Annotated in this window: 50 protein-coding genes and 1 pseudogene (2 of these 51 cut by a window edge); 46 read left to right on the top strand and 5 right to left on the bottom strand. The window is 36.0% G+C overall.

The genetic code is table 11. From position 1 onward, the window contains the following. The 23 genes from IGL98_RS10970 to IGL98_RS10860 all read left to right on the top strand — a co-directional run. Window positions 1-257: the final stretch of an ABC transporter ATP-binding protein gene (locus IGL98_RS10970; RefSeq protein WP_206911492.1), read on the top strand. It extends 658 nt beyond the left edge of the window; the window shows 257 of its 915 coding nt (coding positions 659-915); its start codon lies beyond the left edge, outside the window; it ends in the stop codon at window positions 255-257. A gap of 1 nt (window position 258) precedes the next feature. After that, window positions 259-1071: an ABC transporter permease gene (locus IGL98_RS10965; RefSeq protein WP_206843442.1), complete on the top strand. Its 813-nt coding sequence runs from the start codon at window positions 259-261 to the stop codon at window positions 1069-1071. A 278-nt stretch (window positions 1072-1349) separates the two neighbouring features. Next, window positions 1350-2792, top strand: coding sequence for an amino acid permease (locus tag IGL98_RS10960; protein ID WP_206843445.1), 1443 nt, complete (start codon window positions 1350-1352; stop codon window positions 2790-2792). A gap of 376 nt (window positions 2793-3168) precedes the next feature. Then, a complete protein-coding gene (locus tag IGL98_RS10955) occupies window positions 3169-4695 on the top strand; it encodes a hypothetical protein (RefSeq protein WP_206911493.1) in 1527 nt (508 codons plus the stop codon). Between the two features lie 196 nt (window positions 4696-4891). Continuing rightward, window positions 4892-5617 carry a YcjF family protein gene (locus IGL98_RS10950; RefSeq protein WP_206911494.1) on the top strand — a complete coding sequence of 242 codons (726 nt, stop codon included), beginning with the start codon at window positions 4892-4894 and terminating at the stop codon, window positions 5615-5617. Window positions 5618-5724: 107 nt separating this feature from the next. Next, the gene (locus tag IGL98_RS10945; protein WP_242590055.1) at window positions 5725-5877 is read left to right on the top strand and encodes a VOC family protein; all 153 of its coding nucleotides are present in this window, start codon (window positions 5725-5727) and stop codon (window positions 5875-5877) included. After that, on the top strand, window positions 5856-6137 hold the full coding sequence (locus tag IGL98_RS10940) for a VOC family protein (protein ID WP_242590056.1): 282 nt from the start codon (window positions 5856-5858) through the stop codon (window positions 6135-6137). The genes IGL98_RS10945 and IGL98_RS10940 overlap by 22 nt, the downstream gene beginning before the upstream one ends. A gap of 414 nt (window positions 6138-6551) precedes the next feature. Continuing rightward, window positions 6552-6680 carry a hypothetical protein gene (locus tag IGL98_RS10935; protein ID WP_277989041.1) on the top strand — a complete coding sequence of 43 codons (129 nt, stop codon included), beginning with the start codon at window positions 6552-6554 and terminating at the stop codon, window positions 6678-6680. A gap of 170 nt (window positions 6681-6850) precedes the next feature. After that, on the top strand, window positions 6851-7138 hold the full coding sequence (locus IGL98_RS10930) for a DUF3850 domain-containing protein (RefSeq protein WP_206843450.1): 288 nt from the start codon (window positions 6851-6853) through the stop codon (window positions 7136-7138). A 188-nt stretch (window positions 7139-7326) separates the two neighbouring features. Beyond that, entirely contained in the window at window positions 7327-8748 is a 1422-nt protein-coding gene (locus tag IGL98_RS10925; protein ID WP_430604690.1) for a DUF5776 domain-containing protein, read from the top strand. Window positions 8749-9180: 432 nt separating this feature from the next. Continuing rightward, complete coding sequence (locus tag IGL98_RS10920; RefSeq protein WP_206842171.1) at window positions 9181-9333, top strand: hypothetical protein; 153 nt, start codon at window positions 9181-9183, stop codon at window positions 9331-9333. Between the two features lie 482 nt (window positions 9334-9815). Beyond that, on the top strand, window positions 9816-12584 hold the full coding sequence (locus tag IGL98_RS10915) for a helicase C-terminal domain-containing protein (protein WP_206842169.1): 2769 nt from the start codon (window positions 9816-9818) through the stop codon (window positions 12582-12584). A 76-nt stretch (window positions 12585-12660) separates the two neighbouring features. Then, window positions 12661-13167 carry a DUF5590 domain-containing protein gene (locus tag IGL98_RS10910; protein ID WP_206842167.1) on the top strand — a complete coding sequence of 169 codons (507 nt, stop codon included), beginning with the start codon at window positions 12661-12663 and terminating at the stop codon, window positions 13165-13167. A 118-nt stretch (window positions 13168-13285) separates the two neighbouring features. Continuing rightward, on the top strand, window positions 13286-14476 hold the full coding sequence (locus IGL98_RS10905; RefSeq protein WP_206842165.1) for a pyridoxal phosphate-dependent aminotransferase: 1191 nt from the start codon (window positions 13286-13288) through the stop codon (window positions 14474-14476). Between the two features lie 49 nt (window positions 14477-14525). After that, the gene (gene asnS / locus IGL98_RS10900) at window positions 14526-15824 is read left to right on the top strand and encodes an asparagine--tRNA ligase (RefSeq protein WP_069646821.1); all 1299 of its coding nucleotides are present in this window, start codon (window positions 14526-14528) and stop codon (window positions 15822-15824) included. A gap of 184 nt (window positions 15825-16008) precedes the next feature. Next, on the top strand, window positions 16009-16926 hold the full coding sequence (locus tag IGL98_RS10895; protein WP_206842163.1) for a hypothetical protein: 918 nt from the start codon (window positions 16009-16011) through the stop codon (window positions 16924-16926). 410 nt (window positions 16927-17336) lie between these two features. Beyond that, window positions 17337-19667, top strand: coding sequence for a toxin Cry1Ac domain D-VI-related protein (locus tag IGL98_RS10890; RefSeq protein WP_206911496.1), 2331 nt, complete (start codon window positions 17337-17339; stop codon window positions 19665-19667). 273 nt (window positions 19668-19940) lie between these two features. Beyond that, window positions 19941-21278, top strand: coding sequence for a UDP-N-acetylmuramate--L-alanine ligase (gene murC, locus IGL98_RS10885; protein ID WP_206842160.1), 1338 nt, complete (start codon window positions 19941-19943; stop codon window positions 21276-21278). 217 nt (window positions 21279-21495) lie between these two features. Continuing rightward, window positions 21496-21978, top strand: coding sequence for a MaoC family dehydratase (locus IGL98_RS10880; protein WP_069646586.1), 483 nt, complete (start codon window positions 21496-21498; stop codon window positions 21976-21978). Further along, window positions 21971-22651 (top strand): Bax inhibitor-1/YccA family protein, encoded by a 681-nt coding sequence (locus IGL98_RS10875; RefSeq protein WP_206911497.1) that lies wholly within the window; start codon window positions 21971-21973, stop codon window positions 22649-22651. The genes IGL98_RS10880 and IGL98_RS10875 overlap by 8 nt, the downstream gene beginning before the upstream one ends. Window positions 22652-22865: 214 nt before the next feature. Continuing rightward, window positions 22866-24026 carry a bifunctional glutamate N-acetyltransferase/amino-acid acetyltransferase ArgJ gene (argJ, locus tag IGL98_RS10870; protein ID WP_242590058.1) on the top strand — a complete coding sequence of 387 codons (1161 nt, stop codon included), beginning with the start codon at window positions 22866-22868 and terminating at the stop codon, window positions 24024-24026. A 150-nt stretch (window positions 24027-24176) separates the two neighbouring features. Then, entirely contained in the window at window positions 24177-26534 is a 2358-nt protein-coding gene (locus IGL98_RS10865; RefSeq protein WP_206911498.1) for an ATP-dependent DNA helicase, read from the top strand. Window positions 26535-26720: 186 nt separating this feature from the next. Further along, complete coding sequence (locus IGL98_RS10860; protein ID WP_206911499.1) at window positions 26721-27686, top strand: asparaginase; 966 nt, start codon at window positions 26721-26723, stop codon at window positions 27684-27686. 56 nt (window positions 27687-27742) lie between these two features. On the opposite strand, the gene IGL98_RS10855 is transcribed toward IGL98_RS10860, so the two are convergent. Beyond that, a complete protein-coding gene (locus IGL98_RS10855; protein WP_206842153.1) occupies window positions 27743-28237 on the bottom strand; it encodes a YajQ family cyclic di-GMP-binding protein in 495 nt (164 codons plus the stop codon). A 272-nt stretch (window positions 28238-28509) separates the two neighbouring features. Here IGL98_RS10855 and IGL98_RS10850 point away from each other — a divergent pair, with 272 nt between their 5' ends. The 12 genes from IGL98_RS10850 to scrK all read left to right on the top strand — a co-directional run bounded on the left by IGL98_RS10850 (window position 28510) and on the right by scrK (window position 43166). Beyond that, window positions 28510-29445, top strand: coding sequence for a YitT family protein (locus tag IGL98_RS10850; RefSeq protein WP_206842151.1), 936 nt, complete (start codon window positions 28510-28512; stop codon window positions 29443-29445). A 226-nt stretch (window positions 29446-29671) separates the two neighbouring features. Then, complete coding sequence (locus tag IGL98_RS10845; protein ID WP_206911500.1) at window positions 29672-31288, top strand: alpha-glucoside-specific PTS transporter subunit IIBC; 1617 nt, start codon at window positions 29672-29674, stop codon at window positions 31286-31288. Window positions 31289-31308: 20 nt separating this feature from the next. Beyond that, window positions 31309-32640, top strand: coding sequence for a 6-phospho-alpha-glucosidase (locus IGL98_RS10840; RefSeq protein WP_206911501.1), 1332 nt, complete (start codon window positions 31309-31311; stop codon window positions 32638-32640). 101 nt (window positions 32641-32741) lie between these two features. Further along, on the top strand, window positions 32742-33515 hold the full coding sequence (locus tag IGL98_RS10835) for a MurR/RpiR family transcriptional regulator (protein WP_206911502.1): 774 nt from the start codon (window positions 32742-32744) through the stop codon (window positions 33513-33515). Then, a complete protein-coding gene (locus IGL98_RS10830; RefSeq protein ID WP_206911503.1) occupies window positions 33515-33964 on the top strand; it encodes a hypothetical protein in 450 nt (149 codons plus the stop codon). Before IGL98_RS10835 ends, IGL98_RS10830 begins: the two co-directional genes overlap by 1 nt. Before the next feature lie 215 nt (window positions 33965-34179). Then, window positions 34180-35046: a class II fructose-bisphosphate aldolase gene (locus tag IGL98_RS10825; RefSeq protein ID WP_206911504.1), complete on the top strand. Its 867-nt coding sequence runs from the start codon at window positions 34180-34182 to the stop codon at window positions 35044-35046. Window positions 35047-35303: 257 nt separating this feature from the next. After that, window positions 35304-36584 (top strand): UDP-N-acetylglucosamine 1-carboxyvinyltransferase, encoded by a 1281-nt coding sequence (locus tag IGL98_RS10820; RefSeq protein WP_069646575.1) that lies wholly within the window; start codon window positions 35304-35306, stop codon window positions 36582-36584. Further along, the gene (gene rho, locus IGL98_RS10815; RefSeq protein WP_206842139.1) at window positions 36581-37873 is read left to right on the top strand and encodes a transcription termination factor Rho; all 1293 of its coding nucleotides are present in this window, start codon (window positions 36581-36583) and stop codon (window positions 37871-37873) included. Before IGL98_RS10820 ends, rho begins: the two co-directional genes overlap by 4 nt. Before the next feature lie 98 nt (window positions 37874-37971). Then, entirely contained in the window at window positions 37972-38241 is a 270-nt protein-coding gene (locus IGL98_RS10810) for a type B 50S ribosomal protein L31 (protein ID WP_069646573.1), read from the top strand. A gap of 160 nt (window positions 38242-38401) precedes the next feature. Further along, window positions 38402-41032 (top strand): HAD-IC family P-type ATPase, encoded by a 2631-nt coding sequence (locus tag IGL98_RS10805; RefSeq protein ID WP_206911505.1) that lies wholly within the window; start codon window positions 38402-38404, stop codon window positions 41030-41032. 188 nt (window positions 41033-41220) lie between these two features. After that, entirely contained in the window at window positions 41221-42261 is a 1041-nt protein-coding gene (locus IGL98_RS10800; protein ID WP_206842180.1) for an aldose epimerase family protein, read from the top strand. A gap of 29 nt (window positions 42262-42290) precedes the next feature. Then, a complete protein-coding gene (gene scrK, locus IGL98_RS10795; RefSeq protein ID WP_206842137.1) occupies window positions 42291-43166 on the top strand; it encodes a fructokinase ScrK in 876 nt (291 codons plus the stop codon). Between the two features lie 67 nt (window positions 43167-43233). Here the strand turns inward: scrK and IGL98_RS10790 are convergent, their stop codons facing one another. Continuing rightward, complete coding sequence (locus IGL98_RS10790; RefSeq protein ID WP_206842133.1) at window positions 43234-43677, bottom strand: VOC family protein; 444 nt, start codon at window positions 43675-43677, stop codon at window positions 43234-43236. An 84-nt stretch (window positions 43678-43761) separates the two neighbouring features. Here IGL98_RS10790 and IGL98_RS10785 point away from each other — a divergent pair, with 84 nt between their 5' ends. From IGL98_RS10785 to IGL98_RS10775, 3 genes are all read left to right on the top strand, one after another. Beyond that, window positions 43762-44703: a helix-turn-helix transcriptional regulator gene (locus tag IGL98_RS10785; protein WP_206842129.1), complete on the top strand. Its 942-nt coding sequence runs from the start codon at window positions 43762-43764 to the stop codon at window positions 44701-44703. 118 nt (window positions 44704-44821) lie between these two features. Beyond that, window positions 44822-45421, top strand: coding sequence for an alpha/beta hydrolase (locus IGL98_RS10780; RefSeq protein WP_206842125.1), 600 nt, complete (start codon window positions 44822-44824; stop codon window positions 45419-45421). A gap of 98 nt (window positions 45422-45519) precedes the next feature. After that, window positions 45520-45774 (top strand): CsbD family protein, encoded by a 255-nt coding sequence (locus IGL98_RS10775; RefSeq protein ID WP_010760943.1) that lies wholly within the window; start codon window positions 45520-45522, stop codon window positions 45772-45774. 44 nt (window positions 45775-45818) lie between these two features. On the opposite strand, the gene spxB is transcribed toward IGL98_RS10775, so the two are convergent. After that, entirely contained in the window at window positions 45819-47546 is a 1728-nt protein-coding gene (spxB, locus tag IGL98_RS10770; protein WP_206911506.1) for a pyruvate oxidase, read from the bottom strand. 159 nt (window positions 47547-47705) lie between these two features. Here spxB and IGL98_RS10765 point away from each other — a divergent pair. Then, window positions 47706-48524 (top strand): annotated as a pseudogene (locus IGL98_RS10765) (ZIP family metal transporter). A gap of 45 nt (window positions 48525-48569) precedes the next feature. Here the strand turns inward: IGL98_RS10765 and IGL98_RS10760 are convergent. Together IGL98_RS10760 and IGL98_RS10755 are read right to left on the bottom strand one after the other, a co-directional pair. Continuing rightward, a complete protein-coding gene (locus tag IGL98_RS10760; RefSeq protein ID WP_010771832.1) occupies window positions 48570-49028 on the bottom strand; it encodes an S-ribosylhomocysteine lyase in 459 nt (152 codons plus the stop codon). A 92-nt stretch (window positions 49029-49120) separates the two neighbouring features. Further along, window positions 49121-50767 (bottom strand): alpha-keto acid decarboxylase family protein, encoded by a 1647-nt coding sequence (locus IGL98_RS10755; RefSeq protein ID WP_206911507.1) that lies wholly within the window; start codon window positions 50765-50767, stop codon window positions 49121-49123. A gap of 332 nt (window positions 50768-51099) precedes the next feature. Between IGL98_RS10755 and IGL98_RS10750 the strand changes: the two genes are divergently transcribed. The 7 genes from IGL98_RS10750 to IGL98_RS10720 form a co-directional block, all read left to right on the top strand. Next, window positions 51100-52155, top strand: a complete 1056-nt coding sequence (locus IGL98_RS10750; RefSeq protein ID WP_206842119.1) for an aspartate-semialdehyde dehydrogenase — start codon at window positions 51100-51102, stop codon at window positions 52153-52155. Window positions 52156-52422: 267 nt separating this feature from the next. Beyond that, window positions 52423-53295 carry a 4-hydroxy-tetrahydrodipicolinate synthase gene (dapA, locus tag IGL98_RS10745; protein ID WP_206842117.1) on the top strand — a complete coding sequence of 291 codons (873 nt, stop codon included), beginning with the start codon at window positions 52423-52425 and terminating at the stop codon, window positions 53293-53295. Window positions 53296-53326: 31 nt separating this feature from the next. After that, window positions 53327-55015, top strand: a complete 1689-nt coding sequence (locus tag IGL98_RS10740) for an RNase J family beta-CASP ribonuclease (RefSeq protein WP_206842115.1) — start codon at window positions 53327-53329, stop codon at window positions 55013-55015. Between the two features lie 245 nt (window positions 55016-55260). Continuing rightward, window positions 55261-56442 (top strand): AI-2E family transporter, encoded by a 1182-nt coding sequence (locus IGL98_RS10735; RefSeq protein WP_206842110.1) that lies wholly within the window; start codon window positions 55261-55263, stop codon window positions 56440-56442. A 200-nt stretch (window positions 56443-56642) separates the two neighbouring features. After that, complete coding sequence (gene amaP, locus IGL98_RS10730) at window positions 56643-57206, top strand: alkaline shock response membrane anchor protein AmaP (protein ID WP_206842108.1); 564 nt, start codon at window positions 56643-56645, stop codon at window positions 57204-57206. A 12-nt stretch (window positions 57207-57218) separates the two neighbouring features. Next, entirely contained in the window at window positions 57219-57446 is a 228-nt protein-coding gene (locus tag IGL98_RS10725; protein ID WP_206911508.1) for a DUF2273 domain-containing protein, read from the top strand. 31 nt (window positions 57447-57477) lie between these two features. Further along, window positions 57478-57671: the beginning of an Asp23/Gls24 family envelope stress response protein gene (locus tag IGL98_RS10720; protein ID WP_206842103.1), read on the top strand. Its footprint extends 229 nt past the window's final position; 194 of the gene's 423 nt are visible here — the first part of the coding sequence; its start codon is at window positions 57478-57480; its stop codon lies beyond the right edge, outside the window.

Here is a 57671-nt window from a genome sequence, read left to right as displayed (position 1 = left end):
ATAATCCAGAAGATGAAAACAAACTGATTTTATTGTTAGAGACAGATCAGCAACAAGTTGCTTCGCGTTTCTTAAAAGAGCAAAATTATATCGTGAATGCTGAAGGGAACTATTTGAAGATCGAACTGCCAGAAGATAATAGAACTGTCTTAGTTAAACAACTGGTTGATAAAGGGATTGGTATCAAAGAGCTAAAAGTACACGTGGATTCTCTAGAAGAGAATTTCCTGCGTTGGACAGAAGATGGAGGGTTATAACATGGACGTATTGATAAAGAATGAATGGTTAAAACTAATCAAGAAAAAGTCTTCTTGGATCATGTGGCTCATTTTAGTGGTAATGACCTTTGCGATCACATTGCTAGTAAGGTCAACGGCTAAATCTCAAAGCGGTGAAGTGATGATGAAAGCAAATGATCTATTTGCTACCTTGACTGAAATGACTTCATTTCTCAATCTATTTGTAGTAGTCGTTGCGGCCTCAATCGTTGCAGAAGAATTTAGTCGAGGAACGATCAAATTTTTGTTGATCCGACCTTTTACTAGAAGCCAGATTTTATTTTCAAAATTTGTTGCTTGTTTGATTTATAGTGTGCTTGGAACTGTGATCTTATATCTGAGCAGTCTTGTTTCTGCAAATTTATTGTTAAGTGCTCAGTCGCCTTTAGCAGTTGTTAAAGGCTATCATGGCTGGAATGCTCTGACTGTTGCTGGTGCTTACGCCGGAGCCAATCTATTATTGATTCTTTTGTATATCACAATTACTTTATTTATATCAGCTGCTGTTCGTTCACAGAGTTTAGCGGTTGGTGTTGGGTTAGGTGTTTTATTTGGAAGCAGTATTATTAATTCATTTTTGAATGTTGTGATCTCAAAACATCAATGGTTAAAATGGAATCCTTTTAATATGCTGAATATCAAAAATACAATCATGGAAAATGCTGAAGCTGCGAGCAATTATCCAGGTTACTTGAATTTCTGGCAAATGGCTGGTGGGATTTTGGTATATAGTTTGATTATTTATATTGTCATGCAGTTATTGTTTAAGAAGCGTGATGTTTCGTTGAGCTGATGCTTTTTTATCATTAATAGGTATATTCTAATGTTAATGAGAAAAAATAAATGTTCTATAAAATAGCGATTAAGACTAAAACTTTGAATTATCAAGGTTTTGGTCTTTTTAATTTCAAGAGAAAAAAAGTTTTATTAGAGAGAATGGATATTTTCGTTTTTTATCTAATAAATTGCTGATAAAATCAATATTTATGCATGTGAAAGCTTGTTTAAACTCTTAAAAATGATTATGATTAAAAAGATATTTTATACTTAATTATGATTAGGAGTGTTTTGATGGAACAAAAGCAAATGCGATGGTTTACTGTTGGTCTGATAGCCTTCAATATGGTTTGGGGCTTAGGTAATGTCGTGAATAACTATGCACAACAAGGGATTTCTGTTGTGACATCCTGGATTTTGATTTTGGTCTTATATTTTATTCCCTATGCTTTGATTGTCGGACAACTTGGTTCAACATTCAAAGACAGTAGCGGCGGAGTTAGTTCATGGGTTCAAAATACGAGTACGAAGCGTTTGGCGTATTATGCTGCCTGGACGTATTGGGTTGTACATATCCCTTATTTAGCTCAAAAACCGCAATTAGTTCTGATCGCTTTCGGTTGGGCGATCCAAGGCAATGGAGATATTGTGAATAATTTCTCAGTTGTAGGCATCACATTGATTTCTTTAGCTATTTTCTTAATTTTCTTATTACTCTCTACTAAAGGTCTGATGACCTTAAAAGTCATTGGTGGAATGGCCGGAACCGCAATTTTTGTAATGTCTATGCTGTTTATCTTATTAGCAATTGGTGCGCCAATGATGAATTCATCTGTTGAATTTGCTACACCACATATGGATAAAATCAGTACGTATATTCCTAAATTTGATTTTAGTTACTTTACGACGGTTTCCATGCTCGTGTTTGCCGTTGGTGGAGCTGAAAAGATTTCACCATATGTAAACTCAATGAGAAATCCAGCCAAAGAATTTCCAAAAGGAATGATTTTCTTAGCTGCAATGGTTGGTGTTTCTGCAGTGTTAGGTTCATTTGCAATGGGGATGTTGTTTGCAAGTAATAATATTCCAGAAGATTTAATGGCTAACGGTGCATATACAGCCTTCCAATTGTTAGGTGAGTATTATGGCGTTGGTAACTTACTGATGATCATTTATGCGATCACAAATGGTATCGGACAAATATCAGCTTTGGCCTTTTCAATCGATGCACCGTTACAAATTCTTTTAGCTGATGCAGATCCAGATTACGTTCCAGCTGCATTACGTAAAAGAAGTAAAAAAGGAACATTGGTTAATGGTTATTTATTAACAGGAATTCTAGTAAGTATCATCATCGTATTACCAATGTTTGGTATCGAGAATATCAAAGAATTAGTGAAATGGTTGACCAACTTGAATTCTGTTGTGATGCCAATGCGTTATCTATGGGTATTCTTTGCTTATATGATGTTAAATAAAGCCTATAAAAATTATTCGTCTGAATATAAGTTTATAAAAAATCCTAAAATTGCTTTTGGATTTGGACTATGGTGTTTCTTATTTACAGCATTCGCTTGTATTTTAGGAATGGTGCCAAAAATTGACTTTGCAGCAGACCCTAAAGCATGGTTCTTCCAATTAGCATCTAATATCATCACACCAGTTGTGTTGATTTTATTAGGTATGATTTTACCAGCTTTAGCTCGTCGTGATAAAAAGAAAGCACAAATCAATTAACAGAAAGAGAGAGAAATACTCTGTGAGAGTGTTTTTCTCTCTTTTATTGCAACGCTTTTTTTGTAGTAGGATTAGGAAGCTTAACGGGTGTGGAGTAAACGTATTACAGTTAAAAATTCTTCATTATGACTTGTTTTGACACTGTCTTTATTCCTCTTTTTTTCTTGCTAGTACTTTGAAGAAAATATAAATTATCGGCAAACCTACACTTCGTTTTATGCGTATAAATGATAATTCAACTTCGTATTTTTCTTTTAATTTCATATATTTGTAAAAAAATGAGAACATTTCTTCCTTTTTATCGGTATAATAGAAGGGAAGTCTGTTCTTTTTTCTAAAAAAATGATACGATTTATACAGGAAAAAAATTGAGGAAGTGAGAACGATTAGTAAGCGACAACGTCAATCAGAAAAAGTAGAAAGATCAACCTATCTTTGTAAAGAAGTTGATCCCGATTATCTTGGCCGTGAGATTTACGCCGATAATGTAGAGACACCTTATTCATTTTATTTAGTTCGAAAGTTGAATCTAGCAAAAGATTATCAAAATTTAGCTGAAGGTGAAGCTTTTTTTGATGTAATCTGTGATAGCTGGGATACAACGGAAGAGTTTGAAGAATTAGTCGTTAAAAAGATTTATATGTATGTTGAAACTGAAATGATGTATTACACATTATTGATGGGAAGTTTTGAGCCAACTAGAAGAGAACTCCGCATGAACTTGAAGCAATGGTTTGAAGAAATTACGCTTGAAAAAGAGGAGCGTTCGCTTGTTTATCGAGGAGAAGCTACATTGGATTCTGGAGAAATGCAGGGAATGATGAAGCAAATGCTCGAAACGTCAAATGAGATTTTCCGCTTACGCAAAATGATCAGTGACTTAACTGAAACGATCAATCACGGAAAAATCGAATTGCATACACCTAAAAGTGATCCAATCATTTCTAGAAGCATTCAGACCATCCATCTCAAAAGAGCACAGCCTTTAGTGATCGAAGCAGAAAAAGCAACAGTAGAAAATTCTGATACAGATGAAAGTGTCGATGTAGAAGTTGAGCTTGTTGATGAAGCTGTAGCTGAAGAATCAGTAACACCAGAACCCGTTGTGCAATCAGCAGAACCAACGAAAGAATTAGGAGCAGAAACAGAAAAAAAGTTGGAGAACGAATTGGCGGAAAAACCAATTCAAGAAGATTTCCAAGCAGAAGAAGAGCCTTCAATTTCGCCAATCTCAAAAATAGAAAATATTGAAGAACCACAAAAAGAACGTACTTCAATCAAATTGAAACGTAAACAAATGGAGACAGACAAAGCAAAAGCAATCGTTGATCCTGAACCGAAAAAAGAAACAAAGCAGAAAATTGTAGTTCATGAGCCGTTAGATCTGACGTTGCTAGTATTTAAAAAAGGAAAAACGCAAAAGGCTACACCAAGTAACTGGCCACGTTTTTCCAAGCAATTGAAAGCTTGTAAACGCATCGAGGCACCGGCAAAAATTCCAAATTTCTCTAAGAGCGAGATGGAAAACCTAGAAGATGAAATCTACTTGTGTTTTATGAATAAACGTATGCGCTTAGGGACAAAGAAAAATCAAACGCAGAAAAAAAGCATCTTACGATCAGAGTTACTTGCTCAAATCAGTCAAGCAGAATATTTAAATTATTCATGGGGCCAAGTACTAAGACAACGAAAAGAAGATGTCTTGATTTGTGGTCGCTTAAGCTGTGGTGGGTTAGTTTCTTCTCTAGATGGTTTTCTACAAGAAATGCGGGAAATTGCTTACAGTCGTTCATTGTTTGGTAAAAAAGTCCGCTGTTCAGTTGATTTATTGCGTCGCTTGGAAGGCTATATTTTAATGGATCAATATATGCAAAATCTAAGTTTGATGCCGATTGAAAAATAGTTGGCAGGATATAAAAAAGTGAATTGAAATCTAATAGGCTAAGGCAGAACTGTACAAGTTTTGTCGTAGCCTATTTTTTAGTTTTTTCGAGACTAAAGTGTTGTCGATTGGTTAAATAAGATTTCTAATGTATGATTAGAATTAGCAAAGCGTTACTAGTATTATTTGAAATATATACATAGTGGAGGTATTGAACATGAAGAAAATATTTAAGAAAAAAACTGCAGACGAAAAAAAATCACGCTTGAGAAAAACTAAAAAAAGTAACCAACTAAAAGAAAAAGAAGTTGTAATTATAGATAATGAAGCAGATGAAAAAGATTTTGAATCGTTTTTCTCTGAAGTAATAAAAAAATTTCCTGGTAAAACATCATCCATTATCCTTAATAGCTATGGAAAATCAAAAGAGCGCGCAGAAAAAATTCTAGCCAAAAGTAAAACACAATTTGATAGTATTTTCGATGAATTTTTAGAAGGTGTAGATGAGGATACACGTAAAAAATGTCATAAAACCGTTCATGCAGCGTCCTTAACAGCTGCAATCGTCGGTTGTTCACCAATTCCTTTTTCGGATGCACTTCTACTTGTTCCGATTCAGTTAACGATGATGGCTCGTTTGCATAAAATATTTGGGCAGTCATGGTCTGAAAGTATGGGAAAAAGCATAGGAAAAGAAATTGTGATCGTTGGACTAGGCAAAAGTGCAGTGGGCAATATAATAAAATTTATTCCCGGTGTCGGGACCGTTGCTGGCGCTGCGATAAATGCGACTGTTGCGAGCACGATCACAGAAACACTTGGATGGGTGACCGTCAAAATGTTAAATGATGGAGAAGATATTTTCGAGCAAACAATGACGTTTCAAGGGCAATTTCAAAAGCTTTTTAATACAGCACAAAAATCTAGTAAAAAATCAAAATAGAGCTTGCGGAAAATTAGGAATGATACTAACCATAGAGCCGATAGTTAGAAAAATGACTGAATTCAAATAGTGTGTCAGAAACTTTAAAATTAAAAAGGAGCTTTTTTATGAAACAATCTATAGTCCACATAGCATTAGTAGTTGATGATTACGATGAAGCAATTGCATTTTACACTCAAAAACTGAGTTTTACATTGTTAGAAGATACTTATCAACCGGATCAAAAAAAAGATGGTTTGTGGTATCACCGCCAAATTTAAAAGGGACAACGATTTTACTAGCAAAAGCTTCGAAACCGGTTCAGTGTGATTTTATTGGAAATCAAGCAGGTGGACGAGTATTTTTAGGTACGGATGAATTTTATAGAGATTACAATAACATGATCGCAAATGGAATTGAATTTGTGAGGGAGCCTAAAGAAGCTGATTATGGTGTTGTGGCAGTTTTTAAAGACTTGTATGGTAATTTATGGGATTTGGTTCAGTTTGATGAGCAACATCTGATGAGTGAAAGAGTATAAATTTCTGATTAAGCTTTGTTTCGAAACGGTGGTTATTAAGAAAAGAAAGTATCTTTTTCAATATATATTTTATTCTCGATAGTTAAAATTGTAGCAATAATCTTCTATTTTTTACTAGATGATAAACACATGAAAAGACGGTTTTCGGGAGGGGGTGAAATGAAGAAGTAAAAGAAAGAATTGAACAGGCTAAGAAAAAGCAAAACAATTACATTTGAACATGCTGAAGAAATAACGTTATACTTAGAAAAGAACTTAGGTATTGTAAGGGTAGAAAGAAGAACGACAGTAACAAATGTAAATGGGAAATGATCAACATTTAAAAAGACGGTTTTTGGAAAGGGGAATAATAAAGTGTAATGTAAAGAAAATTTTGTTATCAAGATATTACAAAATTTTGGTGATGGAATAAAAATGTGGTACTACTATTCTGGTAAAAAATACACTGTACAAGGAGAAGTACTTGGTGATTTTATTGATGATGTAAGAGATGTGAAAGATTTCTTTTCAAAAAAAGTGCTGAAAACGCTATGGAAAAATTAAAAAATAAGGTAGATAACTGAAGCAATATGAGGGTTGTTTCTAGATAGAGCTTAAACTACATTTTTTAGGATAGTAAAACAAAGGAGCGGTAAACATAAGGGCATCCATATTTGATGAAGATACAAGAAAGTGTGATGATTGTGGCTGTACATTGAATAATGCTTGTGTAGGTGGTAGTTACTGATAATCTTTACAGCTCATTTTTAGAGAATAGAGCAGCTCACGATTTAAAGATTGGACCAGTATATTTTAAAGCTGTTATTCAAGGCTTGAAAAATTTTGAAATCAGGAGAAATGCTAGGAATTTCAAAGTTGATGATATTGTAAATTTCAGAGAATTTGAAAATGGGACTTACATAGGAAAAAAATTAACTGTAGAAATTATTTACATTACTGACTTTGAACAAAAAGAAGATTATGTAGTTTTTGGATTTGTTGTAAATTATACGTTTAAATAATCAGAATCTTACATAAGCGCGTTGAATCCGATTCTTCTAATCATATTATTTCCAAAAAATTGGTATTTAGATGTTTAACATAACGCTACTCATTTTTTCTTCCTTTGTATACGGATAAATGATATAGTAAAAATAACGTTAGAAAATATAACGTTATTTTTACTAATTATTAGAAATGAAGTTATTAAATGAAGAAAAAGAAAAAAATATTATTGGGGATTTTAGTTATGATGCTCTTATGCATAGGCAGCGTTGGGCAGCCAAAGGCTGTCAACGCTGCTGATACCATCATTGGAGATGATTATCCTGCAAAATGGAAAAATCTTCCTTTGGGTGCAACTAATGATAATTGGAAAATGGCTACGAGATATTGTACTTCGTTTGTAGCGAATCGATTAAGTGTAGTTAATAAATTTGATATAAGAAGAGATGGATTGGATTGGAACGCTAATCAATGGGGAAATAATGCAAAAATACAAGGGTATAAAGTTGATATGAATCCAAAGCGTGGTTCTGTAGCTTATTGGAGTGCCAAATATCACGTTGCTTGGGTAGCCGCTGTAGATGGGAATAGAGTTCTTATTGAAGAATATAACTATGATTATAATGGTAATTATAACTCACGTTGGATTAATAAAAACGCTGTAGATGGATATATACATTTTAAAGATATGAGTCCAACCTTACCACCAATTGACTTGACTAACTATTACACTGTTAATCCTCAAAAAGTAGCTGCTAAGGTAAATTCTTGGGTATATAATAATAAAGATACCTTTTCAACTGCAACACAATCTAGAGAAATTAAGAAAGATGAAATGATTGATGTTGTAAGAATTGAATATAGTTCAACGGGGTACCCTAGACTAGTAACCAGAGAAGGTTATTTGTCAGCAAATAAAAATTATTTTGTTAAATTACCAGATAATATTAATGATTATATAACAACAGCACAAAGACTAGTAACGAAAGACAATATTTGGATATATAATAATAAAGATACATTTTCAGCTGAAACTCAAGTAGTTCAGATTCCTAAAGACACAATGATTGAAGTAAAATCTATTGTATTTAGTAAAGATGGATGGCCACGCTTAGTGACAGATCAAGGATATGTATCAGCAAATAAAAATTATGTAAAACCAGTGCTTAGTAATATTGATGACTATATAACAACAGCACAAAAACTAGTAACGAAAGAAAATATTTGGATATATAATAATAAAGATACATTTTCAGCTGAAACTCAAGTAGTTCAGATTCCCAAAGACACAATGATTGAAGTAAAATCTATTGTATTTAGTAAAGATGGATGGCCACGCTTAGTGACAGATCAAGGATATGTATCAGCGAATAAAAATTACGTGAAGCCAACGATTGATAATATTGATCAATATATAACGAATATTGGCAAAGTAGAAGTAAAACAGGACATTTGGAGTTATAATGATAAAGATATTTTCGCAGTTAACACTCAATCAGTACAAATAAAAAAAGGGACAATATTGACTGTTCAAGGTATTATTTTCAGTAAGGATGGATGGCCACGTTTAGTGACAGATCAAGGATACGTATCAGCAAATAAAAACTATGTTAATTTATTTAACTAAACCTTAAAAAGCATTATAAAGATACAAATGAGAGTGTTTATAATTGTATTATAACTAATTAAAGTAGGAAGAATTCTGAATATTCTAGAATAAAAAGTAAAAAGACATCATGGAAATTTCATGGTGTTTTTTGTTTATGCCAAAAACTTTAGTTTTAGGTGAAGGAAAGAATGATACATTTTATATCAAATTAGTAAGTAGCTAAAGGTGGAATTTGCTACGATGACAGATACTGTCAGATGTTTTGAGAAAATATGAAGAATTGTTACAACTGTATAGTTCTGTATAATATTGAATCAATAATATCAATTCTCATAAATCAATTAGGGTACTGTTATTATCATATGAAAAATAGTCTCGTTTAGGGATTAGTGTGAAGAATAAATTAGAAAATATTGAAATACAAAAACTTGAATAATAGAAGGAGTCAACATGGAAATTGTAATTGATAGACAGAGTGTATGTATGGATGATGATGTTATGAGTCACAAAAGCACATATGAAATAAGCAATAATACTACATTTTTAAAACTCTTTAAAGAGTTAATAGCAAAAAAATTATTTTCCTCATATTCAAGGAAATAATGTTGTTTGGGTTCTAAGGTTTGATGGGAAAAATAGGATTGTGTGGAAATATAGGGAAATAAATTTCATGAATATAAGATGAATCATTGCTTAATAGATAGCAAGTTGAAAAAGATTCTAGTCGTTATTTTTATTTATTACCCATCACTTAAAGAGCGGGAGGAAAAATATGAAGACTATCAGAATAATAAGACCTTGCCAATAAACTTGTTGAATAAGTTAAAGAATTATTTTCTTAAATAGTTATTTACGAACTATCGCGAGCAGTCTCAAAAAAGATAAATATTAAGAAACCAAAGGAATCATTTTACTAACCAACCAAGAATGATTCCTTTTTTGAGCATAAAAAAATCAAATTCGAAACAAAAACAAGCCAAAAAACATCTAAATCCCCCTCCCAAAAAATCCTTTCAAACTAACACTAAAAAAAAAGTTCATTTTGTAGTATAATTTTCAGGGATAGAGGAAAGGCGGGGAAGTCTATGAAAAATAATCAGACATATGCAGTAGTTGATTTAGAAACAACTGGGACCGATCCATTGGTTGACCGGATTATTCAATTCGGCTGTGTACTGATCCAAGAAGGAAAAATCATTTCCCGTTTCGCGACTGACATCAATCCTAATCAGGCCATCTCTAAGCAGATTCAGCAGCTTACTGGTATTAGTAATTCTCGTGTACAAAAAGCGCCTTATTTTGAAGATGTGGCCTTAACGATTTATAATTTATTAGCGGATACCGTATTTGTTGCGCATAATATCTATTTCGATTATTCCTTTCTAACACAGGAATTGCTTCGTTGCGGTACACCTAAATTAAAGATTCCCGGAATTGATACAGTTGAGCTAGCTCAGATATTTTTACCGACAGAAAAAAGTTTTCGTTTAGGCGACTTATCTGAAAGTTTAGGTCTGATTCATGATAATCCTCACCAAGCAGATAGCGATGCACAGGTAACTGCTGAACTTTTATTATTGATCGAAGCGAAAATGCGTCGCTTGCCATTGATTACGATGGAAGCGATCGATCGTTTGAGTCAGCAAACAGGAATGGATACAAGTTCTTATATCCATCATATATATGAAGAAATGAAACAGGATATTCAACCGCTATCTAAAGAACAGCATGTTGTGTCTGGAATTGCTCTGAGGAGAAAAGAAGTTCCGTTATATGAAGAAAAGTTGTACGGAAAACCGAGTTTCCCGCAAAAGAAAAAAGCGAAAGAAAAAGTTTTCTCAGGTACGATCGGCTATCGTTCAGAACAAAGCCGGATGATGAATTTAGTTTATGACCATTTTACGAATGATGAGAATAAAAATTTATTTATTGAAGCAGCGACAGGAACAGGAAAAACGCTAGGTTATTTATTCCCATTAAGCTATTTAGCAACACCAGATAACCCAGTTATTATTAGTACCGTTTCAATCGTGTTGCAAAATCAATTAACGGAGAAAGATATTCCGTTAGCAAATCAGATTTGTCCAAAACCAATTCAAGCTGTGATCATTAAGAGTCATCGTCACTATATTGATTTGCAACGGTTTCAAGCTACGTTGAAAAATCCGATACAGCAAAAACAATACGCATTATATCAAATGGGTGTTTTGGTTTGGCTGGTGGAAACAGAGACAGGGGATCTTGATGAACTTCAATTAACGAACTTTAACCATATTTTTTGGCGCGATGTTGCCCATCGTGGAGTTGATTTTTTATCGGATCAAGATTCGTTATATCAAGAAGATTTTGTTCGTTTTCTTTATAAAAAAGTCAGACAAAGTAATGTATTGATCGTTAATCATGCATTTTTAGCACAGGAGACGCTTAGAGAAGTTCCACTTCTGCCTAAAAGTTCCTATCTGATTATCGATGAAGCGCATCATCTGCCAGATATTGCTGGGAAGATTGCGAATCGTCAATTTAACTATGTTTCCTTTAAAAAACAAGCAACTCTTTATCTAGAAGAAGATCAGCTGTTTGATCAAGTGAATCAAATTTTTAAATCAGAAACACAAGAACAGCGATTATTGCGAATTTATTCTAAAGCCCTGAATGACTTAGTGGAAGAGTTTAGTGATTTATTTTACGAAATAAATCAGTTGTTTAAAAACGATAAGCAGCCGAATTTGGAAGCGACATTGTTGACTAAGCCAATATTCGATCACTTATCAGTGAATGGAGAGACTTCGATTCAAAAGATTGAGATTCTCTTAACTGAAATGCAAGAAATTCAAAATAGATTGCAGCAGTCGATTGTTGATGCGTTGGAAAAGTATACAGCATCTGAGCGGATTATATTCGTTAGCTTACTGCAATTCTTTGAGCGGATCGAATTTTTATATGAATGTTTTGATATTTATGTCAATAAATGGCATCCACGCTGGATCAAAGAATACAGTACCACACCTCAAGGATACGGATTACTTGCAATCAACGATTTAGAGGCGAGTATTTTGCCGGAAACGACTTGGTATGACCGCTATCAACGAATTTTATATACAGGTGGCACACTGAAATTTGGGAATGATAAGAAGTATTTGCCTACTAAATTAGGCTTGACGGATGTTTTGTTTAAAACGTTACCTGACCCCTATGATTATGCGCAAAATGCTCGCTTGTATATTCCAATAGAAGCCATAGCGATCAGTCAAGCGAACGCAGCAGAATTCTCAGCTTATATCGCGTCTGTAATCCAAGAATTGACACAGGAACAGGATCGTTCAATGCTGGTCTTATTTACGTCACATGAGATTTTATCCAGTGTTTATTATCGGTTACATCCTCAATTTTTAAATGGGGGAAGAGAGCTTTTAGCTCAGGGAATCAGTGGTAGCCGGGAAAAAATTCTTAAACGTTTTGCTCATTCAAAAAATAGTGTTTTACTTGGTGCGGATAGTTTTTGGGAAGGCGTTGATTTACCTGGAGAGACATTGTCACTGTTGATCGTGACACGCTTACCATTTGAAAATCCCAAACGACCTTTTGTCAAAGCACGGTATGATTATCTTGAAGAAAAAGGAATTAATCCCTTTACGCATGAGGCTTTGCCTAAAGCAGCTTTACGTTTGCGACAAGCATTAGGTCGTTTGATTCGTTCTGATGGTGACAAAGGAGCTTTACTCGTTTTGGATAGACGATTAGTGACAGCAAAGTATGGGAAGCGTATGTTAAAAGCCTTACCGAAAGAGTTATCAGTGAAAGAAGAACCTTTAGCAAAAATAACGTCAGAGCTAAAGGAATTTTTAAATAAATAAATTTAACTACTATCTATTAAATCAAACTGATTTTCTGCTATAATGGTAGCCAGTAAGTTTGGAAAGGGCGAGAAGATTGCAAGAACAAGAAGATCACAATGAAGCAAGAAAAACCAAGATCCTAGTAAGCGTAATTGCGGTGTTATTAGTGATTATTGTTATGATCACTATTTTCTATATTCGCTCAACACATCCAAGAACACAAGCGAAAAAAGAAGCGACAGAGATTGCAAAGGAATATGCACATTTGGAAACAGTCGATAACTTTTATTGGTTTACCCGAAAAGATACCTACTTTAGTGTGACGGGTAAAAATGATAAAGGCGAAGAATTGGCTGTTATCATCCCGAAAAAGGGAGACAAAGTAACTGTTTTAAATCAAAAAGATGGTGTGGAAGAAGGTCATATCCGCCAGATTATTGAAACAGACTATAAAGAAAAGAATATCCAAAAAATCAGCTTGGGCTTATATAACGATAAACCTACTTGGGAAGTCGTTACAAAAAATGATGATGGGTCATTGAGTTATTATCTGTTATCATTTGAAAAAGCGGAAGAGATCATGATCATCAAAAATGTCTGACGAGACAGTTTTATGAGGATATTTGATAAAGCTAAGATAAATGGGGATAGGAAAGTAGCTTGTTTGTTAGCACTGAACACTTTCGTACTAGCCACTAAAAAATGAATGGAGCGATAATATGGACATATCAAGACGTGCACAAAAATTAGAACCCTCTGTTACGCTAGCGGCTTCTGCCAAAGCCAATGCATTAAAAGCGGAAGGCAAAGATGTTCTAAGTTTAACTGTGGGTGAACCAGATTTTACTACACCTAAAAATATTCAACTGGCAGCAATTCAAGCTATCGAAAGTGGAAAAGCAAGTTATTATACGCCTTCTGCCGGTATCAAAGAATTGCGAGAAGCGGTTGTAAAACATATTGAAACATATTACCGTCTGAGTTATCAGGCAAAAAATGTGATTGTAACAGATGGTGCAAAATTTGCCTTGTATCTCCTTTTTCAAGCGGTATTGAATCCCAATGATGAAGTGATTATCCCAGTGCCGTATTGGGTAAGTTATGGAGAACAAGTTAAATTAGCTGAGGGCGTACCAGTCTTTATCTCATGTGCTCAGGAAAAAGAATTTAAAGTAACCGTGGAACAACTAGAAGAAGCCAGAACAGATAAAACGAAATTATTGATTTTAAATTCACCTTCTAATCCAACGGGAATGATTTATTCCGAAGCAGAATTACGTGAAATCGGTGAGTGGGCTATACAAAATGATATTTTGATCGTATCGGATGATATCTACGGCAGACTGGTTTATAATGGAGCCACGTTTACACCCATAGCTACTTTGTCTGAAGCAATCAGAAAACAAACGATCATTATCAATGGTGTTTCTAAAAGCTATGCGATGACAGGCTGGCGCATTGGGTATGCGGTAGGGGATGAAACGATTATCTCAGCAATGAATGATATCGCATCACAATCGACCAGTAATCCCACGGCTGTCAGCCAATATGCAGCGATCGAAGCATTGATCGGTGAACAAGACACCGTCGAAATCATGAGACAAGCATTTGAAGCACGTTTAAATGAGATTTACCCGCTGTTTGCAGCATTACCTGGATTTAAACTGGAAAAACCACACGGTGCATTTTATCTGTTTCCAAATATCAAAGAAACATTAACGATGTGCGGCTACACAGATGTCACCAAATGGGTAGACGATCTACTATCTGAAGCGCAAGTAGCTCTTGTTACAGGTGCAGGATTTGGCGCACCAGAAAATGTTCGGATCAGCTATGCCACAGATTTGGATACATTAAAAGAAGCAGTCAAACGGATCAAAGCGTTTATTGAGAAAAAATCAATTAAATAAAATACTTAATTCGGGATAGGTAAAAGACTAAATGAATGGAGAGACGATCGTGGAACAAATTCAAATTATTGATTCAAAAAATCATGTAGGGGAAACAGTAAAAATAGGTGCTTGGATTGCCAATAAACGTTCAAGTGGAAAAATTGCCTTTCTACAATTACGTGATGGAACAGCATATTTTCAAGGAATTGTGGTGAAAAGTGAAGTTCCAGAAGAAGTCTTTCAGTTAGCAAAAAGCCTAACACAAGAAACCTCTGTATGGATCACTGGTGAAATCAGAGAAGATAGCCGTTCAAAATTTGGTTATGAAATTGGTGTAACAGGGATCGAAGTCATCGGTGAAAGTCATGATTATCCAATCACGCCAAAAGAACACGGAACAGACTTTTTGATGGACCACCGTCACTTATGGCTACGTTCGTCACGTCAGCATGCTATCATGCAAATCCGTAACGAAATTATCCGTGCGACATATGAATTTTTCAATAACAACAACTTTGTGAAAATCGATCCGCCGATTCTAACTGCCAGCACAGCAGAAGGTACGACTGATTTATTTGAAACAAACTATTTTGATCAAAAAGCGTATCTATCTCAAAGTGGACAGTTATACATGGAAGCAGCCGCTTTAGCTTTCGGTAAAGTTTTCTCATTTGGCCCAACTTTTAGAGCAGAAAAATCAAAAACGCGTCGTCACTTGATCGAATTTTGGATGATCGAACCAGAAATGGCGTTTATGCACCAAGAAGAAAGTTTAGAAGTACAAGAGCAATACGTAGCGTTTCTAGTTCAAAGTGTATTAGACAATTGTGATCATGCTTTAGACGTTTTAGAACGTGATAGAGAAGTCTTGAAAAAATATACTCAATTACCATTTCCACGTATTTCATATGATGAAGCAGTTGAGTTATTGAAGAAAAATGGGTTTGACGATATTGAGTGGGGCGATGATTTTGGCTCACCGCATGAAACATTTATTGCCAACTCATTTGACCGTCCAGTCTTCATTTTAAACTATCCAAAAGCAATCAAAGCATTTTATATGAAACCACATCCTACTCGTGATGATGTCGTGATTTGTGCAGATATGATCGCACCAGAAGGGTATGGGGAAATCATTGGTGGTTCTGAAAGAGCAATCGACCATGATTACTTATTAGAGCAAATTCGTAACCACAATCTAGATGAAAAAGAATATTCTTGGTATTTAGATTTGCGTCGTTACGGTTCTGTTCCGCATTCAGGCTTTGGTCTAGGTTTAGAACGTACAGTTACTTGGTTAGCAGGAATCGAGCATGTTCGTGAAGCAAGCCCATTCCCACGTTTATTAAACCGTATTTACCCATAGAAATATAAAAGTGAAGTTAGTCGTTGAAAGAAGCATCGTGATTTGTTTTGGCGACTAATTTTTATAGAAATACAAACGCCCAGTTAAAATTGCAGCAAGAAAAAAGAAAATATAAGGCAAATTGTTTAGAATTCCGCTTTTTTATGGTAAAATTGACAGAAAGTAGAATAAAGGAATGACTCGAATGGAAAACCCAACTCAAATTAAAAGAAAACATTTTCGTTTTCCAGCTTATGACGATGACTTAGGCGTGAAATTAGTTTCTGAAAATAAACGAACATTGTTTCAAGAAGAACCAATGCTCACTAATATGGGGACGCAAACACCGAAACAAACAGTAAAACAGCAAAGTTCTCCTGTCATAGATCCGATCAGTGTTCAACCAGTGCTGCAGAAACAATCGACACAGACAAATAATCAACATGTTTCGCATAGCCAAGAACAAGTAGCAGAATTAGCCCGTCATAAATCTAATCTGCCTAATTATATGATGACGCATAATAAAACAACTTCTCCAAAACAAAAAAGTAATCTATTTGGCAACATGCCTAAAAGAAGTTCGTATGGTTTCGGCTCTCAGCAATCTCCAAGTAAAAATAAAGCGGCGTTTTCAAAGGATTTTACTTATGATACCCGTTCGTATTTTGTACCGAAATATATTCCGGCTTCTGTCATTCCAGAAGAAAAAGCACCTGCTTTGACAGAACAAGAATTAGCAGATGCAATGAAAAAGGATCAAAATTCATATTTACTTTTTGACGATGAACCAGCAGCCTTTCAAGTGAAAGGGAATGAAGACCCTACAGTTCAAAAATTCAACATTCCTAAAGGTTCACCTGAAATTCCGGTAACAAGACGTCAATATCAACAAATCAAACCTGATATGGAACGATTTGGTAAAGAAGAAGATATTAGCCATACATTACCGCGCTCTCGAAAAGAACTGAAAACAGCAAAAGAAAATGCCAAAAGCCAAACGGCATACGGTCAAAAAGTAGCTGAAGCAGAACAGGATAAAAAACGTGGCATCTTGGATAAGTCCTTAAGTGGTATTATTGAAGACTCGAGTATGGAGTTAGAAAACAGCAAATATTTTAAATAGAAATGCTTCGTTTAAAATCTACATCAGCATATTTCTAAAGTCTATCAATTGTTTTATCTCATTTGATATGGACTCAAAAATTACAAATAGATTACCTAACTAGTTGGTTAGTATGGCTTCGGTATTGTACCGGAAATCATACTAACCTTTTTTTATAGAATAATAATGGATTGTATTTGAGAAGAACAGCTCTAACTTTTCAAGTAGAAAATGATTGTAATAATAATTGACAGTATTAAATAGCTTGAACGTCCAAATTAATTATAAAAAAGGAATAAAAATGATTACCAAAGTAAAGTAACCTATGTCTGTCTCAACTATATTATCTTATTTTGAATAGAAAAACGTTCACAATTGGAGTATCGAATAACTGGATTATGGCTTAATCTATAAGATGGAGGCGGAATAATATGAAAAGAAAAATAGTCTATCTATTTATATTTGCACTTAGTTTTTGCTCGTTAATTTACATAAGTATCTCAAAGAGTACTGTTACAAGAATAAAGGCAGAATCCTTGTTACCCCCACCAATTACGGATGATGCAGGTTTATTAAAGGCTGATTTGTTGAAATATCAGGGATGGATTCCACTTATAGAGGATAAACCACTCTCTAGGCCTACACTGCTTCATGGATATTGGCAACCTGAGGGTACTACAACTGAGTTTACATTGTTAAAAGATAATAATCTTACAAACATATATATCACACCTACTGGAAAAGTGACTGTAAAGCAAGTCGTTGATACAAAACCTGGAAAAATGTATCAATTTTCGGCAGCGACTTACACTTATATTACGCGTAGTGGAAATGAAGGGAACCACAATAGTAAATACGATTTGTCAGTTTTTCCAGGAACAATTAGACCCAAGTTAAATTCATTATACTATTACAAAGTAGAAGAGGACCGTGCATTTTCTCCGAATACAAATATTAAAAATTATGGTAGACAAGTATTTATAGCAAGTTCCGACAAGACGACTGTGGAGTATACTATTTATAGTAATAACTCTGCAAATTGGAATACGAGTGGTATTATTAATGTAACTTTTTCTGATTTGGAGCATGCTATTGAAGAGTCCAAGATACTAATAGAGGAGTTGTTTACAGATAGTACTCATACAGCAATTAAGCTTAGCACTACACAACTTAAAATAGATAAGGCGAAAAAACTTATTAGTGAAGTGCTGAATGCTAAGCAAAAAGAACACTTTCTTGAAGAAGTAAAGAAAGCCCAAGAGTTATTAGACAAAGTAACTATCACATTAACTACTGAAAAATTAACCGATGATCGAGCAAGTACAAACAGTACCACAATTAAAGGTAAAACCTATCCAAACGCATTTGTATTTTTCTCAGGACATGAAGACTTACCAAAAGGTGAACTAAACTCGGAAGTTGAAGGAGATACCCATAACTATCAAACAAGAGCAGATAAAGATGGAATGATTGATTATAAATTACCAGAAGGTAGTTATTTTAGAGGAAAACAAAATATTACAATCAGAAGTGTTCTTCATGGGAAAGTAGTAGAAAAAAATTTAGTAGTTGAAGATGTTAGTGCGCCATTCAAACCAACTGTTTTAACTCTTAAAGATGTAAGTACGCAAATAGAAGGGTATGCAGAATCAGAGGCAATAATTAAAGTATTTAACGCAACAACAAATGCACTGATGTTTTCGGGCAAAGCGCTTCAAGGAGATCGTTTTGCAATTAATATTCCTGAAACTCAAAAGCCGTTGGTTCCATATGCGGAATATTATGTTACAGCAACGGATTCTAGTGGGAATCCAAGTGAACAGTCAGAAATCTTGTCAGTACAAGATACTCTTGCACCAGAAGCAGATCCTGTGCGTCAAATCGTGAATGTTGGTGCCCCGCTTCCAGCACTTGAAAGCTTGCTAACGGATTTATCTGATAATGCTGGCGTCGATCAGGTTAAGATAGAAATGTTGCAAGAACCGGATTTATCAAAAGCAGGGTACACTGAAGCTATTTTGTTACTCAGTGACAAAGCAAATAATCAACTGAGTTTAACGATTCCATTTTTCGTTAAAAATGAAGACACGATTGATAATGGCACCACTTTTCTTTCTGCACAATCCATTAACGCTTTAGCCATCGATTACCCTAAAGAATGGGAAGCGCAAAAACAATTTATATTAGAACAAAGTCGTGCAACCGCGATGGATATGAACACCTTGAAAAATAGAACGAGTGAACTACAGCTGACCGTTGATTCCTCAATAAATGAACCAGGAACGTATGAAGTGACATTCAGCATAGATTCATTGAGTAGGAAAATCACTCTAAATTTATTGGCAGGTGGCGTTGTGTTTGAACGTGTGCCAATGGAAATTTCTTTTGGTGTACCTACCTTACAAACGAATATAAAATATGTCCCAATAGAAAATAATATGAAAATGATCATTAAAAATACTCAGTATTATCGAACAGGTTGGGCACTAAAAACAAAATTTTCTAAAATGCTTCAAACGGATACTGGAATAAAAACAGCATCAGATATAGTTTTTCAAGATAAAGAAGACTTGAAGTACATGACGGAAGAAAAAGAAATTGAAATTTATCGACAAAAAGATCAATCTGACCATCGTTTGCAAGAATTTGACTTTGGTAAAGAGAGTGATCAGCAATTTTTATTGAAGATGATGCCTGGAAGCTTGATGAAAGATAAAATATACAGTGCTCAAATTTTGTGGACAATAGAGACAGCACCTTAAATGCATCGATCAATGAGATGAGACAATAGTGCCTAGCTTAAAGAAATCAGCAAGTATTCACCAAAGCTTTTGCGTCAGAGTTATTTCATTATAGAGACATAATTAACAAAACAACGTCATTAAGCTAGATAAGTGTTTTTCATCGTTCTTAGTAATTATCTAGCTGTTTTGGGTTGATTATTTTGGGGATTTGTACGATAATGGGGAACGTACAATTTTATAAAAACGATGACATTAATTTTTATATATAGCCAGTAAGAGAAGAGGATTATCATGGATAAAAAAGAAAACGTATTGTATCATTTTGTTGGAATCAAGGGATCAGGTATGAGTTCATTAGCACTTGTATTATTTGAAAAAGGGTTAAGTGTACAAGGTTCTGATGTAGAAGAGTATTTCTTTACACAACGTGATTTAGAAAAATCTGGTATTACTATTTTACCTTTCGATAAAGAAAATATCACAAAAGACATGATCGTGATAGCAGGGAATGCATTTCCTGATACACATGAAGAGTTGGTTCGTGCAAAAGAATTAGGAGCGGAAATCATTCGTTATCATGATTTTATTGGACGTTTTATTCAGCCGTTTACAAGTGTGGCTGTGACGGGTTCACATGGGAAAACAAGCACAACAGGTTTATTGTCTCACGTATTGACTGGAATCGCACCAACAAGCTATCTGATTGGTGATGGGACAGGTCATGGCGACCCAAGTGCTGAATTTTTCGCATTTGAAGCGTGCGAGTATCGCCGTCATTTCTTAGCCTATTCTCCAGATTATGCGATTATGACAAATATTGATTTTGACCATCCTGATTATTTTAAGAGTATTGAAGATGTGTTTTCTGCTTTTCAAACAATGGCGAAACAAGTGAAAAAAGGGATTTTTGCTTATGGTGATGATAAGTATTTACGTCAGTTAAAAGCAGATGTTCCAGTGTACTATTATGGACTAGCAGAAGATGACGATATACAAGCTAAAAATATTGAACGTACTACACAAGGTTCTTCTTTCGATGTTTATCACAATGAAGAATTTGTTGGGCATTTTGTATTACCAGCATTTGGTCAACACAATATCATGAACGCATTAGGCGTGATTGCTGTAGCTTATTTTGAAGATTTGGATATGGATAAAGTAGCACAAGAGATGCTAACTTTTGAAGGTGTAAAACGTCGTTTTACAGAGAAAAAAGTTTCAGACATGATCATTGTGGATGATTATGCTCATCATCCAACAGAAATCATTGCAACGATCGATGGCGCTCGTCAAAAATACCCAGATAAAGAAATCATTGCTGTGTTTCAACCGCATACCTTCACACGTACGATTGCCTTGATGGATGAATTTGCTGAAGCCTTGGATTTAGCAGATGCTGTTTATCTTTGTGATATTTTTGGATCTGCTAGAGAACAAAAAGGCGATGTAAAAATCGAAGATTTAGGGAATAAAATCCAAAAAGGCGGACAAGTCATCAAAGAAGATAACGTATCTCCGCTTTTAGATCATGAAAATGCTGTAATGGTCTTCATGGGTGCAGGTGATGTTCAGAAATTTGAGCAAGCATATGAAACGTTATTAAGTAATACGACTAGAAGTGTTTTATAATTATATAGCTAAATTTATTTCTTAATCAGAATAAACGGCGGGAAAAAAGCAACTCCTTCGGAAACAAGCTGGAATTCACAAAAATTTTAAGAACAATTTTCGTGAATTACTTCTTATTTCTCGGAGCTAAACGTTTTTTTACCTGCCTCTTCTTTTTAACTTGCCTTTTATCGTCATTTTGGTACAATTATCTTATCATTAGTGGAGGTGTACTAATTTGAATATCGGAAAACCGAGAAAATTAGGCAAAACCATCGAAGATATTGAGGAAGGCGATTCGCTGTCTTTAACCGAATCGATCGAAGATAAAGAGTTACTTCTTTATTTGGGCTTAACAAACGATGCCAATCCCTTATATATCCAACATGATTATGCCCAAAAAACAGAATATGGCAAACCAATCGTACCATCGATCATGCTGATGGGAATCATCACGAGTGCAATTTCAAAGCATTTACCAGGACCAGGGTCTCATGTGGTGAATTTTTCCGTAAATTTTGTGGAACCTGTTTTTCATTATGAAACATTGACGTTTCAGTTTGAAGTGATCAAGGTAGATAAAATGAAAGATGTTGTGACAATTTCGATTGAAGTCGTAAATGAGGAAGAAGATCGAGTACTTGATGCGGTCGTAATGGTGCAGCCCCCTCAAGTTACAATAACAGATTTAGAAGAGAAAGAAGGAGAAATAGATGAATAATGGAGCAGTAGTAAATGCTGGAATAAACAAGTTTTATTCAAAGATTTATGCATTTTTAGCGATGGGAATCGGAGTTAGTGCGCTGGTATCCTATCTGATTTTAAATGTTTACCCAATCGTTTTAGTAACATTGTTGCATTCAACAGCTTTGTTTTTTGGTTTGTGGATCGCCCAAATTGGATTAGTCATATTTCTAGGAGTTAAAGCTCAAAAAAGTCCTAGCTTAGCGGTCGGTGGATTTTTAGTTTATTCCATTCTAAATGGTGTGACAATATCTGCGACACTATTATTATATGCGCAAGCAACTGTGGTTAGTGCCTTTGTAAGTGCGGCAGCAACTTTTGGTGCAATGTCATTAGTAGGAATGTTTACAAAAAAAGATTTATCTGCAATGGGTCACGCCGCTTATAGCGCGTTGATTGGAATTATTATTGCAATGGTGATTAATTTCTTTTTCTTAAAAAGTAGCGCAGTATCATTTTTCATTTCTATTTTGATGGTATTGATCTTTGCTGGAATCACAGCTTATGATAATCAAAGAATTCGTCAAGTTTATAACGAATCAGGTGGACAAGCAGGAACTGGTACCGCAGTATTCTTCGCGTTACAATTATACCTTGATTTTATCAACTTATTCTTAGCTTTCTTACGAATTTTTGGTAAAAACAATTAATCTAATGAAACTAAATCAACAGTATCTAGAGAAATCTAGATACTGTTTTTTTGTTTGTATAGATATTTATACACAAAATGAAATTTATAATGAATTAAAATTCTTTATTTGGTTGAAATGTGATATAAAATGCATTGACTAACCTAGTACTTTGATTTATACTTTTATAAAATCACAGAAATACAGATGATTATCAATGCATGGGATGGTGTAAATGATGGAAGTGTATGAAAAAGTGCCAAAGGGATTTAAGTTTTACGGAACGCATGTTGGGATAAAGAAAAAAAGAAAAGATTTTGGGCTGATCGTAGCAGATAAAGTTTGTTATGCTGCGGCAGTTTTTACAAAAAATACATTTTGCGGAGAATGTATTCCGGTCGGGAAAGACCACGTGAAAAATGCTGAATTGCAAGCTGTTGTGGTGACGAGTGGTATTGCTAATGTTGCAACTGGTAAAATTGGTAGAGAAAATGAGTATAAAATTTTAGAAAAACTAGCGAATAAACTAACAATCGAAAAGGAAAATATCCTCCCTTCCTCCACGGGTGTAATAGGTCCACAGCTACCGATTGAGCTCATTGAAAATTTCTTAGATGAGAAGCCGATCGTTTTAAAAGAGAATTATGAAGATTTTGCACAAGCTATTTTAACAACAGATAAGCGAATCAAGGTTCGTAGCCTGAAAGTTGGAGAGGCTACGATTTTAGGAATCGTCAAAGGTTCAGGAATGATCGAACCAAATATGGCGACGATGTTGTCCTACATTTTGACTGATGCAAAAGTGGAAAAACAAGAGATTTATCCTATGTTGAAAATAGCAGTCGATCAATCTTTCAATACAATCAGTATCGATACGGATACAAGTACTAGTGACACAGTCGCATTTTTAGCCAGTGGGCACCATGAAGTCGAAAAAACAGAATTGCAAGAAGCGTTGAATCAAATCTGTAAAGGATTAGCATTAGATGTAGTAAAAGATGCTGAAGGCGCTACAAAGACGATGTTTGTGACAGTCAAAAATGCTGAAAGCAAAGAACAAGCAAAAAATGCCGGGAAATCGATTATCAACTCACCTTTAGTAAAAACTGCTTTATTTGGACATGATCCTAATTGGGGGCGTATAGCAATGGCTCTTGGTAAAACAGAAGGGTTGATTTTTGATCAAAATAAAGTAGAAATCTATTATGGACAGTATCCAATTTTTTCAACTAATAATGAAGAAAAACAAAACATCAACAAAATCGCTGAATACATTGAACAAAATGAGGATATTTATTTAATGGTCGATCTACATCAAGGCACAGAAAGTTTTGAAGTGATCGGTTGTGATTTAAGTTATGAGTATGTCAAAATAAATAGTGATTACTCGACTTGAGTATTTATCATTGCTGGTTGGACTATTAGAAAAAGCATACAAATTAGCTAGACGGCCCCACCTTAATTCTAAATTTAAAAGTTTTACTTTCTTCTCTTTTATTTTACGAATGTATGTTCTATAATAAGGACAGAATAGGTGGGATCGAATATGCAGAATACGCAAAGAATCGCAGTCCGCAGATTAGTGGAGTTTATTTTGCGCAGAGGGAGTATCGATGCTAGACATACTAGCGAACATACCGCGTTAGAAGGCGCAAAGATCCATCGAAAACTTCAGAAAACAGCCGGTGAGAATTATCAAAAAGAAATCAAACTCGCTATTAACATAGAATTAAACCAGCAAATCTACATAATTGAAGGTCGTGCAGACGGCATTTTTATTGATGATACAAAACGAACGGTGATCGATGAAATCAAAACATCAGAACCTGCATTTTCAGAATTGTTAGAAGAACAAATCGACATGTATTGGTATCAAGTGATGTGTTATGGACATATTTACTGCCAGCAGGAAGACTTGGATGAAATCACATTGCAATTGACCTATTATCAAACAACAACCGAAGAAATTACCCGACAAGAAAAGGAATTTACCAAAGAACAGTTAAAAGAATTCTTTGACGATCTGACTCAAAAATATGAACAATGGCTGATTTTCAAAACAAATTGGCGTAAAATTCGGAATCGTTCATTACAAAAATTACCTTTTCCGTATGGCGATTATCGTGCTGGCCAAAGGGAATTGGCTGTGGCTGTCTATAAAACAATTTTAAGTGATCAAAAATTATTTGTTGAAGCGCCAACTGGAACGGGAAAAACTATTTCGACTTTATTTCCAACACTAAAAGCGATTGGTGAAGAACAAGCAGAAAGAGCGTTCTATTTAACCGCTAAAACAATCACTCGTCAAGTAGCAGAAGATGCTGAAGAAGCGATGAAACAAAAGGATATGCAGCTAAAAAGTGTTACCTTAACAGCAAAAGATAAAATATGCTTCTTAACCGAACGAAATTGCACGCCGGAAGCTTGCCCTTTTGCTAATGGCTATTATGATCGTTTGAATGAAGGATTATGGGATTTGTTAAATAATGAAAATCAATTTACTCGTGAAATCATTGAACTCTATGCTCGTAAACATACCTTATGCCCATTTGAACTTTCTTTAGATGTTAGTTTGTGGTGTGATTTAGTGATCTGCGATTATAATTATTTATTTGATCCTGTTGTTTATTTAAGACGTTTTTTTGAGGAGCAGACGGAAGTCAAAGAAAATATATTTTTAGTAGATGAGGTTCATAATTTGGTTAACCGCTCACGAGAAATGTATTCGGCAGAATTGTCTAAAAGTAAGTTTTCAGCACTGAAACAAGTAATCGATAAGAATCAGACCAAGCTGATCCGAGCGCTTATCAAAATTGAAAAAGAATTTGAAAGAATCAAACAAATCTGCGATGAGGAAGAAAAAGAATTTTTACATCAACATGCGCCAATCGATTCTCTTGTTAAAGCGGCGTATTCACTAGCTGAAAAAATCAAAGAGTGGCTCCCAGAAAATCAAGATCATGCTGAGTTGAATCAAATCTTGTCTGTTTATTTTGAGTTGCTGAATTATACTAAAATCAGCGAAGGGTATGATGACCATTACTGCACGTATGTGAATTGTCAAAATTATGACATCATCATCAAGCAATTTTGTATTGACCCAAACTATCTTTTACAGCAAAAACTAGACAAAGGAAAAGCCAGTATTTTATTTTCAGCAAGTTTAACGCCGTTAGATTATTATCAGGAAATTTTAGGTGGTGGAGAGGAAAGTTTACGTTATCGAATTCCCAGTCCGTTTCCAAAAGAAAATCAATTATTGGTGATCGAAAAATATATTCAAACGACCTATAAAGAACGTGTCAATAGCTATGAAAAAATCATTGAAAGTTTAACGAATATGATTCAGCAAAAGCAGGGAAATTATTTTGTTTTCTTTCCGTCCTATTCGTACATGGATATTATTTATGAAATGTTCCGAGAAAAAAATCCCCACGTCAAAACAAAAATACAAGCTAGCATGATGAATGAAGCGGAACGTGAAGCTTTTTTGGTTGATTTTGTTTTAGAACCGACAGAAACATTAGTTGGTTTTTGTGTCTTAGGAGGAATTTTTTCAGAAGGGATCGATTTAAAAGGCAGTCGCTTGATCGGGACTGCAATTGTTGGAGTTGGGTTACCGCAAATCAATCATGAGCAAGAATTGATCAAAGGTTATTATGATCAACAAAAAAATCAAGGATTTCAATTTGCTTATCAAATTCCTGGGATGAATAAAGTCTTGCAGGCGGCAGGTCGAGTGATTAGAGATACAGAGGATAGAGGGATCGTTTTGCTGTTGGATCAGCGTTTTTCAACGGCTGCTGTTCAACGTTTTTTTCCGCCTCATTGGAATCAGGTTCAAACTTCTTATTCCCATGAACAGACAAAGCAGCTTATACAACAGTTTTGGCAATTGGATTAAGCAAATGATAATAGGAAAAAACTCGTCTTACTGGTATACTAAAACAGGAACTGATTTGTAGAAGCTACTCTTTATTTTTAATGATGTACAATGACTATAAAAAAGCCGAAGGTCTGATTATCGGCTCTTTTTTGAGCAAAAATTGACCAGTTTATTTAAATAAAATTATTGTTGGGAGACTAAAATATGAAAACAATCTTAGTATTACATACAGGCGGTACGATTTCGATGTCAAAAGAGGCAGATGGAAATGTCACGACAAACAACATGAATCCACTGCTCAACCAAGAAGAACTACTAGCAGGGAAAGTAAATTTGATTGTAGAACCGATTTTCAATATTCCTTCTCCTCACATGACCTTAGAACGGATGTTGGAGTTAAAGGAGCGTATCCAAAAAGCGTATACTGAGAATGTCGATGGAGTAGTGATCACTCATGGAACTGATACATTAGAAGAAACGGCTTATTTTTTAGATATTACACTAGAAAATAAAATTCCAGTTGTGCTAACAGGGGCTATGCGTTCTAGTAATGAAATCGGGACAGACGGATTATATAATTTTATTAGTGCAGTCTGGACGGCTTGCTCAGATGAATCTGTTGGCAAAGGAGTGTTGGTTGTGATGAATGATGAAATTCATACAGCTCGTTATGTGACGAAAACTCATACCACAAATGTTGCAACATTTCGGACCCCAACATTTGGTCCGATTGGTATGATTGCCAAGGAACGTACTTTTTTTGCTAGTGAAGTGCGTCCGCAAGAAGTTTGTGATATCCAAAATGTATCAGGTGAAGTTTATGTGATTAAAGCTTATGCTGGAATGGATGGCAGTTTGTTCGATTTAGTGGATAATGATCAGACAGATGGTATTGTGATAGAAGCATTAGGTGCCGGTAATCTTCCACCAGAGACTTTGCCATCATTAGAACGTCTCTTAGCTAGAAATATCCCAATCGTTTTAGTATCCCGCTGTTCAAATGGAATCGCTGAGGATATTTATGATTATGAAGGTGGCGGCGTTAATTTAAAGAAAATGGGTATTATTTTTTCTAGAGGTTTAAACGGACCGAAAGCTCGAATCCGATTGATCGTCGGTTTAAACAGTGGGAAAGATCCACAGGAATTATCTGACTTCTTAAGTGAATAAATGAAAAAGCATAACGAGCGTAGAAACAAATTGTTTCAGTTCGTTATGCTTTTATATTAACGGAAATTCGTAAATTGTAATTCCACTGGTAAATCTAAATTTCTAAGCAAAGTAATCACTTTTTGTAAATCATCACGGCTTTTCCCAGTTACTCTGATTTGATCTTCTTGAATCTGAGATTTCACTTTAATGCCGGAATTTTTGATTGCAACGTTGATTTTTTTAGCATTATCACGATCGATTCCGCTAATCAAATCACCATATTGACGGGCAGAACCGCCAAGTGCTTTTTCACTTGTTGAGAAGTGGATATTTTTAATAGGCACCTCACGTTTAACTAACTTACTGAACAAGACATCTTTTACTTGCTCGATTTTATAGTCATCTTCTGCGACCACCACTAATTTATTATTTTCTAACTTGATATCTGCGATTGATCCTTTGAAGTCAAAACGGTTTTTGATTTCTTTCAGTGCGATTTGGATAGAGTTTTTGACTTCTTCCATATTTATTTCGGATGTTACATCAAAACTTGCTTCTTTTGCTGCCATTGGATAAGCTCCTCTCATTATTTCTTACTTTTATAGTACCATTAATTAGGGAAGAAACAAGTATAAAATGTTTTTAGGATAAAGATCAGTTCAAGGGAAGGGGAACGATAGAAGGGGCAATGAGTAAGACTAAAATAATCCTCATTTTCCTCTTTTTTTCTTTTCTTTTTTTAAGCAAACTGTTATCCTAATTCGAGGGATTTTATCTAAGGAAGCAAATATTGAAGCTGGAAAGAGTATTGAAGGCAATTCATGTGAGGGGGAAGTTTTGGATGAGTAAATGGGTTATTTCGTACAAACAAAGTGAGACATTGAAGAAGTTTGCTGTTATTTTTGTTACTGGGATTTTAGTAGCAATCAGCTTGAACTTTTTTTTGATACCAGCTAAGGTTTTTTCTGCTGGAATGAATGGAGTTGCACAAATCATTGCAACGTTATTACATACACATCTTGGGATTACAATCGATACAGGTCTTTTTATTTTGTTATTAAATATTCCTATTTTTATTTTAGGCTTTATGAAGCTTGGGAAAGAATCAACGATTTACAGCTTTTTAAATGTAGCGTGGGTGTCACTGACAACAATTTTGATTCCAATCGAAGTGATCACGACGAATCCATTGATGAACGCGATTGCTGGTGGAGTTCTAATTGGGATTGGTGCAGGTCTATCGCTTAAAATGGGTTTTACAACTGGCGGAATGGATGTTATTTCATTGGTTCTATCGAAAACAACAGGTAAAACAGTTGGTAATTATATGTTTATGCTGAATGGAATCATTGTGGCGTTAGCTGGTTTTGTTTTTGATTGGGAAAGTGCGTTATATACGATTATTTCGATTTATTGTATGACTCAAGTGGTCGATACGATCCATACAAGTCATCAAAAAGTCACAGCGATGATTGTAACGGTTCAGCCTGAAGTTGTGACACAGGCAATTTCAAAACAAATGATTCGTGGGATGACTTTGTTGCCATCGATGGGTGGTTATTCTGGCGTTGAAGGACGTATGATCATGATGGTGATCACGCGTTACGAGTTGTATGATTTAGAACAAATCGTTTATGAAGTTGATGAAAATGCCTTTATGAATATTATTCCTACGCATTCTGTGTTAGGACGATTTGCAAATGAAGATGAGCAACGTATTTTTAAAAGTACAGGAAGTTTCCCAGAGATGAAGAAATATAAGTCAAAACAAAAATAGAAGCGTCTTTTCGAATTTATCAAAAATTCTGATTTCAATCAGATTTTTGATGAATTTTTTTGATTTAAGCTTGTCGATAATTTACCTGATAAATTTCCCAGACGTTGACACTTTTTCTCTAACAAATAACTGATTTCCCAGAAATTCTTAGAAGTATTGATAGCGTATTCATGCAATGGTATAACTAACATGTAAAACAAATAAAAAGAAGGAAGGTGTTTCGCTAGTGATGGAGAAAGTGCAGCGGTTTGGAGGAGCAATGTTTACTCCGGTCTTATTATTTTCATTTTCGGGAATTATGGTAGCGCTTGCGATTATCTTTAAAAATCCAATGATCGTTGGAAGTATTGCCAATGAAGGGACCGCTTGGTATGGTGTCTGGTCTGTTTTGGAAAGTGGAGCTTGGACGGTTTTTAATCAAATGGAGTTGCTGTTTGTGATTGGTTTACCGATTGGGTTAGCTAAAAAAGCTAACGCTCGGGCAGCGATGGAAGCTTTTGTAATTTATCTGACCTGTAATTATTTTATCAGTAGTATGCTAGAATATTTCGGTCCGTTCTTTGGGGTTGATTTTTCCCAAGAAGTTGGTGGCGATAGTGGGATGAAACTGATTGCAGGTATCAAAACATTAGATACAGGTATTATTGGTGCTATTTTTATTTCAGCAATCGTGGTTTGGCTGCATAATCGTTACTTTGATACTAAGTTACCAGACTTTTTAGGTATTTTTCAAGGGTCATCGTTAGTAGTAATTTTAGGATTTTTCGCTATGTTGCCGATTGCTTTTCTGATTTGTTTGATTTGGCCGAAAATTCAAATGGGTATCAGTTCAATGCAGACATTCTTAGCAAGTGCAGGAACCTTTGGGGTTTGGTTGTATACGTTTTTGGAAAGAATTTTAATTCCTACAGGATTGCATCATTTCATTTATACACCGTTTGTTTTTGGACCGGCAGTTGTTGAAAATGGCATTACTAAATATTGGATGGCTCACTTAAATGAATATGCGCAAACAACAACACCACTTAAACAATTATTCCCACAAGGTGGTTTTGCTTTACATGGAAACTCGAAAATTTTTGCTTCACCTGGGATCGCAGCAGCATTTTACTTTACTGCAAAACCTGATAAGCGAAAAAAAGTATTAGCCATTTTGATTCCTGTAACTTTAACTGCCGTTTTAGCTGGTATTACAGAACCATTGGAATTTACGTTCCTATTTGTTGCACCGCCATTATTTGTTTTACATGCTGTATTAGCTGCAACAATGGCTGCGACAATGTATTTCTTCGGTGTTGTAGGAGATATGGGTGGTGGTTTTATTGATTTATTGGCAAAAAACTGGATTCCGCTATTTGCAAATCATAAAGGGATGATTTTCACGCAATTGATTATTGGTTTATCTTTCACTTTGATCTATTTCGTCGTTTTTCGAGCGTTGATTTTGAAATTTAATTTCGCGACACCTGGAAGAGAAGAAGAAGACCAAGAAGTTAAATTATATAGTAAAAAAGAATATAAAGAAGCGAAAAAAGCTGGAACTTTGGGCGAAGTTGCTATGGCCGGTGCAAATCAATATACAGAACAAGCGGCAGTTTATTTAGAAGCGTTTGGCGGTAGTGATAATATCGAAAAGGTCAATAATTGTGCGACTCGTTTGAGAATTACAGTGAAAGATGAAGGAATTGTTTTACCTGATAGTGCATTTAAAGAAGGTGGGGCTCACGGCGTTGTTAGAAGTGGTAGCGCATTTCAAGTAATCGTTGGTTTAGATGTCCCTCAAGTGAGAGAGCAATTCGAGAACTTATTAGCATTAGGAAATGAAAATCAAATAAATGAATAAAAATGAAGGAGCTGGAAAAAATGAAGAAATTTTCAATCGTAATTGCAGGTGGAGGAAGTACATTTACTCCCGGAATTGTTTTAATGTTATTGGATAACTTAGAAAAATTTCCAATCAGACAAATCAAATTTTATGACAATAATCCAGAAAGACAGAAACAAATCGCGGATGCTTGCGAGATCATCATCAAAGAACAATCACCAGAAATTGAATTTTTAGCAACGACAGATCCTATGACAGCCTTTACCGATGTTGACTTTGTGATGGCACATATTCGTGTCGGTCTATATGCTATGCGGGAAAAAGACGAGAAGATCCCTTTAAAATATGGGGTAATCGGACAGGAAACATGTGGACCAGGAGGGATTGCTTATGGGATGCGCTCGATTGGAGGCGTGCTAGAATTGATCGATTATATGGAAAAATATTCACCTGATGCGTGGATGCTGAACTACTCGAATCCGGCAGCAATCGTGGCTGAGGCTACTAGAAAATTACGTCCCAATACAAAAATCATCAATATTTGTGATATGCCAGTCGGTATAGAAGAAAGAATGGCGAAAGCAGTTGGTTTAAGCTCTAGAAAAGAAATGGTGGTTCGGTATTATGGATTGAATCACTTCGGCTGGTGGACGGATATCAGAGATAAAGAAGGCAATGATCTGATGCCGAAAATCAAAGAACATGTGAAGGAATATGGTTATTCACTGAAAGAAGAAATCGAGGAATCTCAACATACAGATGCTAGCTGGATGCATACGTTTGCCAAAGCCAAAGAAGTATTTGCAGTTGATCCCACTACCTTACCGAATACGTATTTGAAATATTATTTCTACCCGCAAGATGAAGTAGCACATGCGAATCCAGAATATACAAGAGCAAATGAAGTAATGGCTGGACGTGAGAAACATGTTTTCGGTGAATGTAATCGAATTACCCAAGCTGGAACGGCTAAAGGAACAACTCTGGAAGTCGATGAACACGCATCATATATTGTAGATCTAGCAAGAGCAATTGCCTATAACACTCATGAAAGAATGTTGTTGATCATTGAAAATCAAGGAGCTGTCGTTAATTTCGATGAAACCGCGATGGTTGAGGTTCCCTGTATTGTTGGAAGCAATGGACCAGAGCCAATCGTTCAAGGGAAAATCCCTCGCTTTCAAAAAGGCTTGATGGAGCAACAAGTAGCAGTCGAAAAATTAGTTGTCGAGGCATGGGCAGAAGGCTCTTACCAAAAATTATGGCAAGCACTAATGTTGTCTAGAATTGTACCAAATGCTCGAGTTGCCCAAGAGATTTTAGATGATCTAGTGGAAGCGAATAAAGAATTTTGGCCTAAATTGTCATAGTCCTGTTCAAGGTAGTTTTCCTTAGTAAATTCCCTTAGTATCGTTTTGTTTTTTCATCCTTTATACTAAGGGAAGAACACTAAGGGGAAGAGGGATCAGTTATGAATTTAGAAACATTGATGCAAAAACACCAAAAACAATTAAGTGAAATGGATTGGGCTATTTTAGGATATATTTTAGAAAACGAACAAGATATTATGCGTCTAAGCATTGTTGAATTAGGTGAAAAGGTTCATAGTTCCAAATCATCGATTTTACGTTTGGCAAAAAAGTTGGGTTTTTCTGGCTATTCAGAGTTTAAGTATTTTATGCGGCAGTCTAAGCAAAATAATATTGGTGCGACAGGGACAGATTTAATCGAGTTACAAACAAAAGACATTGAAAATACAGTCAAATTGGCGCAACAAACGGATTTCACTGCATTGAATAAAGCAATTCAAAAAGCCAATACCGTTTATTGTTACGCGACAGGTTACTCACAAAGAAAAGTGATCGAAGAATTTTCCAAAATGTTGATGATTTGCGATAAACGTTCTATTATAATCCCAGTTAAAACAGAACTAGATATCAGCATGTCAATGATCTCAAAAGAAGATATTGTTTTATTTGTCTCTTTAAGTGGCGAAACCGATGAGATCAAGGAAAATATTTTATCCTTAAATGCTCGAAAGATCCCAGTGGTTGCGCTCACTACTTTCTCCCATAATTTTTTTGCAGAACATGCGCAATTCGCCTATTTTTATTATTCAACACCATTTACGGTTTCTGGGAAAGAGCATATAGCCCAGTCTTTGGTAGGGTTAAGTGTATTGATGGACTTGGTTTATCGAAAATATGTTACTTATTTGAATAAAGAATTTGAGGAGGGAATTTGATGACTTTATTGTTGCATCCAACTAAAATAAAACGGGTATTATTTGGTTATTGGCTGATGGTTCCTCTGTTATTTGGTGTATATATTTTGACTTTGGCAACAGTTAAACAAGTTTCAGTTGGGACTGTTTTTACGAGCATCCCTAGTTTGACCTTAACAAGTATTGTTGTTCTGTTACTGTTTTTTCAACTATTTGGTCTGTATATCATGAATAATTCAAGTGATTGTCGGCATTCTTTATTAGGGTTTTATTTAAAATTCAATATGGTTCAGCAATTATTGTCCGTTAACATCCCTGGATTCATTATATGTTTACTATTTTATCGGAGTTTATTAGATGACAAAGAAGTAGTTGTATTGCCAAAACAAGTGCAATGGACGGTTTATAGCTTAATGGTGTTTGTCGGTTTACTAACTATTTTAGTTCTTTGGGTTCGATCATCGTTATAATATTATGAAGAGTGTAGGCGCAAATAATCAGTTGTCTCACTCTTTTTTTGGACAAAAAGCAGTAAGTGTCTACACTTTTGTGAAACTCTGGACAAAAGTTTTCTGAAAAAGTCAATTTTAGTAGAAAAGTACTAAAAAGTCTGCTAAAATATAACTGTTGGTTAAGGATATCCTTAACAAATAAAGTTTTTTTAAAACTTAGGAGGAATTTTATTATGCCATTAGTATCAGGAACAGAATTTCTTAAAGCAGCTCGTAAAAACGGCTACGGTGTTGGCGGATTCAACACAAACAACCTAGAATGGACAAAAGCAATCCTTGCAGGTGCTGAAGCGAAACAAGCACCAGTATTGATCCAAACTTCTATGGGTGCTGCTAAATACATGGGCGGATACCAAGTATGTTATGACTTAGTGAAAGACTTGATCTACTCAATGGGTATTACTGTACCTGTAGCTCTTCACTTAGATCATGGTGAATATGAAGATGCATTAGAATGTATCGAAATTGGCTACACTTCAGTTATGTTTGACGGATCTCACTTACCATTCGAAGAAAACATCGAAAAAGCAAAAGACGTTGTTGCTAAAGCACACGCTAAAGGCGTTTCTGTAGAATGTGAAGTTGGTTCAATCGGCGGCGAAGAAGACGGAATCATTGGTTCTGGCGAATTAGCTGATGTTCAAGAATGTGTACAAATGGTTGCAACTGGTATTGATTACCTAGCTTGCGGAATCGGTAACATCCACGGTTCATATCCAGACAACTGGACTGGATTAGCATTTGACCACTTACAAGAAATCGCTGACGCTGTTGGTGACATTCCATTAGTATTACACGGTGGATCAGGTATTCCTTTAGAACAAGTTCAAAAAGCAATCTCAATGGGCGTTTCTAAAATCAACGTGAACACTGAATGTCAAGAAGTATTTGCAGCTGCAACTCGTAAATACATCGAAGAAGGCAAAGATCTTGAAGGTAAAGGCTTTGACCCTCGTAAATTGTTAGCACCAGGAACAAAAGCTGTTACTGAATTAGTAGAACAACGCATCGAATGGTTCGGTTCTGCTAATAAAGCATAATTAATTTCTACAAGTAATTTAAACTGAAACAACAGGTTCGCTGTTGTTTCAGTTTTTTTGTTTTCAAAAGGATGTTAACCTATCAATTTTCGTTCAAAAATGTTCAAAAACTAATTAGAAATCAAGTAATTGGAGAAAAATAACCAAATGCGAATGGCTGTTGGCTTTTTTATTGTTCCTTAATGTGTTAGAATAGTTTGGGTATATTACAAAAAAATAAAACTATTTGTTTTACTATAGATAGGTGAGAATATTAAATGAAAAAAATTGTAATCAATGGCAATCGTCCATTAACAGGAGAAGTATGTATCAGCGGTGCAAAAAACAGTGCAGTGGCATTGATTCCAGCGGCTATCTTAGCCGATTCACCCGTAACATTAGATGGTGTGCCTGATATTCAAGATGTTCATTCATTAATAGAAATTTTAGAAATTATGGGTGCTAAAACAACCTTTACTGACAATACACTAGTCATTGATCCAACAGAAATCGTTTCTGTTCCAATGCCTAAAGGTAAAATCAATAGTCTTCGTGCTTCTTATTACTTTATGGGCTCATTACTTGGTAAATTTGGTGAAGGTGTTGTTGGACTTCCTGGCGGCTGTTATTTGGGCCCTCGTCCAATCGATCTTCATATCAAAGGATTTGAAGCGCTAGGCGCTGATGTAACAAATGAGCATGGTGCAATGTATTTAAGAACGAAAGACGGGCTTCATGGAACTAGAATCTTTATGGATATGGTTTCGATTGGCGCTACGATCAACGTAATGTTAGCTGCTGTTAAAGCAGAAGGTAAAACAATTATCGAAAATGCGGCTCGTGAACCAGAAATTATTGATGTTGCAACCTTATTGAATAATATGGGTGCAAACATTCGAGGTGCTGGAACAGATATTATTAGAATCGAAGGCGTTGAAAAATTACATGGTTGCCGTCATTCGATCATTCCTGACCGAATTGAAGCTGGAACGTATTTAGCTTTAGCTGCAGCAATGGGTGAAGGGGTAAAAGTTCGTAATGTGATTTATGAACATCTAGAAAGTTTTATTGCTAAATTACAAGAAATGGGCGTAAAGATGACGATCGAAGAAGATATGATCGAAGTACATCCGTCTCATGATTTGAAAATGACTACAGTAAAAACCTATCCTTATCCAGGTTTTGCGACAGATTTGCAACAACCGATCACTCCTTTGATGTTAAAAGCTAAAGGGACAGGTGAGGTTATTGATAGTATCTATGCGCAACGGACTAAGCATATCCCTGAGCTTGTGCGAATGGGTGCGGATGCTTCGATCGAAGGCAACATGATCATTATTAATGGTCCAACACAATTACATGGTGCAGAAGTTGTAGCTTCAGATCTTAGAGCAGGTGCTTGCTTAGTAATAGCAGGATTGATGGCAACTGGCACAACAACGATTTATAATGTGGAATACATTTTACGTGGCTATGACCACATCATTGAAAAATTAACTGCACTTGGTGCTGATATCCAAATGATTGAAACTGAAGAAGAAATCGAGGTGGCTAAATGAGTGACTATTTAACGATGGCGGAGCTTGAAAATAGTACCTTAAAAGATATTTATTCTTATGCTAAAGAGTTCAAGATCCCTTATTATAGTCAAATGAATAAAAAAGAGTTATCTTTAGCTGTTATCAGAGCACAAGCTGAGAAACAGGGTTTTTTCTTCATGGAAGGAATTTTGGATATTGTTTCTCAGGACGGCTATGGTTTTTTGCGGCCAATCAATTATGGGCCTAGTGCAGAAGATATCTATATATCCTCTTCTCAAATTCGCCGATTTGGTTTACGAAATGGTGATAAAGTTGCTGGAAAAGCACGCCCTCCAAAAGAATCAGAACGTTATTATGGTTTAATGCATGTTGAAAGTGTCAATGGGAAAGATCCAGAAGAAGCAAAAGAACGTCCACATTTCCCAGCATTAACACCACTTTACCCCGAAAAACAAATCAAATTAGAAACAACTTCAGGTAGATTATCAACGCGAATGATCGATATTTTTTCTCCTGTTGGCTTTGGTCAGCGTGGTCTAATTGTGGCACCTCCTAAAGCAGGGAAGACAAGCGTATTAAAAGAAATTGCAAATGGTATCTCAGAAAATTATCCAGACGTAGAATTGATTTTACTATTGATCGATGAGCGACCAGAAGAGGTTACCGATTTAGAACGTAGCGTTAAAGGCGACGTTGTTTCTTCAACCTTTGATCAGCAACCTCAAAACCATACACGTGTTTCTGAATTAGTCTTAGAGCGTGCGATGCGTTTAGTTGAAGATAAACGTGATGTCGTGATTTTGATGGATAGTATTACTCGTTTAGCGCGTGCGTATAACTTGGTGATCCCAGCAAGTGGACGTACGTTGAGCGGTGGGATCGATCCTGCGGCGTTCTACAAACCGAAACGTTTCTTTGGTGCAGCTAGAAATATTGAAGAAGGTGGGAGTTTAACGATTCTTGCTACAGCGTTAGTGGATACTGGAAGTCGAATGGACGACGTTATCTTTGAAGAATTCAAAGGAACAGGAAATATGGAGCTGCATTTGTCGCGTGATTTAGCAGACCGCCGTATTTTCCCTGCAATCGACATCAAAAAATCAGGTACGCGTAAAGAAGATTTGCTAATGTCATCTGAACAATTAGAAGAGACGTGGAAATTGCGCAATCATATGACTGGCGATTCTTTAGAATATACGGAGCAATTCGTTAAATTTTTACGTAAAACAAAAAACAATCAAAAATTCTTTGAAGATTTTCACGATGTTTCTTTTGGTAGACAAGCGAAAAAAAATATTAAAAGATAATTGCATCGATAAACGAATCATGCTATTATAGTACTGTTGTATATCGACAAATAAACTCTGATGCAGCAAATGGATCAGGGCAAAGGAGCGAAAAGACTATGAAACAAGATATCCATCCAGAATATCATCCAGTTATTTTTATGGACTCAACTACAGGCTTTAAATTTTTATCAGGTTCTACTAAGCACTCTGATGAAACAGCTGAGTGGGAAGACGGAAATACTTACCCAGTAATCCGTGTCGAAGTTACATCTGACTCTCATCCATTTTACACTGGACGTCAAAAATTCACACAAGCAGACGGACGTGTGGACCGTTTCAACAAAAAGTATGGTATCAAAGATACCAACGCCAATCCAGAAGCTTAATTCAAACAGCAATGTTTATAAGACGCAGCTCATTTATGAGTTGGGTCTTATTTTTTGTTCTTTTAAAAAAAGTTAAGTTAAGAAGCTTTTTATTATGAATTATTCTTTTAGTTTTGTACACTTTAATAAAGTATGAGCTAACTATTGAGGAGGAGTCGTTATGATATGGTATAAAATGACACCAGAACAAGTGCTAACAGCATTACAGTCTGGTTCAAATGGGCTCGATAGAACGCAAAGAAAAGAGAAACAAGAAGAAGACAGTAACACTCTTTCAAAAGAAAAAGAAGCAAGTAAATTACAAAAGTTTTTTCATCATTTTCACGATTTATTGATTTATGTGCTGCTTGTATCGGCTGTATTAAAAGGCATCAGTGGTGATTTTGTTGATATGGCAATTATATTGTTTGTGGTGATCATAAATGCAGTTATTGGCTATGTTCAAGAAGCAAAAGCGACAGATTCTTTGGAAAGTCTTTCATCAATGATGAGCTCAGATGCAGTCGTTTTAGTAGATGGTGAAAAAGAAACTGTTAAAGCAGAATCTTTAGTTCCAGGAGATATTGTCTATTTAAGTCCAGGCGATATTGTTCCAGCAGACCTTAGAGTGATCGAAGCGTATAATTTAGTAATCGATGAAGCCATTTTAACTGGTGAATCAACGCCTGTTGAGAAAAGTACGCTTACACTTGATGAAGAAGCGGATCTAGGTGATCATACAAATATGGCCTATTCCGGTACATTGGTCAATAGCGGTGCAGGTATTGGGATCGTTGTACAAATCGGGGATCAAACTGAGATTGGTAAGATCAATCAGCATTTGAAAAGTGTGGGAAGTAATGAAACACCTTTGATCAAAAAAATGAAACAATTAAATAAACAGATTTTTATATTTTTAATGGGCTTGATCATCTTTCTAGTTTTGTTTAGTTTGTTTTTCCGAGAATTGTCGGCAGGTGAATTACTATCTTCTATGATTGCTTTAGCTGTTTCGGCTGTTCCAGAAGGATTGCCAGCCGTTTTGTCCATTATTTTGTCCGTTGGGGTAACACGAATGGCACGTCAGCATGCTATTATCAAGAAAATGCCAGCTGTTGAAACGTTAGGAAGTATGGGCGTGATTTGCTCGGATAAAACAGGAACTCTAACAAAAAATGAGATGGAAGTTGTAGCACTAGTCACGTCAAAAGAAACAATCGATACAACAACTAATAATGCAGAATCAGATTCTATTCGCCAAGTCGAAAAAAATGAAAATTTACGAAAAATGGCGGAAATTGCTTTGTATTGTAATGATACAAAAATCACATATAAAAATGGTGTACGAGAAGTGATCGGGAATCCTACAGAAGGTGCGTTACTTGATTGGGCAAATCATACAGCTCTTGTGGAAGAAGAACATGATATCAGCAAGATTCCTTTTGATTCATCTTATAAATACATGGCGACATTAGTCGAAATTCAAGATAAGCGTTATATTTATTTAAAAGGAGCACCAGATGTATTATTAAATATGGTTGAATATCAATTAGCAGATGAAAAATCAGAAGGGTTTAATGAACCTTATTGGCAACAAAAAATCAGTCAACAAGCAACAAAAGGTCAAAGGATTTTAGCTGCTGCGTTTAAAGAAGTAACGAAAGAACAGACAACACTTGCGCATGAAGATTTGCAAAATGGGATGGTACTTGCAGGTTTATTTGGAATTATCGATCCGCCAAAAAAAGAAGCAATTGAAGCAGTTCGTATCAGTCGCAAAGCAGGTGTTTCAGTAAAAATGATTACTGGGGATCATAAGGATACTGCGGTAGCGATCGCCAAAGAAATTGGGCTTGAGAATTATGAAAATGCATTGGTAGGAAAAGATATTGAACAACTAAGCGATGATGAATTGGCGAAAGTGGTCTTAACAAATGATGTTTATGCTAGAACGACACCAGAGCATAAACTGCGCTTGGTCCATGCAATCCAAAAAAATGGACAAATCGTCGGAATGACTGGGGATGGTGTCAATGATGCACCAGCTCTTAAACAAGCAGATATTGGTATTGCTATGGGAATCAAAGGAACTGAAGTGACTAAAGACGCAGCGGATATGGTCTTGGCAGATGATAATTTTGCGACTATCACCTTAGCGATCAAAGAAGGTAGAAGAGTTTACGAAAACTTGAAAAAAACAATTTATTTTTCTTTACCAACGGCGTTTGCACAAGGGTTATTAGTGGTGGTTTCCTTATTATTAGATAGACCGTTACCTTTGACTTCTGTACAAATTTTGTGGCTGAATATGGTGACGACTATTACATTGTCATTTGCTTTAGGATTTGAACCGTTAGCAAAAAATGGAATGGATCAACCTCCTCGTAATCCTAAGGAAAATATTTTAGATCGATATGCTGTTTTCCGTATCGTTTATGTGTCACTCTTATTAGCAGCCCTAGGTTTTTTAGTTAATGGATTTTTAGAAGGGCGCAATGCATCTGAAGCTGTTATGCAAACGACATTGATTACCACCATCGTGTTTGGTCAAGTTTTTTATATGATCAATTGTCGGGAAATTTATAAGTTTTCGATCAATAAAAGTATCCTCTCAAATAAAGTATTATGGTTATCTCTGCTCGTTTTAATTATTTTACAAGCATTGTTGACTTACACGCCGATCATGCACCTAGCATTAGGGACAGCAGCTATAGGTTGGCCATATATCAAATTAGCATTACTTTCAGGGCTTGTTGTATTTGTAGTCGTAGAACTTGAAAAACTAATTACTCGAAACCTGAAAAAAAATTAAAAGAATTATGGAGGTATTCTGTTTAGAAAAAACGGAATACCTCGTTTTTGTTAAGTGCAACTTGACAAAAAAATTGTAAATATAAACAAAAGTAGCCTAAATTGAAGTTTAGAGAAAAAAATGCTGCAAAAAATGATAAAATAGTGTTAGCTTACTCAATTGAACAATCGATTTCAAACGGAAGAGAGATGAAAGTATTGAAAATCAGTAATCAAAAATTTGGAGAAAATGCTATTTTGTATTCGCTTACGAACGACAATGGGTTGACAATGAATGTCACGAACCTAGGAGCTAGAATCGTTGATTTGATCGTGCCAGTTAACGGAGAAAAGCGGAATATTGTATTGGGATTTGAAACTGCCGAGGAATATCTGTCTAAAGACATGTATTTTGGCGCAACGATTGGTCGTGTTGCTGGAAGAATCAAAGACGGTTCATTTTCAATTGATAATCACAAGTACCAATTACCAGTATCTCCTGAAAATGGTCATACCTTGCATGGAGGGGCGGAAAGTTTTGAGGCAAAAATCTGGGAAGCGGAAATAGAAGAAAAAAGTAATCAAGTTTCTGTTATATTTTCTTATATGAGTCCTGATGGAGAACATGGTTTTCCAGGAGAATTAAAAGCTCGTGTAATCTACTCCTTAACAAACGAAAATGAATGGATCGTTGACTATCAAGCTGAAACAGATCAACCAACGTTATATAACCCAACAAATCATGTTTATTTTAATTTGACAGGGGATGTCACACAACCAGTTGGTGAGCATGAATTATTTGTAGATGCTGACCGATTTGCAGTAGTCGACAGTGATACAACTGTTACAGGTGTATTACGCTCAGTTGATGAGACACCTTTTGATTTTAGAGAATCAAAGAGTATGAATCAAGTATTTGAGACACGTTATGAGCAAAATAACTTGGTCGATGGTTTGGATCATCCATTTATATTAAATCGTACGGGCTTTGATCAGCCCCAAGCAATTATTACTGCACCCAAAAAAGATCTTTCTGTTGAGATGTATACTGATCGACCGGCAGTGGTTATTTTCACAGCACAATTTGGAGAAATGGGTCCAGAGGTTCGAGGGGAGAAATTAGTCAATCATGGTGGACTAACATTAGAAACGCAAGTCAGTCCAGGAGCTGTTGAATTCGATGGATTTGGCGATATTATTTTATATCCAGAGACAATTTATCAAAGTCGAACAATTTACAAAATCAATTGATCAAAAATAATCATGCGGGAGTGGTATGAATGACGGAAAAATTATTAGGTAGCATTGAAGCTGGCGGTACAAAATTTGTGTGTGGTGTCGGAAATGACGAGTTAAAAATTATTGAAAGAGTTAGTTTTCCCACCACTACGCCAGAAGAAACAATGGCTCTAGTGATTGGTTTTTTCAAAAAATACAACTTAAAAGCGATTGGCATTGGCTCGTTTGGACCAATCGATATCCATAAAGGTTCACCAACTTATGGACATATTACCTCGACACCTAAATTAGCTTGGCAGGATTATGATTTTGTTGGGGCGATGAAAAAAGAATTTGATCTTCCTATCGCATTTACAACAGATGTAAATGCTGCAGCTTACGGAGAATATGTTTCTGGAAATGGCAAGGGGTCTTCCAGTTGTGTTTATTATACGATTGGTACAGGTGTTGGCGCTGGTGCTATCCAAGATGGTCATTTTATTGAAGGGTTCAGTCATCCAGAAATGGGCCATATGATTGTAAAAAGACATTCAGATGATAAATTTAAAGGGAGCTGTCCATTTCATAGCGATTGCTTAGAAGGTATGGCAGCAGGACCTGCGATTGAAAAAAGAGCTGGAAAAAAAGGGCAGGATCTATCAGAAGAAGATTTAATTTGGGATATCGAAGCATATTATATTGCACAAGCAGCTTATAATACCACATTAATGCTTGCGCCAGATGTAATAATTTTTGGTGGGGGAGTAATGAAGCAACGCTACATGTTAGTTAAAGTCCATCGTGAATTTGAAAAGCTGATCAACGGTTACGTGAAAACACCACCATTAAAAGATTATCTTGTGACACCTAAGTTAGAGGATGATCCAGGAACGATTGGGTGTTTAGCATTAGCTAGAAAAGAATTAGAAAACGACTAAAAAATAAGCAATCAGGATGAAAAATGTTCTTGATTGCTTATTTTTTATTAATAGATAAAGATAGGATTTATTTTAAGCGTTCATCATGCATCAACTGAATTTGCACCCCAAAAGGATCCTCTACAATCCCGTAAGCCCCACTGAAAACATTTTGATTCAACGGTACAATGATTTTGACACGATCATCTGATGTTAGATTGGAATAAAAAGTTTCAATCTCGACTAAATCAGCACTTTGAATACACAAAGAAAAGTTAGTACCTATTTTAAATGATTGGGTTGGATCCATTGAATCTTCTGCAATCATTAGTTTCGTTTGACCAATTTGTAAAACTGAATGGGAAATGAACTGTTTATTTTCTTCTGTCACTAGGAAACTGTCATCTCTTTTGGCCATGTCTTCATAGGTCACAACAAGTAGCTCTTCTGCACTTAAATGTTTTTTATAAAACGCCAAAGCCTCCCCAGCACGTCCATTCATGGATAAAAATACTGCAATTTCTAAAGTCATATGAATTCCTCATTTCTTTTATTTTCTTTTCACCTTTAGTATACTGTTTAAAGGTGTCAAAACATGATACTTTTAGGAGGAGTTATGAAAAAAGCAGAACGCATCAATGATATGATTCTTTTTTTAGCCAATAAAAATAGTTTTAATTTAAAAGAATTGATCGATCGATATAACATTTCAAAAAGTACAGCGCTGAGAGATATACAGTCACTTGAAGAAATTGGTCTACCGATTTACTCTGAACTTGGAAGATATGGTAAATATCAACTGTTGGATACTCGGATAGTGGCTCCAGGTTTATTTACAGAAGGTGAAATTTATGCGCTTTATTTTGCTTTGTTAACGTTAAAAGGTTATCGCTCTACACCTTTCAACATGGAAAGCAGTACACTTGAATTAAAATATAGTCAGGTTCTGCCAGAGAAGTTACAACAAAAACTTTTATTAATGCGTAAAATCATTACACTTGAGCAAGTCAATCACAGCAATGTCAGTCAGTATTTAAAAGAAATCGTTGAAGGAATCCTTCATGAAAAGATCTTTAACATTCAGTATGCAAAAAAACAAGGAAAAGTGTCCATCAAGGCTCAATTTATTCAGCTTTCTTCTAAGTTTGGCCAATGGTATGCTAGAATTTGGACGATTGAAACCCAACAAATTCGTGTTATTCGTTGCGATAAAATTGAGTCACTAGAAGAAGAAAACCGTCAAGATTCACTACCACTTGAAATGCTATTAGAAAAAGCTGAAACGTTTTATCAAAAGGAACAACTAACGTCATTTTCAATCAAAGTCGATGAAAAGGGCAAAGATATTTTTTCTAAGGAAAACTACCCTTCAATGTCAATCCAAGTATCTGAAGAAAATTATTTGATTAGCGGGTACTACCATACAACCGAGGAAGAATTTATTACGAATTACTTGCTTCGGTTTGGAAAATCAATTATACAAATAGAGCCGACTCAATTAAATGCAAGTCTGTCAAAAAAAGCGGCATCCCTTGCTGATTACTTGAGTCAGTTATAGCATTTTGTAAAAGTGACAACTAACATAAAAGATGTTAAAATGAACATAACTTACAAAAAGTAAGTGTGTTGGATGGATAATTTTTCGTCCTAAAAACAATGAAAAAGGGAGGAAAAAAATGCATTATCTATTTGAAAAAGGTGCGCCAAATGGCAAAAAATTACTATTACTTCATGGTACTGGAGGAGACGAAACATCATTGCTCGACATTGCTCGTTTCTTGGATGAAGAGGCTACGTTACTTTCATTTCGCGGAACAATTCAAGAATCAGGGATGAATCGCTTTTTTAAGCGAAACGGGTTGAATCAATTTGACTTAGTTAGTCTAGAAGAAGAAAGTGACCGCCTGCTCCAATCAATCACATCAGTTAGTGAAGAAAAAGGTATACCGTTAGAAGAATGGGTTATTGTTGGTTATTCAAACGGTGCTAATATTGCGGCACACATGTTGTTGGAACGTAAGACCGCTATCAAGCATGCTATTTTGTTTCACCCAATGTCTTTAGGTGTCGATACCCAAGATTTTCCACTTTCTGATAAGGGTCTGTGGTTGTCTGTGAGTGAAAATGATCCTATTGTTTCAAAGGAAGCTTCAAATCAGCTAGTTCAACAATTAAAAAATCGCCAAGCAGCAGTTACAATTACGACGACTAATTCAGGTCATCAAATAACCATGGACGAAATCAATCAAGCAAAACAATGGTTGAGTGGGCGCTAAATAATTCGTTGATAAAAAACAAAGCGAATCGTTTGTAGCAAGTTTAAAATGATGCTATCCTAGTTATGTAATATAAATTAACTAGGAGGGATTTTCACATGGCAGATTTAAATGGACGCGTAAATGATGCAAAAGACAAAGTTGAAGGAACAGCTAAAGAAGTTCAAGGTAAAGTAACAGATGATAAAGGTAAAGAACTTGAAGGCAAAGCGCAATCAGCTTTTGGCGATGTAAAAGACAAAGCTCGTGATGCCGGTGATGATATCAAAGATGGCGCTGAAAAATTAGGCGACAAAATCAAAGAAGGTTTTGAAGATATCAAAGAAAAATTCCATAAACATGACGATAAATAAAATATGAAAACAGCAGATGCGAATTTTGCGCATCTGCTGTTTTTTTAATGTTTCAATAGCTCTTTCAAAACAGGCATATCATGAACTTCATATTTTTCTTTAAAGGCATTGATTTTGTCTTCACTAAATTTCTCAGGATCTAAAACCAGTTCCTCAACAGGCAATGGTCGAGTATTTCTAATTTTCACATCGATCACAACAGGGCGCTCACTAGGTTTAGCGGCTTCAAAAGCTGGCTCTAATTGGCTGTATTCTGTAATAGTAAATCCTTGGGCGCCAAGCGCTTCACTAGCTTTACCGAAATCGGCGCCTTCTAAATAGACCCCAAATTTCTTTTGCTCACTATCTTCTTGTTCTGCTTCAATAAAACCAAAAGAGTCATTTGAAAAAACAACATTGATAATAGGTAGTTTGTATTTTACTTGGGTGATGATATCTTGCATGACCATGGCAAATGCTCCATCGCCACTTAAAGTGAATACTTGACGATCAGGATAGCTAAGTTGGGCAGCGATTCCACCTGGTATGCCGTTGCCCATCGTAGCAAACCAACCGGAAGTTGTGAATTTCTGTTTGCCGTTCATATCCAAAAGACGAATGGCATGAACGGTTGTATTACCGACATCTGTTACAAAAATTGCTTCCTTATCTGCTATTCTACGGATTTCTTTGAAGACAGGTTCTACGCGAAGTGTTTTATCCGCTTTATCATCGAAGCTTCTTAACCATGCGATCCAATTTTCTTTATTTTTTTGATTCGCTTTTAACCATCTATCAGCTGGCCGATATTCTCCCAATTCAACCAATCGTTTTAAGGCTTCTTTGGCATCCCCTAAAATCGCAACTTCCGTTTTGTGTCGGCGACCTAACTTTGTTGAATCAATATCGATTTGAATAAATTTAGCATCAGGATTAAAGAAATATGCTGCAAAAGGAAAATCACTACCAACAAATATGATCAAATCAGTTTCTGCTAAAGCTTCATTGGCCGGTTTTGTTGCGACACGAGCTGCAAAACCAAGGAAATTTTCATAAGCGTCAGGAACAATTCCTTTTCCTAAAACAGCTGAAATAACAGGCATTGAAAAGTGTTCTGAGAATGCTTTGATTTCAGGCCAAGCATTGCGCGTGCCTTGCCCAATATAGAGAGTAGGTTTTTCGGCCGTTTCGATCAGAGGAATCGCTTTTTTAAGGTCATCGTAATTCGGCATGATCAACCCTTTTCGATGACTCTTCGCGGTGGAAAACTCTTGTACAGGAATCTCTTTTGTTCCGAAATCGACTGGAATCGTTACAACTGCAACACCTTTGTTTTTATAGGCTGCTTTGATTGCTTCATCCACGACATGCGGGAGACTTTCAGGCGTCATAACCGTTCGGTTGTAGACACTGACATCAGCGAACATTGGGTTTTCGTTTAATTCTTGGAAGGAGTTGTAGTTCATCGAATTTGTAGCGACTTGACCTAAGAGAGCCAAGACAGGAACATGATCCATTTGAGCATCATACAATCCATTGATCAAATGAGTAGCACCAGGGCCGGCGGAGCCGAAAGCTACCCCGATTTTTCCAGTCAATTTAGCATCTGCGGCCGCAGCTAAAGCACCTACTTCTTCATGACGAACTTGAATATAATTGATGTTTTCTCTTTCTTTGTATAAGGCATCCATGGTGGAGTTGAAAGATCCGCCGGGAATTCCATAAATATGGTCGATATCCCAACTTTCCAATACTTTGATCATTGCGATAGCGGCATTGATTGTTTCTGTCATTTACCTCACTCCATTTCTATATTTATTTCGATATTAAGTATACTCTTTCTAAATTTTTGTACCAACTGAAAGCATTTTTTACTTTAGGCGTGGTCATAAAATCATCAGTATGATAAAGTTAGGCTAAGAAAACTATTTTGGAAAGATGGGGTGTTTGTAATTACTAAATGGCTGTTATCTTTAGAAGCTTGGCAGCAAGCGTTAGTAGGGACGGGTTTTACTTATTTTATGACAGCTTTGGGGGCTGGCTTGGTTTTCTTTTTCAAGGAAATCAAAAAGGATGTTCTAAATATGATGCTTGGTTTTGCATCAGGTGTGATGATTGCCGCAAGTTTTTGGTCGTTGCTAGATCCAGCAATCAAATAGGCAGAAGAAAATGGGAGCATTGCTTGGCTTGTCGTTAGTTGTGGTTTTGGCCTAGGTGGGTTATTTTTGTATGTTGCGGATAAAACCTTGCCTCACATGCATTTTGGGCCAAATCATGAAAAAGAAGGCTTACCAAGTCACTTAAAAAGGACGATTTTATTAGTTTTTTCTATTACCTTACATAATATTCCAGAAGGTTTAGCAGTAGGAGTGGCGTTTGGCGCAGCAAATTCAGCAGATGATCCGCAAAAAGCGGTATTAGCAGCAATTTCTGTAGCGTTAGGGATAGGGATACAGAATTTTCCAGAAGGTGCTGCAGTGTCGATTCCATTAAGACAAGAAAATTTAAGCCGCAAAAAAGCCTTTCTTTATGGGCAAGCTTCAGGAATCGTCGAACCAATCGCCGGGATCATTGGAGCAGTCTTAGTGACCAAAGTCACATTGCTATTGCCATATGCTTTGGCTTTTGCTGCAGGTGCGATGATTTATGTGGTTGTCGAAGAATTGATTCCAGAAGCGCAGCAAACAGTGACGAGTAAACGACATTTTGCCGTTTTCGGTGTGATGCTTGGGTTTATTATTATGATGATTTTGGATGTTGCTTTAGGATAAATAAAAAAGGACCAAGTCTGAATATCCAGACTTGGTTCCTTTTTATTATAAAACTCGCTCAAAAGGATCTAAACTGATTCCTTTTTCTAAGACGATCTTCGCATATTCTTGCGCAGAAAATAAAGAATGATCTTTATAATTTCCACATTCTTTAGCAGAAACAGCAGGAACAAAATCAGTTTCAGCAATAAAGTTCAAGACTTTCACTAAAGCATCACGAATTTCTTTTGGAGAATGTTCATTCCACATGATCATGTAAAAGCCAGTACGGCAACCCATAGGAGAAATATCGATGATTCCTTCCAAATGATCGCGTAAGTTCACTGCTAATAAATGTTCTAATGTATGAACTGCAGCTGTTGGCAATTCATCTTCATTTGGTTGTAAGAAACGAAGATCATATTTTTCGATCAATGCTTCACCATTTTTTTCAGTACCCGCTAAACGAACATAAGGGGCTTTAACTGTATTGTGGTCTAATTCAAAACTTTCAACGCGTGCCATATTATTCACTCCTTCAGATTAAGTAAATGTCGCTATTAACTATAACAAAATACATTGTAAAGTCAATAGATTGCGTTGTAACAGTAACATTTTTATGAATTTTGTTTTGCAAAAATCTTAGCTAATTTTTTCAATAGCTCTGGCGCATCCTCTTGATCCATCACTACTTCGATCCATTGTAATCGTTCAGTATCTTTTCTAGCAGACGTCATCGCGTCATTTAATTCAACTTCTGTAGTGACTTTGTAAGTTGCAACAGTTTGGCTCGTTCCGCCAAAGACTAGTGGTAGTTTTTGATAATCCCACATAGGAATATCATTGTATTGCTCTGTAGCGCCATGAATTTCCCGTTCAACAGTATACCCGTTATTGTTGATGACAAAAACAATCGGCGTAAGTTTTTCTCTGATAGCAGTTCCTAATTCTTGAACAGTCAGTTGCAATGAACCATCTCCTATAAACAACAGATGACGGCTGTCTTTATTCGCGATTTGGCTACCCAAAGTAGAAGGGAAAGTATAACCGATCGATCCCCATAAGGGCTGGCCGATAAAATGCATGTCTTTTTTTAGTGGAACATTCGTCAGTCCAAAGAAAGAGGTTCCTTGTTCGCCAACGATAGTATCTCCTGGTAACAGAAAAGCTTCCACCATTTCCCAGAAACGTTTTTGGATTAGTTTTTCATCTTTTATTTCTGTGTTTGACCTACGTTTTACGGGAGTTATTTCACCTGTAAATCTAGAAAAAGTGAGAGTTGACAGTGCAGAAACAAAACGATCTAGCTGAATTGTTTCATATTTTTTTCCATAAAATTTGACCTCTGTGGATCCAATAGAGATCATTTGTTTGACTGTAAAGCCAAAACTAAAGCCAGATGTTGCTGAATCTGTCAATTTTGCTCCTAAAAGTAAAACTAAATCAGCATTATCAACACGGCTTTTCATCGGTTCTTCAGTTGGTGAGCCTGTGTATGTTCCTAGATAATGTGAATCTTCTTCATTAAACGCACCTTTTCCTAATGGTAAAGTAGTGATTGGCAAATTAAATTTTTGGATGAACTCGATTAATTCGTGTTCTATATGATAACTTAAGATTTCATGTCCAGCAATGATAACTGGGCTTTCAGCTTGTTGTAATGCTTGTTCAACTTTAGTTAAAATAGACGCTTCAACATCTGTTAATTTTTCTGTCGTTTGTTTTAAAGGTTTATTGGGTTTGGTTATTTCTAATTCAGCGATATCGATTGGTAAGTTAATATAAACTGGACGTTTTTCAGTCATGGCAACATTCAGTACACGGTCAATTTCAGATGTGGCATTTACAGCCGTTAAATGAGCAATTGCTGCTGTTACTTCTTCATGCATTTTTTCAAAGCGTAGAAAATCACCATCGCCTAACGTATGATGAACCAGTTTTTTATTTTTTTGAATAGTTGTTGTTGGTGAACCGATAATTTCAATAACAGGGACATTTTCCGCATAGCTACCTGCTAAGCCATTGACAGCACTTAATTCTCCTACGCCAAATGTTGTCACAAAAGCAGAAATTCCTTTAGTACGCGCATAGCCGTCAGCCATATAAGCAGCGTTCAATTCATTCGCATTACCGACCCATTCAAGGTCTTCTCTGGCTGTGATATGGTCTAAAAATTGTAAATTATAATCTCCAGGAACGCCGAATACTTCATCAATTCCTAATTCTTTTAAACGATCTAGTAAATAATCTGATATGGTGTACATTGAACATCCTCCTAAATTAAAAGCGTTGCGGGCTCGTCCAGCTTTGACAGGAAAAGATAAAATATTTCCCGTCAAAGACAATACAAGTATGAAGCCGACAAAAATAAGTCGCAGAGCAAGTATAAAACTGCGAAAAAAATTAGTCGACTATGATGCTCGAATCATAAGAACATCATTAAAAATCAATTTGAAATGTTATGATTCCAAATTTTCTTTTTCTTTTTTGACAAAATTAAAGCAAAATCATTTTACTTCCTATGTAGTAAAAGGCAATATTATGGTAAAATAGTAAAAGCAACTTTCTTCAGGAATTTGAGAGGAGATCAATAAGTATGAAAAAAAAATATAATGTTGCCGTGGTAGGCGCAACCGGTGCGGTTGGCACTAAAATGATCGAAATGTTGGAAGAAACATCATTACCAATGAATCAGGTAAAACTTTTAGCTTCAAAACGTTCTGCGGGAAAAGAAGTAACGTTTAAGGGGCAAACCCTTGTAGTTGAAGAGTTAGTACCTGAGTCATTTATAGGTATAGATATCGCTTTATTCAGCGCTGGTGGAAATATTTCAAAACAATACGCCCCAGAAGCAGTTAAACGCGGAGCAGTTGTTGTCGATAATACAAGTCATTTCAGAATGGATCCAGAAGTCCCTTTAGTGGTGCCAGAAGTCAATCCAGAAGCACTGAAACGCCATAAAGGAATCATTGCCAATCCAAATTGTTCGACGATCCAAATGATGGTAGCACTTGAGCCAATCAGACAAGCTTATGGTTTGGACCGTTTGATTGTTTCTACTTATCAAGCCGTCAGCGGAGCAGGAATCAATGCGATGGAAGAACTGAAAACACAAGCGTTGGCGTATATCAATGGTACACCTGCAGACAAATTAGAAGCCAATATTTTGCCATCTGGTGGTGACAAAAAACACTATCCAATCGCGTTCAACGCGTTACCTCAGATTGACGTCTTTGCGGAGGCGGATTATACGTATGAAGAATGGAAAATGATTAATGAGACAAAGAAAATCATGGAAGATGACAGTATCAAAGTCGTTGCGACATGTGTCCGTATTCCTGTATTATCTGGTCATTCTGAATCGGTTTACATTGAGGTTAAAGAAGAGGGCTCTGACGTTAGTAAGATTAAAGACTTGATTGCAAAAGCTCCAGGAGCTATTTTACAAGATGATCCAAGTCAGCAAATTTATCCGCAAGCTTTAGCGAGTATTGATCGCAAAGAAACGTTTGTAGGAAGAATTCGTCAAGATATCGATATTGACAAGGGATACCATATGTGGGTCGTTTCTGATAATTTATTAAAAGGTGCTGCATGGAATTCCGTTCAAATTGCAGAAACACTGCATGAGATGGATTTGGTGAGGGTTTAAATAGTATGTGGACTTTTTTTCGGTCGAGACTGAATGGACCCATTTCGCTTTTGGTTTGAAACATAGTGAATGAAGTGAACTAATGTTGAAAAGTATAAGGTGTAGTGGAGTGGAATGTTGTCACCATGAGTTATCTAGCTTCGCGGGCTAGTCTCTCGGAAAAAAGATAAAATCTGCCTGTGACAAAAAGCGTCACAAGCATATTTTCCTATTTTTCAGTCGAGACTGGACGAGCCCGCTACGCTTTTAAATTAGGAGGTAGTAAGTATGAATTTAGAAAATGCAACGATAATTACAGCAATGGTCACACCTTTTGATGAAAGTGGCGCAATCGATTTTGCTAAGCTGCCTCAGTTAGTTGAACATTTGCTTGATCATCATACAGAAGGAATTATTTTAGCCGGAACGACAGGGGAATCACCAACACTGACACATGATGAAGAAATCGAGTTGTTTAATGAAGTGATCCGCTTAGTTGATGGAAGAGTGCCGATCATTTGCGGTGTAGGAACCAATGATACACGTGATTCAGTTGAGTTTGTAAAAGAACTTTCAGCTATTCGAGGAATCGATGCAGGTTTGGCAGTCGTGCCTTATTATAATAAACCGAATCAAGAAGGATTGTATCAACATTTTAAAGCAATTGCTGAGGCGAGTGATTTGCCGATTATTTTATATAATGTTCCGGGAAGAACAGTGGCAAGCCTTGATGTAGCAACAACTTTACGCTTAGCTGAATTGGAAAATATCATTGCGATCAAAGAATGTTTTGGTTTAGATGCGTTGACCGAGTTAGTAGAGAAGGCGCCAAAAGACTTTTTAGTGTATACTGGAGAAGACTCCTTAGCTTTTTCAATAAAAGCGATAGGCGGACAAGGGGTAATTTCAGTTGCCAGCCAAGTGTTTGGTACTGAAATGTACGAAATGTTCCAAGCACTGGATAATGGAGAAATCAAAAAAGCTGCAGGCATTCAACGTCAGTTGTTACCGAAGATGAATGCATTATTCTCAGTACCGTCTCCAGCTCCAGTAAAAGCTGTGTTGAATCAAATGGGCATTTCCGTTGGTGATTTGCGTTTACCTCTTGTATCATGTACATCTGAAGAAAAAGCGAAAATTTTAAGCATACTGGATCTTTGATTCGGTATGAGAATATAGAGAGGTGAAATGAGTGAGTACAATAAAAATCGTTCCCTTAGGCGGCGTTCGTGAAAATGGTAAAAATATGTACATCGCAGAAGTGGAAGATGAAATTTTTGTACTGGATTGTGGATTAAAATATCCAGAAAATGAGCTATTAGGAATTGATGTGGTGATTCCCGATTTTACGTATTTGGTGGAAAATATCGACCGTGTTGCAGGAATTTTCTTAACACATGGTCATGCCGATGCAATCGGAGCATTACCATACCTTTTATCTAAAGTTCATGTACCAGTATTCGGTACTGAATTAACAATCGAGTTAGCAAAATTAAACGTAGGAGATCATGCAGATTCAAAAGATTTTAATGATTTCCATGTGGTCGATGCGCATACAGAGATCGATTTTGCACATGCTACAATTAGTTTTTTCCGTACCACACATACGATTCCAGATTCTATCGGAATCAATTTGAAAACCAAAGAAGGCAATATCGTTTACACAGGAGATTTCAAGTTTGACCAAAGCGCGATCCCGATGTATCAAACAGATTTTGGTCGTTTAGCTGAAATCGGTAACGAAGGAGTCTTAGCGTTATTGAGTGATTCTTCTAATGCAGAAAATCCTACTCAGGTTGTTTCTGAGCTGCAGATTGCTGATGAAGTCTTCGATACGATCCGTTACTGGGAAGGCCGAATCATTGTGGCTTGCGTCGCAAGTAACTTACAACGTGTACAACAAATTTTAGATGCAGCACATCGTTCTGACCGAAAAGTTGTTTTAACGGGTCAAGATTTCCAAAGAATCATCAATACAGCTATCAAACTAGACAAACTAAAATTACCTAGTGAAGATTTGATCGTTAGTGTGAAAGATATGAAAAAATATCAAGCAGATCAATTAGTGATTTTAGAAACAGGAACAATGGGTGAACCAATCAAGTCATTACAAAAAATGGCCAATGGGACACATCGTGTCATCAAAATCAAAGAAGGCGACTTGGTGTATATCACAACAACGCCAACTACTGCGATGGAGACAGCCGTAGCTAAGACAGAAGATATCGTATACCGCGCTGGCGGTGTAGTAAAACAAATCTCTGATAATATGCGTGTTTCTGGTCATGCTACTCCAAACGATTTACAGTTGATGTTAAACTTAATGAAACCAAAACACTTTATTCCAATTCAAGGTGAGTATCGTCAATTAGCAGCACATGCTGATTTAGCACATGAATTGGGTATTCCTTACAAAAATATTTTTATTACTGGTCGAGGAGATATCCTTGAATACAGTAAACAGAAAATGAACGTTGCGGGTAGTACGACGGCTGATAATATTATGATCGATGGAATTGGTGTTGGCGATATCGGAAATATCGTGCTTCGCGATCGTAGAATTTTATCTGAAGATGGTATTTTCGTAGCGGTTGTGACAATCAATCGTCGTGAAAAACGGATCGTTTCGCCTGCTAAAATCACATCAAGAGGTTTTGTTTATGTCAAAACAAGCAAAGACTTGATGAAAGAAAGCAGCAATATCGTAACTGAGATCGTTGAAAAACATCTTGAAAGTAGCGATTTTGAGTGGAGCAAATTAAAACAAGATATCCGTGAACAATTGAGTCGTTACTTATTTGAACAAACAAAACGCCGTCCAGTGATTCTTCCTGTTATTATGGAAGCAACACAACGCAAAGGGCGCAAAGCAGCGAATTAATAAAGAAAATCACTCAGTCAGTTGTTTAATGACTGAGTGATTTTCTGTTTAAACGATGAAGGGACTATTTTTTACAGATAATGTTTTTTTCGCTACAATAAAGAAGTGATATCTAGTTTCATGGGCTAGCTTATCAGAAAAAAGATAAAATCAAAATGTGGCAAAAGGCTCTACTTTCTGATTTTTCCTGTTTTTCTACGAGTCTAGACGAGCTCATGACACTGTTAATTTAAGGAGGGAAGAAAATGGAAAAGAAGCAAGAAACACGCTGGATCAAATTTCTAGGTGGTAAAAATCTATTATTCACGCTAGTTGCTTTATTGTTACTAGGAGCTGTGATTTTTCTTTTTCATCAAGTAGGCTTTATTTTTGGACCGATCGGCGTTGTTTTTAAAACAATTATCGGACCGACAATTTTAGCATTGATTTTATATTATTTATTCAATCCAGTTGTCAATTGGTTAGAAAAACACAAAGTGAAACGGGTCTATGGCGTTTCAGCAATTTTTATTGTGTTGGTTGCATTGATCGTTGTCGGCATTATTTTAGTTGTTCCGATTTTACAAAAACAAGTAGACGGCTTGATCCAAAGTTTTCCGCAGTATATGGAGGATTTGAACAAAATGGTCACTGATTTTTTCCATAATTCTGCCTTGGAGAAACCTTTAGCAAATGCTTTAGATAGCATTCAACGATGGTTTGATAATGTCTCAGATGGAATTGGCAGTTATTTTAGCAAAGCTGTGGAAGGAGCTTCTACGGTTTTCTCTACTTTAACTGGTTTTGCGTTGGTGATGGTAACGGCTCCGATCATTACTTTTTTCCTATTAAAAGATGATCAGAAGTTCTTTTCGTTTGTTTTAAAGATTATACCCCCACGTTTTAGAAGTGATGCTAAAGAAATCGGCGCAACAATGAGCAGTCAAGTCGGCGCGTATTTAAAAGGACAAATTTTAGTCTCGATTGCGATCGGTTTTTTGACGTTTATCGGTTTTTGGCTGATCAAAGTACCTTACTCTGGAACTTTATCGATCATTGTTGGGATCACAGCGGTTATTCCATATATTGGACCTGTGATTGCTTTTATTCCAGCTGCAATCGTGGCATTGATGGTGTCATTTGGCATGTTTATTAAGATGAGCTTAGTTTGGATGCTAGTCCAAATGTTAAATGGTCATTTGATAGCACCACAAGTGATGGGCAAACGACTCGTTGTGCATCCACTGACAATCGTGATCGTATTATTGGTAATGGGTGATTTATTAGGTATGTTCGGATTGATCTTCGGAATTCCGATTTATGCGATTGCTAAAGTTTTAGTTACCTATATTTTCCGTAAATTTAAACAGCGCTATAACCAATTTTATGGAGATAGCGGTGAGTATGAAGATACTGAATTTTCTAAGGAAGAATATTTAGATGAATAAATAAAAAAACGATTGAACCTAAGGAATCCAGCAGATTATTTGCAGGCAGACCGCGGTTCGATCGTTCTTTTTTTATATGATTTCTGCAAGTATAAATCTTATCCAGCGCAAAAAAGAAATTCATATCTTTTGTAATACTTTTTTTTAGGCGTTACAATTTAATTAACAGCAAAACAATTAGTCTCAAAGGAGGGAAGTATATGAAACGATTGCTGAAAATTATTTTTGCATTAATCATACTCCTATTGTTTGTCGGAACATTGGGCTTACTTAGTCAGTTGATCGACATTCCTTGGTTTTCTTATGAAGTAGATGGGCTTCTTTACAGTTACCCTTGGTTATTCACGTTCTTTCAATGGCTGTTACTTATTCTGGGAGGTCTGTTATTACTCAGTTTGATTGTTGTACTTTCAGTTTCTGGGCGTAGAAAACGTTTAATCGTGAAAGCTGGCAAGAATCGGATAGAGATTCCTAAAAGTACGGTTGAACAAATTGTGAAAGAGGCGTACAGCACAATTATTCATCCGGATAAAACGAAAATGACCATTAAAATCAAAGGGAAAGAAAAAGTGGCGGTTAAATTAAGAGTCGATGTTCGAAGCAAAGATCGCTTTCAACCTTTAGGAGAAGAGATCAAAGAAACAATACAAAGCGCATTAAATACGGCCCTAGAATCAATTGATAGCCGTGTAACAGTTCAATTAAGAGAAAAAGAACCAACAGAATCCACTACCTTTGGTAAAAAACAATCACGAGTGGTATAGGAGGGAGACGCCATGGATCAAGAGAAGAAAGAACGCTGGATTAAACAGCTTAAACCTTATCGTTTTAGAATTATTTGGACAACCTTATTTTTCCTATTAGCGCTCCTTCTATTACTGATTGGTTTTGGCAAAACATTGGTTTTACTGATTTTTGCAGTAGTAGGATATGTTATCGGGAAAATGCGAGATGAAGATTTGGATATTTATTCCTTGATAGAGTCAATTAGATCTATGATATGAATTTAAAATTATTTTGAAGGAGTGAATGCAAATGGCAGAAGCAGTAGAAAACAACACAGGTGGATTAAAAGCGAAATTAACATTCAGTGATGTCGTAATCAAAAAAATCGTAGGTGTGGTTATTTCAGATGTTGATGGTATCTTAGGATTGAGTGGTAACCTTTTTACAGATTTCGCAGACCGTTTTAGAGACAATGAAGACGTTACTAAAGGCGTGGGAGTAGA

This window comes from Enterococcus sp. DIV0840, from assembly GCF_050527835.1.
Lineage (GTDB): Bacteria > Bacillota > Bacilli > Lactobacillales > Enterococcaceae > Enterococcus_L > Enterococcus_L ureasiticus.
Note: the sequence above shows the minus strand (reverse complement) of the source record. Positions and strands in the feature narration are given on the sequence as shown.

Excerpts from the sequence above, each read along its gene's own strand:
- IGL98_RS10960 (WP_206843445.1), top strand. The coding sequence starts at position 1,350 with ATGGAACAAAAGCAAATGCGATGGTTTACTGTTGGTCTGATAGCCTTC.
- IGL98_RS10950 (WP_206911494.1), top strand. The coding sequence starts at position 4,892 with ATGAAGAAAATATTTAAGAAAAAAACTGCAGACGAAAAAAAATCACGC.
- IGL98_RS10810 (WP_069646573.1), top strand. The coding sequence starts at position 37,972 with ATGAAACAAGATATCCATCCAGAATATCATCCAGTTATTTTTATGGAC.
- IGL98_RS10775 (WP_010760943.1), top strand. The coding sequence starts at position 45,520 with ATGGCAGATTTAAATGGACGCGTAAATGATGCAAAAGACAAAGTTGAA.
- IGL98_RS10905 (WP_206842165.1), top strand. The coding sequence starts at position 13,286 with ATGGACATATCAAGACGTGCACAAAAATTAGAACCCTCTGTTACGCTA.
- IGL98_RS10825 (WP_206911504.1), top strand. The coding sequence starts at position 34,180 with ATGCCATTAGTATCAGGAACAGAATTTCTTAAAGCAGCTCGTAAAAAC.
- IGL98_RS10925 (WP_430604690.1), top strand. The coding sequence starts at position 7,327 with ATGAAGAAAAAGAAAAAAATATTATTGGGGATTTTAGTTATGATGCTC.
- IGL98_RS10780 (WP_206842125.1), top strand. The coding sequence starts at position 44,822 with ATGCATTATCTATTTGAAAAAGGTGCGCCAAATGGCAAAAAATTACTA.
- IGL98_RS10850 (WP_206842151.1), top strand. The coding sequence starts at position 28,510 with ATGAGTAAATGGGTTATTTCGTACAAACAAAGTGAGACATTGAAGAAG.
- IGL98_RS10890 (WP_206911496.1), top strand. The coding sequence starts at position 17,337 with ATGAAAAGAAAAATAGTCTATCTATTTATATTTGCACTTAGTTTTTGC.
- IGL98_RS10785 (WP_206842129.1), top strand. The coding sequence starts at position 43,762 with ATGAAAAAAGCAGAACGCATCAATGATATGATTCTTTTTTTAGCCAAT.
- IGL98_RS10945 (WP_242590055.1), top strand. The coding sequence starts at position 5,725 with ATGAAACAATCTATAGTCCACATAGCATTAGTAGTTGATGATTACGAT.
- amaP (WP_206842108.1), top strand. The coding sequence starts at position 56,643 with ATGAAACGATTGCTGAAAATTATTTTTGCATTAATCATACTCCTATTG.
- IGL98_RS10840 (WP_206911501.1), top strand. The coding sequence starts at position 31,309 with ATGAAGAAATTTTCAATCGTAATTGCAGGTGGAGGAAGTACATTTACT.
- IGL98_RS10800 (WP_206842180.1), top strand. The coding sequence starts at position 41,221 with ATGAAAGTATTGAAAATCAGTAATCAAAAATTTGGAGAAAATGCTATT.
- IGL98_RS10830 (WP_206911503.1), top strand. The coding sequence starts at position 33,515 with ATGACTTTATTGTTGCATCCAACTAAAATAAAACGGGTATTATTTGGT.
- IGL98_RS10920 (WP_206842171.1), top strand. The coding sequence starts at position 9,181 with ATGGAAATTGTAATTGATAGACAGAGTGTATGTATGGATGATGATGTT.
- scrK (WP_206842137.1), top strand. The coding sequence starts at position 42,291 with ATGACGGAAAAATTATTAGGTAGCATTGAAGCTGGCGGTACAAAATTT.
- IGL98_RS10865 (WP_206911498.1), top strand. The coding sequence starts at position 24,177 with ATGCAGAATACGCAAAGAATCGCAGTCCGCAGATTAGTGGAGTTTATT.
- IGL98_RS10790 (WP_206842133.1), bottom strand. The coding sequence starts at position 43,677 with ATGACTTTAGAAATTGCAGTATTTTTATCCATGAATGGACGTGCTGGG.
- IGL98_RS10860 (WP_206911499.1), top strand. The coding sequence starts at position 26,721 with ATGAAAACAATCTTAGTATTACATACAGGCGGTACGATTTCGATGTCA.
- murC (WP_206842160.1), top strand. The coding sequence starts at position 19,941 with ATGGATAAAAAAGAAAACGTATTGTATCATTTTGTTGGAATCAAGGGA.
- dapA (WP_206842117.1), top strand. The coding sequence starts at position 52,423 with ATGAATTTAGAAAATGCAACGATAATTACAGCAATGGTCACACCTTTT.
- IGL98_RS10820 (WP_069646575.1), top strand. The coding sequence starts at position 35,304 with ATGAAAAAAATTGTAATCAATGGCAATCGTCCATTAACAGGAGAAGTA.
- rho (WP_206842139.1), top strand. The coding sequence starts at position 36,581 with ATGAGTGACTATTTAACGATGGCGGAGCTTGAAAATAGTACCTTAAAA.
- IGL98_RS10760 (WP_010771832.1), bottom strand. The coding sequence starts at position 49,028 with ATGGCACGCGTTGAAAGTTTTGAATTAGACCACAATACAGTTAAAGCC.
- spxB (WP_206911506.1), bottom strand. The coding sequence starts at position 47,546 with ATGACAGAAACAATCAATGCCGCTATCGCAATGATCAAAGTATTGGAA.
- IGL98_RS10875 (WP_206911497.1), top strand. The coding sequence starts at position 21,971 with ATGAATAATGGAGCAGTAGTAAATGCTGGAATAAACAAGTTTTATTCA.
- IGL98_RS10735 (WP_206842110.1), top strand. The coding sequence starts at position 55,261 with ATGGAAAAGAAGCAAGAAACACGCTGGATCAAATTTCTAGGTGGTAAA.
- argJ (WP_242590058.1), top strand. The coding sequence starts at position 22,866 with ATGATGGAAGTGTATGAAAAAGTGCCAAAGGGATTTAAGTTTTACGGA.
- IGL98_RS10725 (WP_206911508.1), top strand. The coding sequence starts at position 57,219 with ATGGATCAAGAGAAGAAAGAACGCTGGATTAAACAGCTTAAACCTTAT.
- IGL98_RS10750 (WP_206842119.1), top strand. The coding sequence starts at position 51,100 with ATGAAAAAAAAATATAATGTTGCCGTGGTAGGCGCAACCGGTGCGGTT.
- IGL98_RS10935 (WP_277989041.1), top strand. The coding sequence starts at position 6,552 with ATGTGGTACTACTATTCTGGTAAAAAATACACTGTACAAGGAGAAGTA.
- IGL98_RS10915 (WP_206842169.1), top strand. The coding sequence starts at position 9,816 with ATGAAAAATAATCAGACATATGCAGTAGTTGATTTAGAAACAACTGGG.
- IGL98_RS10835 (WP_206911502.1), top strand. The coding sequence starts at position 32,742 with ATGAATTTAGAAACATTGATGCAAAAACACCAAAAACAATTAAGTGAA.
- IGL98_RS10895 (WP_206842163.1), top strand. The coding sequence starts at position 16,009 with ATGGAAAACCCAACTCAAATTAAAAGAAAACATTTTCGTTTTCCAGCT.
- IGL98_RS10755 (WP_206911507.1), bottom strand. The coding sequence starts at position 50,767 with ATGTACACCATATCAGATTATTTACTAGATCGTTTAAAAGAATTAGGA.
- IGL98_RS10965 (WP_206843442.1), top strand. The coding sequence starts at position 259 with ATGGACGTATTGATAAAGAATGAATGGTTAAAACTAATCAAGAAAAAG.
- IGL98_RS10855 (WP_206842153.1), bottom strand. The coding sequence starts at position 28,237 with ATGGCAGCAAAAGAAGCAAGTTTTGATGTAACATCCGAAATAAATATG.
- IGL98_RS10805 (WP_206911505.1), top strand. The coding sequence starts at position 38,402 with ATGATATGGTATAAAATGACACCAGAACAAGTGCTAACAGCATTACAG.